The organism is Rhodocaloribacter sp. (assembly GCF_056451265.1).
In genome coordinates this window covers 1-56,853 of sequence record NZ_JBWOPL010000013.1, presented here as the reverse complement: position 1 = coordinate 56,853, position 56,853 = coordinate 1, and the positions used below count along the sequence as shown (strand labels likewise).

Annotated in this window: 47 protein-coding genes (1 of these 47 only partly in view); 21 read left to right on the top strand and 26 right to left on the bottom strand. The window is 67.7% G+C overall.

All coding sequences use genetic code 11. The features are described 5' to 3' along the window. Positions 1 to 1,241: the 3' portion of a class II D-tagatose-bisphosphate aldolase non-catalytic subunit gene (locus AC1HIY_RS01475; protein ID WP_479574926.1), read on the top strand. The gene continues 22 nt to the left of window position 1, outside the view; 1,241 of the gene's 1,263 nt are visible here — the last part of the coding sequence; its start codon lies off the left edge, out of view; it ends in the stop codon at positions 1,239 to 1,241. 126 nt (positions 1,242 to 1,367) lie between these two features. Next, the gene (locus AC1HIY_RS01470; protein WP_479574925.1) at positions 1,368 to 2,660 is read left to right on the top strand and encodes a C69 family dipeptidase; all 1,293 of its coding nucleotides are present in this window, start codon (positions 1,368 to 1,370) and stop codon (positions 2,658 to 2,660) included. 8 nt (positions 2,661 to 2,668) lie between these two features. On the opposite strand, the gene AC1HIY_RS01465 is transcribed toward AC1HIY_RS01470, so the two are convergent. From AC1HIY_RS01465 to AC1HIY_RS01450, 4 genes are all read right to left on the bottom strand, one after another. Continuing rightward, positions 2,669 to 3,550: an endonuclease/exonuclease/phosphatase family protein gene (locus tag AC1HIY_RS01465; protein WP_479574924.1), complete on the bottom strand. Its 882-nt coding sequence runs from the start codon at positions 3,548 to 3,550 to the stop codon at positions 2,669 to 2,671. A 61-nt stretch (positions 3,551 to 3,611) separates the two neighbouring features. Beyond that, positions 3,612 to 4,190: a hypothetical protein gene (locus tag AC1HIY_RS01460; RefSeq protein WP_479574923.1), complete on the bottom strand. Its 579-nt coding sequence runs from the start codon at positions 4,188 to 4,190 to the stop codon at positions 3,612 to 3,614. Positions 4,191 to 4,275: 85 nt separating this feature from the next. Beyond that, on the bottom strand, positions 4,276 to 5,754 hold the full coding sequence (locus AC1HIY_RS01455; protein WP_479574922.1) for a CCA tRNA nucleotidyltransferase: 1,479 nt from the start codon (positions 5,752 to 5,754) through the stop codon (positions 4,276 to 4,278). Positions 5,755 to 5,782: 28 nt separating this feature from the next. Continuing rightward, entirely contained in the window at positions 5,783 to 6,637 is an 855-nt protein-coding gene (locus AC1HIY_RS01450; RefSeq protein WP_479574921.1) for a Gfo/Idh/MocA family protein, read from the bottom strand. A gap of 462 nt (positions 6,638 to 7,099) precedes the next feature. Between AC1HIY_RS01450 and AC1HIY_RS01445 the strand changes: the two genes are divergently transcribed. From AC1HIY_RS01445 to AC1HIY_RS01430, 4 genes are all read left to right on the top strand, one after another. After that, a complete protein-coding gene (locus AC1HIY_RS01445) occupies positions 7,100 to 8,728 on the top strand; it encodes a potassium channel family protein (RefSeq protein WP_479574920.1) in 1,629 nt (542 codons plus the stop codon). Positions 8,729 to 8,810: 82 nt separating this feature from the next. Beyond that, on the top strand, positions 8,811 to 10,445 hold the full coding sequence (locus AC1HIY_RS01440) for an N-acyl-D-amino-acid deacylase family protein (RefSeq protein ID WP_479574919.1): 1,635 nt from the start codon (positions 8,811 to 8,813) through the stop codon (positions 10,443 to 10,445). 48 nt (positions 10,446 to 10,493) lie between these two features. Further along, the gene (gene arsC, locus AC1HIY_RS01435) at positions 10,494 to 10,859 is read left to right on the top strand and encodes an arsenate reductase (glutaredoxin) (RefSeq protein ID WP_479574918.1); all 366 of its coding nucleotides are present in this window, start codon (positions 10,494 to 10,496) and stop codon (positions 10,857 to 10,859) included. Positions 10,860 to 10,874: 15 nt separating this feature from the next. After that, the gene (locus tag AC1HIY_RS01430) at positions 10,875 to 11,222 is read left to right on the top strand and encodes a DUF4260 domain-containing protein (RefSeq protein WP_479574917.1); all 348 of its coding nucleotides are present in this window, start codon (positions 10,875 to 10,877) and stop codon (positions 11,220 to 11,222) included. Positions 11,223 to 11,252: 30 nt separating this feature from the next. On the opposite strand, the gene AC1HIY_RS01425 is transcribed toward AC1HIY_RS01430, so the two are convergent. Further along, positions 11,253 to 12,167 (bottom strand): serine hydrolase, encoded by a 915-nt coding sequence (locus AC1HIY_RS01425; RefSeq protein WP_479574916.1) that lies wholly within the window; start codon positions 12,165 to 12,167, stop codon positions 11,253 to 11,255. A 216-nt stretch (positions 12,168 to 12,383) separates the two neighbouring features. On the opposite strand from AC1HIY_RS01425, the gene AC1HIY_RS01420 reads away from it, so the two are divergent. Beyond that, positions 12,384 to 12,737: a nuclear transport factor 2 family protein gene (locus AC1HIY_RS01420; RefSeq protein ID WP_479574915.1), complete on the top strand. Its 354-nt coding sequence runs from the start codon at positions 12,384 to 12,386 to the stop codon at positions 12,735 to 12,737. A 77-nt stretch (positions 12,738 to 12,814) separates the two neighbouring features. Here the strand turns inward: AC1HIY_RS01420 and AC1HIY_RS01415 are convergent, their stop codons facing one another. From AC1HIY_RS01415 to AC1HIY_RS01405, 3 genes are all read right to left on the bottom strand, one after another. Further along, positions 12,815 to 14,089 (bottom strand): glutamate-5-semialdehyde dehydrogenase, encoded by a 1,275-nt coding sequence (locus tag AC1HIY_RS01415; protein WP_479574914.1) that lies wholly within the window; start codon positions 14,087 to 14,089, stop codon positions 12,815 to 12,817. 74 nt (positions 14,090 to 14,163) lie between these two features. Continuing rightward, positions 14,164 to 15,288 carry a glutamate 5-kinase gene (proB, locus tag AC1HIY_RS01410; protein ID WP_479574942.1) on the bottom strand — a complete coding sequence of 375 codons (1,125 nt, stop codon included), beginning with the start codon at positions 15,286 to 15,288 and terminating at the stop codon, positions 14,164 to 14,166. Positions 15,289 to 15,470: 182 nt separating this feature from the next. Further along, positions 15,471 to 17,102: a glutamate synthase-related protein gene (locus AC1HIY_RS01405; RefSeq protein ID WP_479574913.1), complete on the bottom strand. Its 1,632-nt coding sequence runs from the start codon at positions 17,100 to 17,102 to the stop codon at positions 15,471 to 15,473. A 205-nt stretch (positions 17,103 to 17,307) separates the two neighbouring features. On the opposite strand from AC1HIY_RS01405, the gene AC1HIY_RS01400 reads away from it, so the two are divergent. Next, positions 17,308 to 18,504 carry a hypothetical protein gene (locus AC1HIY_RS01400; protein ID WP_479574912.1) on the top strand — a complete coding sequence of 399 codons (1,197 nt, stop codon included), beginning with the start codon at positions 17,308 to 17,310 and terminating at the stop codon, positions 18,502 to 18,504. A 3-nt stretch (positions 18,505 to 18,507) separates the two neighbouring features. Here the strand turns inward: AC1HIY_RS01400 and AC1HIY_RS01395 are convergent, their stop codons facing one another. The 7 genes from AC1HIY_RS01395 to AC1HIY_RS01365 form a co-directional block, all read right to left on the bottom strand. After that, the gene (locus AC1HIY_RS01395; RefSeq protein WP_479574911.1) at positions 18,508 to 18,888 is read right to left on the bottom strand and encodes a transmembrane 220 family protein; all 381 of its coding nucleotides are present in this window, start codon (positions 18,886 to 18,888) and stop codon (positions 18,508 to 18,510) included. 129 nt (positions 18,889 to 19,017) lie between these two features. Further along, positions 19,018 to 20,019, bottom strand: coding sequence for a sugar phosphate isomerase/epimerase family protein (locus AC1HIY_RS01390; protein WP_479574910.1), 1,002 nt, complete (start codon positions 20,017 to 20,019; stop codon positions 19,018 to 19,020). 91 nt (positions 20,020 to 20,110) lie between these two features. Next, entirely contained in the window at positions 20,111 to 21,280 is a 1,170-nt protein-coding gene (locus AC1HIY_RS01385; RefSeq protein ID WP_479574909.1) for a Gfo/Idh/MocA family protein, read from the bottom strand. A 56-nt stretch (positions 21,281 to 21,336) separates the two neighbouring features. Next, complete coding sequence (locus AC1HIY_RS01380; RefSeq protein WP_479574908.1) at positions 21,337 to 22,197, bottom strand: sugar phosphate isomerase/epimerase family protein; 861 nt, start codon at positions 22,195 to 22,197, stop codon at positions 21,337 to 21,339. Positions 22,198 to 22,215: 18 nt separating this feature from the next. Next, positions 22,216 to 23,940, bottom strand: coding sequence for a GMC oxidoreductase (locus AC1HIY_RS01375; RefSeq protein WP_479574907.1), 1,725 nt, complete (start codon positions 23,938 to 23,940; stop codon positions 22,216 to 22,218). Between the two features lie 78 nt (positions 23,941 to 24,018). After that, positions 24,019 to 24,585: a gluconate 2-dehydrogenase subunit 3 family protein gene (locus tag AC1HIY_RS01370; RefSeq protein ID WP_479574906.1), complete on the bottom strand. Its 567-nt coding sequence runs from the start codon at positions 24,583 to 24,585 to the stop codon at positions 24,019 to 24,021. Between the two features lie 64 nt (positions 24,586 to 24,649). Then, positions 24,650 to 25,930 (bottom strand): nucleoside permease, encoded by a 1,281-nt coding sequence (locus tag AC1HIY_RS01365; protein ID WP_479574905.1) that lies wholly within the window; start codon positions 25,928 to 25,930, stop codon positions 24,650 to 24,652. Positions 25,931 to 26,171: 241 nt separating this feature from the next. Here AC1HIY_RS01365 and AC1HIY_RS01360 point away from each other — a divergent pair, with 241 nt between their 5' ends. The 6 genes from AC1HIY_RS01360 to AC1HIY_RS01335 all read left to right on the top strand — a co-directional run bounded on the left by AC1HIY_RS01360 (position 26,172) and on the right by AC1HIY_RS01335 (position 35,014). Further along, on the top strand, positions 26,172 to 28,931 hold the full coding sequence (locus tag AC1HIY_RS01360; protein WP_479574904.1) for a S9 family peptidase: 2,760 nt from the start codon (positions 26,172 to 26,174) through the stop codon (positions 28,929 to 28,931). Positions 28,932 to 28,994: 63 nt separating this feature from the next. Further along, positions 28,995 to 30,152: an MFS transporter gene (locus AC1HIY_RS01355; RefSeq protein WP_479574903.1), complete on the top strand. Its 1,158-nt coding sequence runs from the start codon at positions 28,995 to 28,997 to the stop codon at positions 30,150 to 30,152. Between the two features lie 65 nt (positions 30,153 to 30,217). Further along, positions 30,218 to 30,820, top strand: a complete 603-nt coding sequence (gene ruvA, locus AC1HIY_RS01350) for a Holliday junction branch migration protein RuvA (RefSeq protein ID WP_479574902.1) — start codon at positions 30,218 to 30,220, stop codon at positions 30,818 to 30,820. Between the two features lie 224 nt (positions 30,821 to 31,044). Then, positions 31,045 to 31,470, top strand: coding sequence for a DUF2721 domain-containing protein (locus tag AC1HIY_RS01345; RefSeq protein WP_479574901.1), 426 nt, complete (start codon positions 31,045 to 31,047; stop codon positions 31,468 to 31,470). A 125-nt stretch (positions 31,471 to 31,595) separates the two neighbouring features. Beyond that, positions 31,596 to 33,419 (top strand): translational GTPase TypA, encoded by a 1,824-nt coding sequence (gene typA, locus AC1HIY_RS01340; RefSeq protein WP_479574900.1) that lies wholly within the window; start codon positions 31,596 to 31,598, stop codon positions 33,417 to 33,419. 176 nt (positions 33,420 to 33,595) lie between these two features. Continuing rightward, complete coding sequence (locus tag AC1HIY_RS01335; RefSeq protein ID WP_479574899.1) at positions 33,596 to 35,014, top strand: OmpP1/FadL family transporter; 1,419 nt, start codon at positions 33,596 to 33,598, stop codon at positions 35,012 to 35,014. Between the two features lie 197 nt (positions 35,015 to 35,211). Here AC1HIY_RS01335 and AC1HIY_RS01330 read toward each other — a convergent pair whose 3' ends face one another. Further along, positions 35,212 to 37,626, bottom strand: coding sequence for an alpha/beta fold hydrolase (locus AC1HIY_RS01330; protein WP_479574898.1), 2,415 nt, complete (start codon positions 37,624 to 37,626; stop codon positions 35,212 to 35,214). 231 nt (positions 37,627 to 37,857) lie between these two features. Between AC1HIY_RS01330 and AC1HIY_RS01325 the strand changes: the two genes are divergently transcribed. Next, positions 37,858 to 38,700, top strand: coding sequence for a three-Cys-motif partner protein TcmP (locus tag AC1HIY_RS01325; RefSeq protein WP_479574897.1), 843 nt, complete (start codon positions 37,858 to 37,860; stop codon positions 38,698 to 38,700). Positions 38,701 to 38,785: 85 nt separating this feature from the next. Further along, a complete protein-coding gene (locus tag AC1HIY_RS01320) occupies positions 38,786 to 39,565 on the top strand; it encodes a DUF5131 family protein (protein ID WP_479574896.1) in 780 nt (259 codons plus the stop codon). An 8-nt stretch (positions 39,566 to 39,573) separates the two neighbouring features. On the opposite strand, the gene AC1HIY_RS01315 is transcribed toward AC1HIY_RS01320, so the two are convergent. The 7 genes from AC1HIY_RS01315 to AC1HIY_RS01285 form a co-directional block, all read right to left on the bottom strand. Further along, positions 39,574 to 40,398, bottom strand: a complete 825-nt coding sequence (locus tag AC1HIY_RS01315) for a TSUP family transporter (RefSeq protein WP_479574895.1) — start codon at positions 40,396 to 40,398, stop codon at positions 39,574 to 39,576. Between the two features lie 2 nt (positions 40,399 to 40,400). Next, positions 40,401 to 42,119: a S41 family peptidase gene (locus tag AC1HIY_RS01310; protein WP_479574941.1), complete on the bottom strand. Its 1,719-nt coding sequence runs from the start codon at positions 42,117 to 42,119 to the stop codon at positions 40,401 to 40,403. A gap of 117 nt (positions 42,120 to 42,236) precedes the next feature. Next, complete coding sequence (tatC, locus tag AC1HIY_RS01305; protein WP_479574894.1) at positions 42,237 to 43,109, bottom strand: twin-arginine translocase subunit TatC; 873 nt, start codon at positions 43,107 to 43,109, stop codon at positions 42,237 to 42,239. Between the two features lie 56 nt (positions 43,110 to 43,165). Then, complete coding sequence (locus tag AC1HIY_RS01300; RefSeq protein WP_479574893.1) at positions 43,166 to 43,765, bottom strand: orotate phosphoribosyltransferase; 600 nt, start codon at positions 43,763 to 43,765, stop codon at positions 43,166 to 43,168. Between the two features lie 130 nt (positions 43,766 to 43,895). After that, positions 43,896 to 45,203, bottom strand: coding sequence for a serine hydroxymethyltransferase (gene glyA, locus AC1HIY_RS01295; protein WP_479574892.1), 1,308 nt, complete (start codon positions 45,201 to 45,203; stop codon positions 43,896 to 43,898). Between the two features lie 93 nt (positions 45,204 to 45,296). After that, positions 45,297 to 45,647 (bottom strand): DUF4359 domain-containing protein, encoded by a 351-nt coding sequence (locus AC1HIY_RS01290; protein ID WP_479574891.1) that lies wholly within the window; start codon positions 45,645 to 45,647, stop codon positions 45,297 to 45,299. A gap of 76 nt (positions 45,648 to 45,723) precedes the next feature. Then, entirely contained in the window at positions 45,724 to 46,404 is a 681-nt protein-coding gene (locus AC1HIY_RS01285; RefSeq protein WP_479574890.1) for a DUF4159 domain-containing protein, read from the bottom strand. A 198-nt stretch (positions 46,405 to 46,602) separates the two neighbouring features. Here AC1HIY_RS01285 and AC1HIY_RS01280 point away from each other — a divergent pair, with 198 nt between their 5' ends. The 5 genes from AC1HIY_RS01280 to AC1HIY_RS01260 all read left to right on the top strand — a co-directional run bounded on the left by AC1HIY_RS01280 (position 46,603) and on the right by AC1HIY_RS01260 (position 50,791). Further along, a complete protein-coding gene (locus AC1HIY_RS01280; RefSeq protein ID WP_479574889.1) occupies positions 46,603 to 47,334 on the top strand; it encodes a response regulator transcription factor in 732 nt (243 codons plus the stop codon). A 40-nt stretch (positions 47,335 to 47,374) separates the two neighbouring features. Then, positions 47,375 to 48,514: a sensor histidine kinase gene (locus AC1HIY_RS01275; protein ID WP_479574888.1), complete on the top strand. Its 1,140-nt coding sequence runs from the start codon at positions 47,375 to 47,377 to the stop codon at positions 48,512 to 48,514. 119 nt (positions 48,515 to 48,633) lie between these two features. Next, entirely contained in the window at positions 48,634 to 49,095 is a 462-nt protein-coding gene (locus AC1HIY_RS01270) for a MarR family winged helix-turn-helix transcriptional regulator (RefSeq protein ID WP_479574887.1), read from the top strand. Positions 49,096 to 49,175: 80 nt separating this feature from the next. Further along, complete coding sequence (locus AC1HIY_RS01265) at positions 49,176 to 49,937, top strand: queuosine precursor transporter (protein ID WP_479574886.1); 762 nt, start codon at positions 49,176 to 49,178, stop codon at positions 49,935 to 49,937. Further along, positions 49,937 to 50,791 (top strand): NAD-dependent protein deacetylase, encoded by an 855-nt coding sequence (locus AC1HIY_RS01260; protein WP_479574885.1) that lies wholly within the window; start codon positions 49,937 to 49,939, stop codon positions 50,789 to 50,791. The genes AC1HIY_RS01265 and AC1HIY_RS01260 overlap by 1 nt, the downstream gene beginning before the upstream one ends. Here AC1HIY_RS01260 and AC1HIY_RS01255 read toward each other — a convergent pair. From AC1HIY_RS01255 to AC1HIY_RS01245, 3 genes are all read right to left on the bottom strand, one after another. Beyond that, complete coding sequence (locus AC1HIY_RS01255) at positions 50,757 to 55,070, bottom strand: amino acid adenylation domain-containing protein (protein WP_479574884.1); 4,314 nt, start codon at positions 55,068 to 55,070, stop codon at positions 50,757 to 50,759. The genes AC1HIY_RS01260 and AC1HIY_RS01255 overlap by 35 nt on opposite strands. 49 nt (positions 55,071 to 55,119) lie before the next feature. Then, positions 55,120 to 56,355: a pyridoxal-phosphate dependent enzyme gene (locus AC1HIY_RS01250; protein ID WP_479574883.1), complete on the bottom strand. Its 1,236-nt coding sequence runs from the start codon at positions 56,353 to 56,355 to the stop codon at positions 55,120 to 55,122. Between the two features lie 282 nt (positions 56,356 to 56,637). Further along, positions 56,638 to 56,853: hypothetical protein (locus tag AC1HIY_RS01245; protein ID WP_479574882.1), on the bottom strand; the 216-nt coding region annotated here is incomplete at its 5' end.

Below are 56,853 nucleotides of genomic sequence, written 5' to 3'. Positions count from 1 at the left end.
GGACGGCCCGCCTGCGGGCAAGGGCCGAGGCGGCTCGCTTGCCGCTCGCGGCGGTGATGGCCCGCGCGCTCGCCCGCGCGACGGAGCGCCGCACGCTCCTCGCCGTATGCCCGAACTCGGACGCCGTGACGCGGGCCGCCCTTCGCGCCGCCCGGGAAGCCGACGCGCCCCTCTTCCTCGCCGCCACGCTCAATCAGGTGGATCGCGACGGCGGATATACGGGCCGGACCCCGGCGGCGCTCGCGGCCTTCGTGCGAGACGAAAGCGCTCGCCTGGGCCTCGACGTGCCGGTGGTGCTCGGCCTCGACCACGGCGGGCCGTGGAAGAAAGACGCGCATCTTTCCGGGGGGCTCGACTACGAACGCACCTTCGCCGAGGTGACGCGCACCCTCGAAGTATGCCTCGACGCCGGGTACGGCCTGCTCCACCTCGACGCCACGACGGACCCGCGTCACCCGCGCGGCGTCCCCGTGACGGTGATGGCGGAACGGACGACGGCGCTCATGCGGCACGCCGAGGCGTATCGACGTCGGCGCGGGCTCCCGCCGCCGGCGTATGAGGCCGGAGCGGAGGAAACGGGCGGCGGACCCGAGGGCGAGCGGCGTTTCGCGGCTTTTCTCGACACGCTTGCCCGAAAGCTCGACGCGGCCGCGCTCCCGCGCCCGACCTTCGTCGTCGGAGACGTGGGGGTGGCGCTCGACGCCGCCCGCTTCGACGCCGCCCGCGCCCGACGGATGGCGGCCCGCGCCCGCGCCTTCGGGGCGCTCCTCAAAGGACACTATACCGACGCCGTCGAAGACCTCGTCGCCTATCCGCTCGCGGGCGTCGGCGGCGCGAACGTCGGGCCGGGGCTGGCCGCCGTCGAGCACGCGGCGCTCATGGACCTCGTCGCGCTCGAACGGCGGCTCGGGCACGACGCGGGCTTCGCCGAGACGCTCCGCCGCGCCGTCATCGCGAGCGGACGGTGGAAGAAATGGCTCCGCGCCGACGAGACGGACCGGCCCTTCGATGCCCTCCCGCCGGAGCGGCAGGCGTGGCTCGTCGAGACGGGCAGCCGGTACGTGTGGACGCATCCGGACGTGGCCGAAGCGCGGCGGCGGCTGTACCGAAACGTGCGCCCCCTCCGTGATGCCGACGCCTTCGTCGTCTGGCGCATCGAGGAAGCCATCCTCCGGTACCTCCATGCCTTCCACCTTGCCGGTTTCACCGACCGCCTCGTCGAGATCGTCGAGACCGAATGAGGGCGCCCGGGCGCTTCTCCGGACGAGCGCCCGCAGGGGCGCGTCGCGAGACGGCTTCGCCTTTTCGTCACGCCGCGGCCTATATTGAGGCCGGAAACCCGAACCTCGCGAAACCCTTCACGCGCGATGTGCGACACGCAGGTGCTCCGAAAAGGAGGGCTGACCTTTTTTGCCAAAAACAGCGACCGCGAGCCGAGCGAGCCGCAGTTCGTGGTGCGCCTGCCGCCGGTGCACGGAGATCCGGCCCCGACGGTCCGTGCGACGCATGTCGTCATCCCGCAGACGGCGCGGCGGCACGGCGTGCTTCTGAGCATGCCGCACGGGATCTGGGGCGCAGAGATGGGGGTCAACGACCAGGGCGTCGTCATCGGAAATGAGGCCGTTTTCACCAGCGTGCACGACTCCTCGCCCGGCCTCCTCGGCATGGACCTCGTGCGTCTCGGCCTCGAACGCGGCGACACGGCCCGGCATGCCCTCCACGTCATCACCGAGCACCTCGAACGCTATGGACAGGGCGGCCCCGCCGGCTTCCGCGACCGCTCGTTCTCGTACGACAACGCTTTCCTCCTCGCCGATCCCTCCGAGGCGTGGGTGCTCGAAACCGCCGGGCGTGTGTGGGCGGCCCGCCGCGTCGCCTCCCACGAGGCCATCTCGAACCGCCTCTCGATACGTACGGAGTTCGACCTCCACGCGGACGGTCTCCACGCCTTCGCCCGGAAGCACGGACGCTTCGACGGGCGCGGCGACCTCGACTTCGCGGCGGCGTTTCAGGCGCGCTTCGTCACGTATTTCAGCCGTTCGCGGGAGCGCCTCGCCACGAGCCGGGCGTGTCTCCGAACGGCCGCCGCCCGCCCGTCCGTCGCCCTCACCGATGTGATCGCGCACCTCCGCATGCACGCGCGGGCGGACCATCAGCCGCGCACGGGCTCGAACGCCGACGTGTGTATGCACGCCGCGGGCTTCATCCGCCGGAGTCAGACCACCGCTTCGATGGCGGTGCGGCTCGGCGGCGCGTCGGACGTGGTCTGGGTCACCGGCGCCTCTGCGCCGTGCCTCTCGCTCTTCAAACCCGTGAGCTTCTCCGCGCCCTCATACGTGCTCGCCGACCCCGGCGCGAACCCCGCGGAGAGCCTGTGGCGTCGCCGCGAGCGGGGGCATCGCCTCCTCGCGCTCGCCGACCCCGACGCCCGCGCCGCCTTCCGCACCGACCGCGACGCCGCCGAAGGCGCCCTCCTCGCGCCCTTCGACGACCCCGCCCGACCGCTCACCGACGCGGACTATCACGCCGCCGACGCCGACGCCCGAACGTGGGAAGAGCGGTGGATCGCCCGCTTCGAGAACGAACCGTTTCGCTATCGCCCCTTCGATCCGTATCACCACTATTGGCGACGGCTCAACCGCATGGACGGCTTCGCGTGAGCAAGGGGTCAGTTCCACGCGAGATCGACGTACACGGGCAGGTGGTCGGAGATGCGGCGGGCCTCGCGGAGCGTCGAAAACTGCTCGGTGAAGTCGATCACCCCCGCTTCCTCCACGCGGAGCGGTCCGGCTTCGTAAAAGACGTTGTCGTATTCGTTGGCGAGGTGCTCGCCTGCCTTCCGTTTCATTTTGACGCTCGTTTTCTGATCCACGAGGGCGGGGGCAAAGCCGTAGGCCTTGAGCGCGTCGAACGCCCGGTTGGCCTGCGAGAGGTTGAAGTCGCCCACGATGACGAGGTCGTCGTCGGGATAGCGTTCGTGGAGGCGTTCGAGGAGGCGGATCTCGCGGGCGGGCTTCTTCGAAGTGGGCACGGCGTGGAAGCCGGCGAGGAGGAGCCGGCGACCGTCGATCTCGAAGCGGGCGAGGAACGGCTCGCGGTCGATGGGACGGGAGAGCGAGGGTTCGAGCCAGCCGTTGCCGAGGAGGCGGAGGCGGTCGGCGTTCCAGACGTAGGCGTACCGCTCGGAGCCGTCGCCGCTCGTGGGGTCGCTGAGTGCGTAGGTCCACCGCCCGCCCATGCGGTGGAGCGCGTCGACGAGGCGGCGAACGGCGCGCTCCCCCGCCTGACTCACCGAGACCTCCTGTATGGCGATGAGGTCGAAATCCCGGAGCCGTTCCGCGATGAAGGCCATCTCCTCGTCGTCCTTCGAGCGCCCGAAGTTGTACAGGTTCCACGTCACGAGCTCCACCCGCGCCTCGGCTTCGGGCGGCGTCTCGGCGGGCTTCCGTTCGTACGTGAGGATGAAGTACGCCGCGACCACGGCGGCGACGAGGATGAGGACGATAAGGACCGTCCGAAGGGTCCGGTTTTTTCGGGGCTGTGGTTCCATGAGACGAGAAGCGATGCGGGTGAGGGGCGATAAGGTACGAAAGGCCGCCGAAAGCGCCTCGTCAGAAGAGCGCGACGATCAGGGTGGCGAGCGCCGCCGCGCCGATGAGCGCGAGCGCGCCGACGAGGGCGGCGAGCACGGCGAGGAGCGTCCACGGGTTGAGCAAGCGCCACAGGGCGGCGTATTCGAGGAGCATGGTCTTGCTTTCGAGCGCGAGGCGGCGGAGGTCGAGGACGCCCTTGACGAGCGCCCACGGACGCCGCCACCCCCGCGCCTCGGAGGCGGGAAAGGCGGCTTCGTACACGGTGGCGGCATGGCCGGAGCCTGCGTCGAGCGCGTCGGAGAGGCGGCGCGGGAGGTCGAGGAGTCGCCGGAGCCCGAGGTCGAAGAGCAGGAGCACGACGCCCGGAAAGAGCGCCGCCGCGAGGGCCGCCCCGGCGAATCCCCACGCCCACCACGCGCGGAAGGCGAACGGATAAGCCGCGAGCGCCCACAGCCACACGCCGGAGATGAGCGCCGCCACGGCCACCCCCCGCACCTTTCCGGCAAGCCCCTCCGCCCCCCGCACCACCGCCGCGACGGCGTCCGGCAGTTGGGCGCGCTCCGGCGGGGCAGGCGTTTTCGGGGAGGCGGGTTCCATGAGGGTGGGGAAGGTTTCGGGTTCTGTATTTCGTGTTCCGTACGGTGTGGCGTGCTTTTCGATGACGCGCCACGAAGCGCGTGCATTAGCGCCCCTCCTCCGCCTCGGCGAGGATCTCGTCCTTGATGCGCATGAGGTATGCGAAGGCGGCGTCGTGCTCGTTGGGGATGAGGCCTTCGAGGATGGCCTCGCGGACGGCTTCCTTCAGCCGCCCCACCACCGGCCCCGGCTTCAGCCCGAGCGTCTCCATGATCTCGCGGCCGTCCACCGGCGGCTGGAAGTTGCGGAGCCGGTCCTTCTCCTCGACCTCGGCCATCTTCTGCTCCACCTCGTCGAAGGCGCGGAGGTAGCGACGCACCCGGCGCGGGTTCTTCGACGTGATGTCCGCGCGGACGAGCGTCATCAGGTCGTCGATGGCGTCGCCCGCGTCGAAGAGGAGGCGGCGCACGGCGGAGTCGGTCACGTGCTCGTCCACGAGGGCGACGGGGCGATGGTGGAGGCGGACGAGCTTTTGCACGTAGCGCATCCGCTCGTCGGTCGGCAGCCGGAGGCGGCGGAAGAGCTTCGGGATCATGCGCGCGCCGCGGATCTCGTGCCCGTGAAACGTCCACCCGACGCCTTCCTCGAAACGTTTCGTCTTCGGCTTTGCGATGTCGTGGAGGAGCGCCGCCCATCGGAGCCACAGCGTCTCCTCGCACGGGCGGTCTTCGGTGAGCTGCACGAGGTTGTCGAGCACTTGCAGCGTGTGGTCGAAGTTGTCCTTGTGCCGGTGTCCCTCGATGGTCTCGACGCCTTTGAGGGCCGCGAGTTCGGGGAAGAAATGCTGGAGCAGGCCCGCCTCGAAGAGCACGCGCCACCCGACCGAAGGGCGCGGGGCGCACATGATTTTCTGAAGCTCGTCGGTGATGCGCTCCTGGCTGACGATGCGAATGCGCTGCGCCTTTCGTTGCATGGCCGCGAACGTGGCGGGGTGGATGCGGAAGTCGAGCTGTGCGGCGAAGCGCGCGGCCCGAACCATGCGGAGCGGATCGTCCTCGAAGGTCCGGAGCGGGTCGAGCGGGGTGCGGAGGATCTTCTGTTCGAGGTCGCGGAGTCCGGCGCCGTCGGGGTCGATGAGTTCGCCGAAGCGCTCGGGCGCGAGGTGGAGGGCCATGGCGTTGACCGTGAAGTCGCGGCGGCGGAGGTCGTCTTCGAGCGTGCCGTCCTCGACGATGGGCTTGCGCGAGTCGGCGCGATAGCTCTCTTTTCTGGCGGCGACGAACTCGAGCACGAGCGCCCGCCCGCCGGGCAACGCGCCGGGCAGACGGATGGCGGCGGTGCCGAAGTTGGGATAGACGTGGGCCGTCCGCCCGCCGAGCGCTTCCGCGACGGCCTCCGCGAGCCGGATGCCCGTGCCGCGCCCGACGGTGACGAAGTCGATGTCGGTGGTCTCCCGGCCGAGGAGCACGTCGCGGACGACCCCGCCGACGGCATATGCCTCGATGCCTTCGCGCACGGCCACTTCCCCGACCCGGCGAAGGATCGGCTCGTACGGCTGTTGTTCGAGTTTCGGGGAGAGGTTCATGCGAAAAGGCAGGGATGCGCGGCCGGGGTCATCGGAGCCGTTCCATGAGCCGTTCGACGAGGCGCATCGTGTGGAGGCCGTCGAGGAGGGTCACGGGAGGCGGGCGTTGCTCGGCAAGGGCGGTGAGGAAGGCGTCGGTCTCCATCGCTTCGGGCGAGAGGGAGGCGGGGCTTTCCAACGCTCCGGACGTCCCGGCGTTCTCCGCCCCTTCGCCGGCCGCTTCACGGAGGTCGAACGTATGGTGGAGGTCGCCGCCGGCGACGTACACCGTGGCGCGGTGGTCGAGGGGGAAGCGCCCGAGGCAGACCTGCGCGAGGGCGCCGTTGTGGAACCGGAGCGTGAAGGCGACGGCTTCGGGCCGGGCGCCGACGCCGCGCACGGCCTCGGCGTCGATGCGCTGGGCGCTGCCGCTTCGCGTGAGGGCCGCGCACAGGTCCACCGCGTCGGCGAGGCGGTGGGGCCACGGCCTCGGATCGGCCTCGCCGACGCGCACGGTGAGCACGATCACGGAAGGCTGCCACGCCGGCGGAAGCGCCGCGAAGAGCGGATGGAACCGGAGGGGACGGCTCACGCCCACCTCGACGCCGGCCTCCTCCGCCAGATGCAGCATGGCCTCGCATTCTCGGATGGAGGTGGCCGGCGGCCATTCGAGGAAGCAATGCGCGCCCCGCTTCGCCGCCGCCTCGGCCATGCGGAAATGCGCGCCGGTGGGCACGGTGATGAAGACCGCCTCGGTCTGGTCGAGGAAGGCGTCGAGACCGGGCGGGGCGAGGTCGTCGGGAAGGGCGGCGAAGAAGCCGGCGAACGTCGTGCCGGGCCGCGCCCGGAGGGCCCGCGCCCGCCGCTCCGCCCGTTCGCCCGTGCCGATGACTCCGACGCGCATCGTGGATCGCTGGTCTGATGAAAGGAAAGACGGACGCTCCGGACGTTCGCCCGCCGCCCGAAAGATAGCATACGCAGGCGAGGGATGCTTCGGGGAGGGCATGCGGTGTTCGCCGTCCAGGGGCACACAGTCGTTCGCCGTCAAAGCGTTTCTCCCCGATACCCATACCATCCCCCGAAAAAAGACCCTCTGCGTTCGTCTTGCGGCTTCCGCTTCCCGCCACGCGGCATCCCTCGACGCCGCCCGGTCTCAATTTTGTCACAGAGTTTCTGCGCGGCGACAGCATGAGACGGGTTTTCTTCTTTATAATACGGCGGCTCTTCGCTCGTCCGGCCGCGCGTTGCAGGGAGGGCCGCATCGTCTCAACGAAGAGGAAGCCGAAGTTCCATGAAACGCTTGCCCAAAAAACGATGGCCTCACGCCCGGCGCGACCGCCAGACTCAGAGAAACATCCAGGTCTTGATGCGTTATCTGGCCATCGTGGTGGTCGTGGTGCTGGTTTTCACCCAGCTCTTCCACGTTCTCATGGAGCACTTCGAGGGGCGGACGTACTCGTGGATCACGGGGCTGTACTGGACGCTCACCGTGATGACCACCCTTGGCTTTGGGGATATCACCTTCACCAGCGACATCGGGCGCATTTTCTCGATCGTCGTGCTCAACACGGGCATCCTCCTGCTTTTTCTCGTGCTCCCGTTCGTCTTCATCCGCATCGGGCCGTGGCTGGAGGCGCGCTTCCGTATGACCGCGCCGACGTATGCGCCTCCGGGCGCCTCCGGGCACGTCGTCCTTTGCGCCTACGACCCCATCGCGCCGGGGCTGATCCAGCGGCTCGAGCGGGAGGAGATCCCCTACTTCATCCTCGAAGGGGACGAGGCGCGGGCGTCGGAGCTCTATACGCGGGGACTCTCGGTGATCCGGGGCGCCGTGGATCGGAAAGAGACGTACGAGGCGGTGCGGGCGCATCGGGCCCGCATGGTGTTCGCCAACAAGTCGGACATCATTAACACGAACATCATCCTGACGGTCCACGAGGTCGCGCCGGAGACGCAGGTCGTGGCGCTCGCCGATCAGGAGCACTCCATCGACGTGCTCGAACTGAGCGGGGCGATGAAGGTGTTGCCGCTCAAGCGCTGGCTGGGCGAACAACTCGCCAACCGGGTCAACGCGATGCACGCCGAGGCGCATGCCATCGGGCGGTACGAAGACCTGCTCATCGCCGAGTTCCCGCTTCACCGCACGCCCCTGGCGGGAAAGACGATCCGCGAGACGCACCTCCGTGAGCACACCGGCGTGAGCATCGTCGGGGTGTGGGAGCGCGGCGAACTGCTTCCGGCGCACCCCGACTACCGGCTCTCCGAGACGACCGTCGCCGTCATCGTGGGCACCGAGCGGCAACTCGAAGAACTGAACAACCTGCTCGTCATCTACGACTTCAACCCGAACCCGGTGCTCGTCATCGGGGGCGGGGTCGTGGGCAGGGCGGCCATTCGGGCGCTGGGGCGCAAGGGAGCGCCGGTCCATCTCGTCGAGCGGGATCCGGTCGTGTGCTCGCGGTACGGAGAGCAGTGCAAAGCCGTCTTCACCGGAGATGCCGCGGATTACGACCTGCTTCATGAGGCCGGGATCATGGAGGCGCCTTCGGTGCTCTTGAGCACGAACGACGACGCGATGAACATCTACCTGGCCTCGTATTGCCGGCACCTGAACCCGGAGCTTCGCATCGTCAGCCGCGTCACGTACGAGCGGAACGTGGAAGCCCTCCACCGCGCCGGGGCGGACTTCGTGCTGAGCTACCATACCCTCGGGGTCGATGCCGTCTTTTCGATCATCAAGAACCGCGAACTCATCGTGATCGGGGAGCGCGTCGATCTGTTTTCGGTTCCCCTGCCGAAATCCCTGGCCGGAAAGACGCTCGCCGAAAGCGGCATCGGAGCGAAGACGGGGTTGAACGTGATCGCCGTGCGGGAAAACGGGAAAGTCATCACGCAGGTGTCGCCCTCGACCCGGCTCATACCGGGCATGGAACTGATCATGATCGGCGACTATAAGCAACGGGAGCTTTTTTCGGAGATCTATGGCGACCGTTGAATCCCCGTCACGGTCGCCTCGAACGCCGAGCACGTGCAGGCGTTCTCCGCGCAGTGAACCGTCCCTCTCCAACCCCACGTTCATGATGACTGTCTTTCACGCCGTCGTGCGTCGTGTCGTTTTCCTTCTCACGCTCGCGGGCCTCACGGCGGGCTTCGCGGGGGGGCAGCCGGTGCCGCCGCTCAAACAGATCGTCTTCACCCTCGTGCTCGAAGGGGGGACGGTGTACGACGGCCTCGGCAACCCGCCCGTCGTGGCGGACGTCGGCTTCGTCGGCGATCACATCGGCGCGGTGGGTGATCTCTCGGACAAGAAGGCGGCCCTTCGCCTCGACGTGCGCGGGCTGGCCGTCGTGCCCGGCTTCATCGACATTCACAGCCATGCTTCGAGCACGACGCCGGAGACGAGCGGCATCTTCGCCCGCCCGCTTGCGGAGAACTACCTCCGGCAGGGCGTGACGACGGTCTTCGGCGGGCAGGACGGTTCCTCGCCGTACCCGCTCGGGCCGTACCTCGACCGGCTCGAAGCCGCCCGCGCGGCGATCAACTTCGGCGCATTCGTGGGGCACGGCTCGATCCGCGCCTCGGTCGTCGGTGAGGAGGATCGCGCGCCGACGGCCGGGGAACTCGCCCGTATGGAGACGATGGTCGAGCGGGCGATGGCGGACGGCGCGTTCGGGCTGTCCTCGGGCCTCGAATACACGCCCGGCGCCTTCGCCGAGACCGACGAACTGATCGCGTTGGCGCGCGTGGCGGCGCGGCACGGCGGTCTGTACATCAGCCACATCCGCGACGAGGGCGGGCGGCTGCTCGAAAGCGTGGCCGAGGTGATCCGCGTCGGTGAGGAGGCCGGCTTGCCCGCGCAGGTGACGCACCACAAGGTCGTCGGGAAACGCCGGTGGGGGCTGAGCGCCGCCTCGCTCCGGCTCATCGACGAGGCCCGCGCGCGGGGCGTGGACGTGTCGAGCGATCAGTATCCGTACACGGCCTCGAGCACGGGGCTGACGATCCTCTTCCCCGCCTGGAGCAAGGACGGCGGCACGGAGGCGCTCCTTGCCCGCCTCGCCGACCCGGAGACGCGCGCCCGCATCAAGGCGGACCTCGTGAAACACCTCGACGAGGAGCGCGGAGCCGACCCGGCCACGGTGGTGGCGGCGAACTGCCCGTGGGACGGCTCGCTCAACGGCAAGAGCCTCGCCGACATCCTCACCGATCGCGGCCGGCCCGTGACGCTCGAAAACGCCGCCGACGTGGCGATGGAGCTCCAGGAGAAAGGCGGCTGTCAGGGCGTCTTCCATTCGATGTCGGAGGAGGACGTGCGGCGCATCATGCGGCATCCGTACACGATGATCTCCTCCGACGGCGGCATCCCCGAGCCGGGGGTGGGTGTGCCGCACCCGCGCAACTACGGCGCCTTCGCCCGCGTGCTCGCCCGGTACGTGCGCGAGGAGCGCGTGCTCTCGTTCGAAGAAGCCGTGCGGAAGATGACGAGCCTCCCGGCGTGGCGCCTCGGACTGACCGACCGGGGCGTGCTCCGGCCGGGCGCCTACGCCGACGTGACCGTGCTCGACCCCGCCGCCGTCGCCGACCATGCCACGTTCACCGACCCGCATCGATATGCGACGGGCGTGGTCTACGTCTTCGTCAACGGACGCGTCGTCTTCCGGAACGACGCCCCGACGGGCCTCCGCCCCGGGCGCGTGCTTCGCCATCGGTGAGAGCACGACGGCCCGTTCAAACGCCCCCTGTTCAAACGCCCCTTCCTCATGCCTGAACGCCAGATTTTCCACAACCCCCGATGCGGCAAGAGTCGCGCGGCGCTGAAGGCGCTCGAAGCGCGCGGCGTCGAAGCCGAGGTGATCGCCTACCTGACGGAGCCGCCTTCGCCCGAGGCGCTCGACGCGGTGTGCCGGAAGCTCGACCTCCCGCCGCAGGCCCTCATCCGCACCGGCGAGCGGCGCTTCCGGGAACTCGGCCTCCGCCTCGACGACGACCGCAGCCGCGACGAATGGCTCCGCCTCCTGTCCGAGAACCCGATCCTCATCGAACGGCCCATCGTCGTCTCCGGCGACCGCGCCGTCATCGGACGCCCCCTCGAAAAGGTGCTCGCCCTGCTCGACGAAACGCTTTGAACCGCCCGCGTCGCCATGCCCAAACGATTGCTTTACCTCGAAGGATGGAGCGTTTTTGCGCTTGCCACCGCCGCCTATTTCCATCTCGGAGGCGGGTGGTTGCTTTTTGCGATGCTTTTTTTGGCCCCCGACCTGTTTATGGCAGGCTACCTCGTCGGTCCGCGTGCGGGGAGCATCCTCTACAACCTCGCGCACACGTACGTTTTCCCTGTGGGGATGCTCGTCTGGGGAACGGCTTTCGGTTCCGGCATGCTCATCCTGATGGCGCTGATCTGGCTTGCGCACCTCGGGCTGGATCGGGGAATCGGTTATGGGCTGAAGTATGCGACGGCCTTCAAGGATACGCACCTGAGCCGGGTGTGAAGGCGGCTCGTCCGAGCCCCGGGCCCGGCCTTACCAGTACTTCTCCATGCCCTCGGCGGGCCGCCAGTCCGAATCCGGCTCGAAGTAATGCCAGAGCAGGCGAGAGACGTTGCGGATGAGCGTGAAGCCCTCGTTGTCCCTCCCCCAGCTCGTGTCCGCCTGGTCGTTGGTGAGGACGGCGAAGACGTAGTCCCCGTGCGGCGCGTTGACGAGGACGACCTCGGAGCGCGAGGCATCGACGGCTCCTTGCTTCGAGGCGGCCTGAATCGTGGGCGGGATTTGCGAGAGCGCCTCGCCGTTCCAGTAGATGCGCGTGAGCATCCGGTACATGGTCTCGCTCGCCGCCGGGCTGACGGCGCGCCCCTCGCGGATCATCACGAGCAGTTCGGCCATTTCGCGCGGGGTGGTCTGTCCCCAGCCGTAACGCTCCCAGTCTTTCTCCCGCCCCGGCGTGCGCGAGTTCATCCGCGTGTCCCGGAAGCCGTGCGCCGCCAGCCACGCGTTGATGGCCGTGCCCGTGCCGCACAGATGCTGAAGCCACAGCGCCGCCGTGTTGTCGCTCGTCGTGATCATGAGCATGGCCACCTTGCTCAGGTCGATCTCCGCGCCGTCCTTGAACGCGCCGAGGATGTCCTCGCCCGGATAGAGGAGCGAGTCGCGGTAGACGAGCTTCCGGTGGTAGTCGAGCGCGCCATGCTCGATGGCGTCGAAGGTTTTGAGAAGGATGGGCACCTTGATCATGCTCGCCGTGGGGAAGAGCGTGTCGGCGCGGAGCGCGGCGACACGGCCCGTGCCGAGGTGGCGCACGTAGATCCCCACCTCGCCCCGAAAGCCTTCGACGAGGCGTTCGAGGCGGGACTGAAGCTCGGCGTCGGGGACGGGTTGGGCGCGCACCGGGAGGGCGAGCACGAAGCAGGCGGTCAGGCAGACGAGGCGGCGTGTCATTGGGCGTGGGCGGATGGGTGGAAGAGACCCCGAAAGATACGACGGGCCGCCCCCCGGCGGCCACGGCTCGGGGAGAAAAACACCCGCCGCTCCGGCTCCGTCCGGCAGGGTAAAAATTAATGCCGCTTCGATTTGCGAACGGCGGAAACCTTTGTGTGTTTGGACAATACTTGTCGAAACAAATAGTTTTGTCCAACCCAGACCCGAGAGGTTGCCATGAGCTTACGTGATCAAGTGAACGCGCTGAACGACCTGATCCTTCAGGGCCGGATCCTCGACGCTTTCGAGAAATTTTATGCGGACGATGTGGTGATGCAGGAGAACGACGAGGAGGAACGTGTGGGGAAGGACGTCAACCGCGCGTATGAGGAGGCGTTCGTCAACGGCCTGACCGAGTTCCGGGGCGCGCGCGTGGAGCACGTGGCCGTCGACGAGGAGGCGGGCGTGGCGTTCACGGAGTGGTTTTTCGACTTCACGCACAAAGACTGGGGCCCGCGCGCCTATCATCAGGTGGCCCGGCAGATCTGGAAAGACGGGAAGATCGTCCACGAACGGTTCTATCACGCCTGAGCGCGACGAGCGCCTTCCCGGTCACGACCGCCATCGGGTCCATGCGCCCGGTGGCGGTCGTCGTGTTTCGCCGGCGATCATTCGACCGCGTGGCGCGTCTGTCCCTCGCCCATCACGACGAACTTGCGTGTGGTGAGCGCTTCGAGGCCCATCGGGCCGTAGGCGTGGAGTTTCGTCGTCGAGATGCCGATCTCGGCGCCGAGGCCGAGTTGTCCGCCGTCGGAGAAGCGGGAGGAGGCGTTCACGAGCACGACGGAGGCGTCGACCTCGCGCTGGAAGCGGCGGGCGCGCCCGAGGTGGTTCGTGGCGATGACCTCGGTGTGGTTCGAGCCGTAGCGGGCGATGTGGTCGAGCGCCGCCTCGAAGTCGGGCACGACGCGGGCGGCGAGGATGAGCGCGAGGTATTCGGCGAAGTAGTCGTCGTCGGTTGCCTCGGCGGCGTCGGGCACGAGCGCCCGTGTCTTCGGGCATCCGCGCAGTTCGACGCCCCGCGTCCGGAGCGCTTCGGCGGCCATCGGCAAAAACGCTTCGGCGACGGCCTCGTGGACGAGCAGCGTTTCGAGCGCATTGCACACGCCGGGCCGCGACGTCTTCCCGTCGATGAGCAGGCGGAGCGCCGCGTCGAGGTCGGCGTCCTCGTCCACGTACAGGTGGCACACGCCTTTGTAATGCTTGATGACGGGGATGCGGCTGTGCTCGTCCACGTACCGGATGAGCCCCTCGCCGCCGCGCGGGATGACGAGGTCGATGAGCGTGTTCATCGTGAGCAGTTCGGTGATGGCGGCGCGGTCGGTGGTGGGCAGCAGCGTGACGGCCGCCGGCGGGAGGCCTTCGCGTTCGAGGCCCCGATGGAGCGCCGCGGCGACGGCCTGGTTCGAGTGGAACGCCTCGGAGCCGCCCCGGAGCACCACCGTGTTGCCGGCCTTCAGGCACAGCCCGGCGGCGTCCGAGGTGACGTTCGGGCGCGCCTCATAGATCATCGCGATGACGCCGAGGGGGATGCGCATATAGCCCACTTCGAGGCCGTTGGGGCGTCGCCACGTCTCGGTGATCTCGCCGACGGGATCGTCGAACGAGGCCACCTCGCGGAGGGCGTCGGCCATGCCGGTGAGGCGCTTCCGGTCGAGGGCGAGGCGGTCCACCATCGCCGCCGGGAGGTCGTTTGCCTTCGCCCGTTCCACGTCCACGGCGTTGGCGGCGAGGATCTCGGCCTCGGAGGCGAGGAGTTCGTCCGCCATGGCGTGAAGGGCGCGGTTCTTGGCCGCCGTGCTCAGCTTGGCCACCGGCCGCGCCGCCGCCCGGCAGGCCCGCACGCGGTCTTCGAGTTCGGTCGTGAGGTTTTGTTCGATCATATCCTTTCGTCGATGTTATGAGCATGGGGGCGCGGGAGCGCGCGCCGGGAGGGGGCGGCGTTCCGCGCGGGCGCTCACGGTGTCTCGATGAGCACGAGGTCGTCGCGGTGGATGACCACGTCGGTATAGACGTAGCCGAGGGCCTCTTCGATGTCGCGGCTGTGGCGTCCCCGGATGCGGAGCAGCTCCTGATCGCCGTACTGCGTGATGCCCTTGGCGATGGGAAGCGCCTCGGCCGCCCGCCGTCGCACGATCTCCACCGCGTCCCCGGCGGCGAAGCGCCCCTCGACGTCGACGATGCCGGAGGGCAGGAGCGAAGCGCCTTTCGAGCGGAGCGCCCGGGCCGCGCCTTCGTCCACCACGATGCGGCCCGTGCTCGGAAGCGTGTGGAGCATCCAGTGTTTTTTGGCCGTCAGGGGCGCCTGGCGGCGGTAGAAGATGGTGCCGTGGAGGACGCCCTTGAGCAAGTGCTCGAAGTTTTCGCCCCTCGTGCCGTTGACGAGGATCGTGTCGATGCCGCGCGCGGTGGCTTTGTCGGCGGCTTCGAGCTTCGTGCGCATGCCGCCCGTGGCGAGCGGCCCGCCTTTGCCTCCGGCGAGCGCGTAAATATCGGCGTCGATGGTTTCCACGACGGGGATGTGGCGGGCGTCCGGATTCGCGCGCGGGTCGGCGTCGAAGAGGCCGTCGACGTCGCTGCAGATGACGAGCAGGTCGGCCCCGGCGAGCACGGCCACGTGAGCCGCGAGGTTGTCGTTGTCGCCCACCTTCAGCTCTTCGACGGCCACCGTGTCGTTCTCGTTGACGACGGGCATCGTGTCGAGCCGGAGCAGTTCGTGGAGCGTGTTCCGGGCGTTGACGAAGCGGTGACGGTTGAGCAGGTCGTCGTACGTGAGCAGGAGCTGGGCGCACGGGAAATCGAAGAAGCGGCTCCACGAGGCCATGAGCAGAGGCTGCCCGAGGGCGGCGAGGGCCTGTTTCTCCGGGATCGACCGCGGCGCGCCGCCCCGTCCGGGCTTCAAGGAGCGCCCGGCAGCCACCGCCCCCGACGAGACGAGGATCACCTCGCGCCCCCGGTTGCGGCTCTCGATGATGAACCGGGCGATGGGCAACAGATGCTTCGTGCTGCACCCCCGCCCCTCCGGCGCAATGAGCGCGCTTCCCACTTTGATGACGGCCCGTTTCCACTCGGGCACGGAGATGGACTCCATCGGATCGTGTCGTTCATGTTTGCGCTCTCGGGACGTACGAATGCCGGAGGCATGGGTTCTTGGGATCGGATTTCGTCGCGCGTATTTCGAAGGAGCCCCTTACGGCATACGCCCTGGGTTGACTATCGACCGGAAACCGGATTTCCCAACCCCGCGGGCGAGCACGGGACGCTCTACAGGGGGACGACGCCGGCATACCGGACGCCCGAAAGATACGCCATGTCGCGTTTCCACGTCGTGAGGTCGTCCGGGGAGAAACTGCGGAGGTGGTGATGGCCGCACGCGCGGGCGAGCACCTTCATCAGTTCGACCGTCGCCGTGAGGTAGTTTTTCAGGCGGAGGGCGGACTTGTGGATCTCGAGCCGGGCGCGGAGGTCTTCGCGCTGGGTGGCGATGCCGACGGGGCAGTTGTTCGTGTGGCAGGCGCGCATGGCGAGGCATCCGATGGCCTGGATCGCCGCGTTGGCCACGGCGATGCCGTCGGCTCCGAGCGCGAGCGCCTTCACGAAATCGCTCTCGGTGCGCAGCCCGCCCGTGACGATGAGCGTCACGTCGCGACGGTCGCGGGCGTCGAGGTGACGGCGGGCGCGGGCGAGCGCGGCGATGGTCGGGACGGAGATGTTGTTTTTGAAGATCTCCGGGGCGGCGCCGGTGGCCCCGCCCCGCCCGTCGAGGATGACGTAATCGACGCCGACGGCGAGGGCAAAGTCGAGGTCGGCCTCGATGTGCTGGGCCGAGAGCTTGAAGCCGATGGGGATGCCGCCGGTGACGTCGCGCACCGCCTCGGCGACGGCGCGGAAGTCGTCCGGCGTGACGAGGTCGGGGAACGTGGCGGGGCTGATGGCGGGCTTGCCGGGCCTGAGCCCGCGCACGGCGGCGATCTTCTCGGTCACCTTCGCGCCGGGGAGGTGGCCGCCCGTGCCGGTCTTCGCCCCTTGTCCGCCCTTGAAATGGAACGCCTGCACGTTCCGGACCTTGTCGAGGCTCCATCCGAAACGCGCCGAGGCGAGTTCATAGAAATACCGGGAGTTGGCCTGTTGCTCTTCGGGGAGCATGCCGCCTTCGCCCGAGCAGATGCCCGTGCCCGCCATCTCGGCGCCCATCGCAAGGGCGATTTTGGCCTCCTCGCTCAGTGCGCCGAAGCTCATGTCGCTCACGAAGAGCGGGATGGCGAGGCGGAGCGGCTTCTTCGCGTTCGGCCCGACGATGAGGTCCGTGCCCACGGGCGCGTCGTCGAGGAGCGGGCGACGGGCAAGCTGTCCGGTGAGGATCTGAAGGTCGGCCCACCGGGGCAACTCGGTCAACGGCACCCCCATCGCGGAGACCTTCCCGTGGTGGCCGAAGTTCTTCAGCCCGTTCTTCGCCAATTCCTCGATGTAATGGTTGAAGGGCTCCTCGGGCGCGCCGTGGAGGTCGGCATACGGGCCGAGGTATTCGTCGCGGCGGTAGGCCTGCGGGTGCGCGTCGTGCCAGGCCGCGACCTCGGCCTCGTCCACGAAGACGGCGTCGTCCTCGACCCACGCGGTGAACTTGTGGAGCGCCTCGGCATTGTTGTATTCGCTGACGCCCGTGTCATACCGGTAATCCCAGTTGTGGACGCCGCAGATCAGGTTGTGCCCGTCGACGAAACCGTCGGCGAGGAGCGCGCCCCGGTGGAGACACCGGCCATAGAGCACGGAGACCTCGTCGCCGTACCGGATGACGACGAGGTCGACGTTGGCGACGAGGGCATGGGCGGGCGCGCGGTCTTCGAGCGTGCGCCAGTCGGCGACTTTGACGGGGCGGACGGCGGTTCCGTTGGACATGAGGGTTCTCGGGATGGATGAAAAGTTGGAAACGCGGCGGGGAACGGCTAATGATTCAAAAGTATACGTCACTCGCCCCTTGATGCGAAAGGCCTTTTCCGGCGAAGCTTCGCGCTCCGGGGGCGACCGGTTTGTGGAGACGGCTCCCGTCCGCGTTACGGCGCGCGCGATGCTTGCCCGGGGCAAACGAAGAAGGACCATGAGGATGCGTGCGAGAACCCTGATGCCGGCTGTGATCCTCATGTGCTTCGCCACGGCGGCGTGGGGACAGACGGACGAGGGACGGCTGTACTGGGTGGATCTCGGCGCAGACAAGATTCAGCGCTCCGACCTCGAAGGGGTCAACGTCGAGGACGTGGTCGTCTTTCCCGGCGGTCGGAGCGGGGTCATCCCTTTCGCCATCGATGCGGATCGCGGGAAGCTGTACTGGGCCGATCCCGGCATCCACGTGATCCGGCGGGCGACGCTCGACGGAATGGACGTGGCGGACCTCGTCACCGGCGGCCTCGAAGCCGTCATAGACCTTGCGCTCGATCCGGCGGGCGGCTTCATGTACTGGTCCGACGGTGAAGTCATCCGGCGCTCGACGCTCGACGGCACGGAGGCGACGGACGTGATGCGTTTCGTGGGCGAACGGCCCACACAGATTGCCCTCGACGCCGCCGCGGGGAAGCTGTACTGGGTGGCCGAGGAAGAGACGGACGGCCTCGTGACGGTGAAGATCCGGCGGGCGACGCTCGACGGCGCCGACGTCGAGACCCTCGTCTCCGAAGGGCTGATCCACCCGACCGAACTCGCGCTCGACACGACGAACGCGCGCATGTACTGGTCGGATACGGGTGCGGCGGGCCGGGGCTGGATCCGGCGGGCGACGCTCGACGGCGCAGCGGTGGAGGACCTCGTGCCCGAGACGGCCCTCATCGCACCGTGGGGCCTCGCCCTCGACGTCGCGCGCGGCTTCGTGTACTGGTCCGAGAACCGGACGACGCCCGAGCCCGGCGTCATCCTCCGCGCCTTGCTCGCCGACGGCAGCGGCATCGAGACGGTGGTGCCCGTCGGGCTCTCTTTCCCCGCCGCCCTCGCGCTCGACGTCCCCGCCGCGACGCCTACGGCCGTCGCTCTTCCTCCGGAAGCATCCGCGTCCGTCCTTTCCCCGCCGCACCCCAACCCTTTCTCCACGTCCGCCGCCTTCACCCTGACGCCGCCGCGCACGGGCCGCGTGAAGGTCGGCGTCTACGACGCGCTCGGGCGCGAGGCGGTGCGGCTGTTCGACGGCGTCCTTCCGGGCGGCGCGACGCGGGCGTTCACGCTCGCGGGCGAGGGCCTGCCGTCGGGCGTGTACGTGATCCGCGCCTCGGGCGAAGGCTTCCGCGCCGTCCGCCGCGTCGTGCGGGTGCGGTGAGGGTTACCCCACCCCGGTCGTCCGCTCCCGCCGGCGCGTGCGCCACGTCATGAAGCCCGTCCACGCGGCGACGATGACGAGGCCGAGCATCTCGCGCCCCTCTTCGACGATGCCCGCCATCTCGTGCTCGTCGAAGAAGAGGCGCCGCGAGGCCAGACGGAAGGCGAGGTACAGCGCATAGACCACCACGAGGCCCGTGTACACACCCGCCGCGCGTACGGGCAGACGGCCCGTGAGGTAGCCCGCGCAAAGGAGGGCGGCGATCCCATACATCGGCGCCCAGATCAAGGGGTCCGGATCGTTGAACTGCACCACCGTCGCGTATACGAAGAACACGAACATCACCACGGTGGCGGCTTTTTCGGGAAGAGACGGGGCGTTCATTTTTCGGGGGAATGCGTTCGGGAAGGGGTGGAGCGCTTCGACCTCGACCCCGCCGAGGCCGGCTTTTATCGGGCGCGGCTCCCCTTGCGCCGGATGGACGAACCCCGGGAGAAGAGGGGGGCGCCGGGGCTAACCCTCGGAGAAGGCGGCGTCGAAGGCTACGGCGGAGGGCGGGAAGTCGACGGCGCGGACGAAGGCGCACGCCTCCTCGGCGCCGTGCTCGCGGTCCATGCCGCTGTCCTCCCACTCGACCGAGAGCGGGCCGTCATAGCCGATGCGGTTGAGCATGCGGAGGATCTCCTCGAAGTCGATGGAGCCGCGTCCGAGCGAGCGGAAGTCCCAGAAGCGGCGGCGGTCGCCGAAGGGCAGGTGCCCGCCGAAGACGCCCGAGCCGCGCGGCGTGTGCGACCACCACACGTCTTTCATGTGCACGTGATAGATGCGGTCGGCGAAACGTTCGAGGAACGCCACGTAATCGACGCCCTGATAGCCGAGGTGGCTCGGGTCGAAGTTGAAGCCGAAGGCGGCCCGGGAGCCGACGGCTTCGACGGCCCGCTCGGCGGTGACGAGGTCGAAGGCGATCTCGGTCGGATGCACTTCGAGGGCGAAGCGGACGCCCGCCTCATCGAAGGCGTCGAGGATGGGGTTCCACCGCGCGGCGAAGTCGGCAAAGCCTGCTTCGATGGCGGCCTCGCTGACGGGGGGGAAGCCGTAGAGCAGGTGCCAGATGCTGCTTCCGGTGAAGCCGTTGACCACCTTCACGCCCAGGCGGGCGGCGGCGCGGGCGGTGGCCTGCATCTCCTCGGCGGCGCGGCGTCGCACGCCCACCGGGTTGCCGTCCCCCCACACGTGCGGCGGCAGGATGGCCTCGTGCCGCGCGTCGATGAGGTCGCACACGGCCTGCCCGACGAGGTGGTTCGAGATCGCATACACCTCCAGCCCGTGCCGGGCGAGGAGGTCGCGGCGGCCCGCGCAATAGGCGTCGTCTTCGAGCGCCCGGCGCACGTCGAAGTGATCGCCCCAGCAGGCGAGTTCGAGGCCGTCATAGCCCCAGGAGGCGGCTTTCTCGGCAAGCGTCGCCAGCGGAAGGTCGGCCCACTGGCCTGTGAAAAGCGTGACGGGACGTCCCATGTCGGAGGGGGGGCTTTCAGAAGGAGGAAGGGAGGAGAGCGTTTCCGGCAAAGTACCGAAAAAGGGGAAAACAATCCTCCCCGGAGCGCGGTCAGGCGGGCGGAATGTAGCGGGCATCCACCCATGCGCGGCGGCGGCCGCTCTCGAGCGCGTTCCGGATGAAGTGCACGCCCACGGCGCCGTCGGCGACGGTCGGGAAGTCGAGGTCGAACGGGTGCGGTTCCGCTCCGGCGAGGCGGGCGGCGATGGTGCGCCCGGCGTTCCGGTAAACATTCGCGAAGGCCTCGAAGAACGCCTCGGGATGACCGGGCGGCAGGCGCGTGTTGTGCGCGGCGATGGGCGCGAGGTAGGCATTGCCGCGTTTGAGGATCCGTTCGGGACCGTCCGCCGTGCGGTGATACAGGACGTTCGGCTTCTCCTGAAACCACCGGAGCGAACCTTCCGCGCCGTGGACGCGAAGGTTCAGGCCGTTCTCTTCTCCCACGCAGATTTGGGAGGCGTGGAGGAGGCCGCGCGCCCCGCCCACGTAGCGGATGAGCATGCTCACGTCGTCATCGACGGCGCGCCCCTCGACGAAGGTCGTCACCTCGGCGCAGAGGGCCTCCATCTCCAGCCCGGTCACGTATCGCGCGAGGTGCTCGGCATGCGTGCCGATGTCGCCGAGGGCGCCCGCGCCGGCCAGCTTCGGGTCGGTGCGCCAGGCGGCCTGCTTCTGTCCCTCCCGCTCGATGGGTTGCGCCAGCCACCCCTGCGGGTATTCGACGATGACCTTCCGCACCGCGCCGATCCGGCCCTCGCGCACCATCGCGCGCGCCTGTTTGACCATCGGGTAGCCGGTGTAGTTGTGCGTCAGCGCGAAGACTACGCCGCGCGCCTTCACGAGGCGACAGAGCGCCTCGGCGTCTTCGAGCGTGGTCGTCATGGGCTTGTCGCAGACCACGTGGAAGCCCGCCTCGATGAAGGCCTTCGCCGCGGAGAAGTGCAGGTGGTTCGGCGTGACGATGGACACGAAGTCGATGCGCTCGTCCGCCGGGAGCGCGGCTTCCCGCTCGGCCATCTCTGCATACGAGTCATAGACGCGGCGCGGGTCGAGGAAAAGCTCCGCGCCCATCTGCCGGGACCGGGCGGGGTCCGAGGAGAACGCGCCCGCCGTGAGTTCCATCTCGCCGTCGAGCGCGGCGGCCCGCCGGTGGACGGCTCCGATGAACGCGCCCGGCCCGCCGCCGACCATTCCGTACCGCAGTTTTCTTCCGAGAGGCATTCGTATGTGCGTTAGGGGAGGGGTAAACGTTCGACCTTCGAACGTTTGAACGGATATCAAAACGTCAGTTTACTGAGGTACGCGAAGCTCGCGGAGATGCTCGCGAGCGGGTCGGCGGGGTGGTCGTGCTCGACGAAATAGTGCGTCAGCCCGGCCTCGCTCGCATGGGCGAAGAGGCTCGCGAAGTCGATCGTTCCCGCGCCCACCTCGGTCATCTCGCCGTCGGCGGCCATGTCCTTCACGTGGCACAGCGGGAAGCGCCCCGGGTGGCGCTCGAAGTAGTCCAGAGGGTCGGCTCCGGCCTTCGTGATCCAGTACAGGTCGAGTTCCATCCGGACGAGGTCCGGGTCGGTCTCGGCCAGGAGGAGGTCGTACGGGCGCACACCGTCGAGGTCCATGAACTCGAAGTCGTGGTTGTGATAGGCGAACTGAAGCCCGGCTTCGCGACACGCCTCGCCCGCCCGGTTGAACAGGCCGGCATGGCGTCGGTAGTCATCGAGCGAGGCGCGCTGGTCTTCCGAGAGCCAGGCCATCACGAGGTACCGGTGCCCCATGGCGACGGCGTTGGCCACGGTGGCCTCGAGCGCGTCGGGCGCGAGGGCGTCGAGGAGCACGTGTGTGGAGGGGGCGGCGAGGCCGAGCCGCCCGAGCAGCGCCTTCACGTCGTCGGGGCCGTGCCCGTAATACCCGGCAAACTCGACCTCTTTATAGCCGATCTCCGCCACCTTTTCGAGCGTGCCCGCGAAGTCCTGCTCCAGGAGTGAGCGCACGGTGTAGAGTTGAAGGCCGATGCGTTCGAGCCGGTGGCCGGGTATGTCGGCCTCGCGGGCGGCGTCGGTGTTCTCGCGGGCGCATCCTCCGATCGCCAGTCCACCGAGTGCGGCGGCCGAAGCTTGTATGAACGTTCGTCGGTTCATCGGGGTAGGATTAAAGGGTCACAGGTTGCCGCGTTTCATCTCGGCCACGGCGTAGTCGGCGGCGCGGGCGGTGAGGGCCATGTACGTGAGCGAGGGGTTCTGGCATGCCGAGGAGGTCATGCACGCGCCGTCGGTGACGAAGACGTTCGGGGCGTCGTGGACCTGATTGTGGGCGTTGAGCACGGAGGTCTTCGGGTCGCGGCCCATGCGGGCGGTGCCCATCTCGTGGATGCCGAGACCCGGCTCCGCGCCGAGGCCGCCCTCGACGTAGCGGTCGTACGTCTCGATGTTTCGGCACCCGGCGGCTTCGAGCATCTCGGCGGCCTGTACGGCCATGTCCCGGCGCATCGCCATCTCGTTCTCGCCATACGAACAGTCGATGCGAAGGAGCGGGATGCCCCACGGGTCGGTGCGCTCGGGGTCGAGCGAGACGTGATTCTCGTGGCGCGGGAGCATCTCGCCGAAAGCGATGAGAAACATCTGCCAGGGGCCGGGCTCGCGGAGGCCGTGCTTGAAGTCCGCGCCGAAGCCCGGGGTGTCCATGCCGCGCCGCCAGCTCGAGCGGCTCGCGCCGCCCTGATAGCCATAGCCCCGCACGAAGTCGGCCTGCTTCGTCTTCGCGTCGATGTTGCGATAGCGGGGGATGTAGATGCCGTTGGGCCGCACGCCGAAATAGTACTTGTCCTCGAAGCCCGGCATCTCCCCGAAAGCGCCGACCTGAAAGTGGTGGTCCATGAGGTTGTGGCCGAGCTCGCCGCTCGAACTGCCGAGGCCGTTCGGGAAGCGCGACGTTTTCGAGTTGAGCAGGATCTTCGTCGAGTTGAGGGTGGAGGCGCACAGGAAGATGATGCGTCCGAAGTACTCGGTCATCTCCTTCGTCTCGGCGTCGATGACGCGGACGCCGGTGGCGCGGTCCTTCTCCTCGTCATAGATGATGCTGTGGACGAGGCTGTGGGGGCGGATGGTGAGGTTGCCCGTGGCGCGGGCGGCGGGGAGCGTCGAGCTGAGGCTGGAGAAGTACGCGCCGGGCGTGCATCCGCGCGAGCACGGGCCGCAATAGTGACACGCCGCCCGCCCCCGGTGGGGCCGCGTGAGGATGGCCGTGCGCCCGATGGTCATCGTCCGCTCGGGGAAATGCGCCTTGATGTCGTCGCGCACCTTCTGCTCCACGCAGTTCAGGGCCATCGGCGGGAGGAAGCGGCTGTCGGGCAGTTGCGGGAGCCGCTCCGGCTGCCCGCTGATGCCCACGAAATCCTCCACGTAATCGTACCACGGGGCAATCTCCTTATACCGGACCGGCCAGTCTACGGCGATGCCCTCGCGCAGATTGGCCCCGAAGTCGAGGTCGCTCCACCGGTAGGACTGCCGGCCCCAGGTGAGCGAACGCCCGCCGAGCTGGTTGCCCTGAACCCACGTGAACGGCTTGACCTCGACGTACGGATAGTCCTTGTCTTTGATGAAAAAGTGGAGGTTGTCCTCGCGCACGGGCCCGCTTCGGCTCTGGACCGGATACTCGGCTTCGAGCTTCTTCCGATCGCCGAGGCCCCGGAACTTGAACGTCCAGTTGCCCTTGTGCTCGGTGATGTAGTCCTTGCCGTGGACGATGTTGCGCCCGCGTTCGAGCACGAGCGTCTTCAGCCCTTTCTCGGTCAGCTCTTTCGCCGCCCACCCGCCGGTGATGCCGGAGCCGACCACGATGGCGTCGTATTCCTCGCGCGCCTGGATGTGAATGTTTTCGAACATGATCTCTGATCTGGTTTGAAAGGAGTCGCCCGCGTTTCCGTGGGTCTCGCGCGCGGCTCGGAGCGTTGGTGTGCGGCCTCAGGCCCAGGCGCGCCCGACTTCTTCGAGGGGGAGGCAGCCGTCGTATCGGCCCGGCGCGGCCAGCCACTGAAGCTCCTGCGTCGCGCCGATCTCGGAGGTGTAGTAGCCGAGGAGCGTCAACTGTTTGAGCATGGCAAAGAACGGCGGCAGGGCCTCGTTCGGGGGCGCGGCGAGCGCCTCCTGCTCCATCGCCTGCATCATCGCGACCTGCGCTTCGGGCGCGGCTTCGAGGAAAGCGACGCCGTGCGCTTCCCGGCTCCGGGCGTCCACGCCGGCGAGACCGGCGAGGAAGTGCTCGCGGTCGGCGTCGGGGGCCCAGTCGGTCAGGATGAGGTCGATGAACGCGTTGACGCGGGCAGCCTTCGCGCCCGGCGTGTCGGTGGCGGGGATGATCATCTCGGTCAGGTGGACGACGAGGTCGTTCTGCTCGGGCGTGAGGGTGCGCGGCGTGAACGCCGCCGCGCCGTCGGTCCGGCAGCCGGAGAGCAGGCTCGCCACCGCGGGCGCATAGAGCGCGCCGCCGCAGAGCAGACCCACCCGCCTGATGGCTTCTCTTCGGTTCATGAGAAAGGTTGGGAGGTTGGGTAGTTGAACGTTGATGAGGGCGCGCGCCCCGGCGCATCGCGCGTCACGGAGCAGGCTCGACCGGTGTCTCCGAGGCGGGCTGCGCCATCGGCGCGATCTCCTCGGGCGCGACCCGGTCGTTGAACGTCAGGATGAAGAAGACCATCACGGCGGCGGCGAAGGCGGCGGGGATGAACCAGAAGCTCTGCCACTGATCGAGCGTGAGCGCGCCCGCGTCCCCGAGGAAAACGTTGTACAGGTTGCCCGCCACCTGCGCCCCGATGAGCATGCCCACGCCGTACGTGATGAAGACGAGGAACCCCTGCGCCTGCCCGCGAATGTCCGCCGTCGATTTTTTGTCTACGTAGATCTGGCCGGTGACGAAGAAGAAATCGTAGCAGATGCCGTGGAGGAGGATGCCGAGGATGATCATCCAGAAAACCGAGGCAGGGGCGGCCACGGCGAAGAGCACGTACCGGAGCACCCACGCACCCATGCCCACGGCCAGCATCCACTTTACGCCGAGGCGGATGAAGAAGAACGGCATGAGCAACATGAAGATCACCTCCGACATTTGCCCGAGCGTCTGCGTCCCGGCGATGTTCTTGAAGCCGGTGGCTTCGAGGAAGATCTGCGTGAAGTTGTAGTAGGCCGCCAGCGGTATGCAGATCAGCAGCGAACTGACGATGAAGATATAGAAGGGTTTGCTGCCGAGCTTTTCGAAGGCGTCGAGACCGAGGATGCTTCGAAGGGAGACCTTTTGGCCGGCGGCGACGGGGGGCGTATGCGGGAGCGTGAAGCTGTAGAGGCCGAGCAAAATGCTGGCGAAGCCCGTCGTATAGAGCGGCAGCGCCGTCTGTTCGGGCAAGACGTTTTCGGCCACGAACCGCCCGAGCACGAAGCTCACGAAGAGCCCCGCCACGATCCACCCGAGCGTGCCGAAGACGCGGATGCGCGGAAACTGCTTTTCCTGATCTTCGATGTGGTGGAAGGCGAGCGAGTTCGAGAGCCCGAGCGTGGGCATGTAGCACAGGTTGTAGAGCAGGAGCATGAGGATAAACACGACGGGCGTCCCGCTCGTCTGCGGCGTCACGAGCATGACCGCCCCGCCGAGCACGTGGAGCACGCCGAGCACCTTCTCCGTGGCGAAGTACCGGTCGGCGACGAGGCCGAGGAAGAACGGCGCGACGATGGCGGCGATGGGGTTGACCGTGTACGGCCAGTGCGTCAGGTCGCCCATGCCGTGGTTGTTCATGTAGACGGCGACCGTGGTGTACCACGCGCCCCAGACGAAGAACTGAAGGAACATCATCAGGCTCAGGCGCGCGCTCAGGGATCGATCCATACGATTCGCGGGTTGGGGCGGCGTTCCGGCAAGGGGGCGGCGCGGAACGCGCGGGGCGGAAGGGGAGACCGGACGACCGCAAGGCTGGTGCGGTCGCCCGTATGTAAAGGTTTTCACGATGAAATGTCAAGGCAACGGCCGGGGAATCCCGCACCGGTCACGGGTCTTTCTTGCGCATCCGGGCGACGGGGTTTATTCTCTTCCCCTGCCCTCGATCCGTCCCACGCAGTTTTCCCCGCTCATGAACCCGTTTTGCTTCCCGCGCGTGCGCCGTCTGTGGCCGATCTTCGCGCTCGCCCTCTGCCTGGCGCACCCGCTCCTCGCCCAGGAAAAACGCGCCCTCACGTTCACCGACCTGATGCGCTTTCAAACCATCGACGACCCTGTGATCTCGGACGACGGCGCGTGGCTCGCCTTCACCGCCGCTCCCGACCGGGGCGACGGCGAGGCGGTCGTACGGGCCGTGGCGGGTGAGGCCCGGTACGTCGTGCCGCGCGGCAGCCGGCCCGTGATCGCGAAGGACGGCGCGTGGGTGGCGATGCGCCTCGAACCGCCGTTCGCGGAGACCGAGAAGGCCGGGGACGCGAAGGAGAAGCCGAAGCCCGGCATGGCCCTGCTTCGCACCGCCGACGGCGAGGTCGTCATGGTGGACTCGGTGGAGTCGTTCGCCTTCTCGAAAGACGGCGCGTGGCTGGCCGCGCTCCACGTCGCGCCGAAGGACACGTCGCAGGCCGAAGGCGAGAAAGACAAGCGCAAACCCGGCGCGCCGCTCGTGCTTCGCGAACTCGGCACGGGCCGCGAGATCGACGTTCCGGACGTGCGCGCCTTCGCCTTCGATGAGGCGGGGCGCTTCGTGGCGTACGCCGTCGCCGCCCGCGACAGCGCCCGCGACGGCCTCTACGTGCGCGACCTCCGCGACGCCGACGCGCCCGCGACGACCCTCGACGCCCGCCCGCGCGGCCACTATGCCGGCCTGACGTGGAGCAAGGCCGACGGCAGCCTCGCCTTCCTCGCCGCCACCGACGACGCCGACGGCGAGCCCGGCCCGGCCACGCTGTACGTGTGGGACGGCCAGGCCCCGCGCGAAGCCGCCACGCCCGAAGACGCACCCGACGGATGGACCCTCCCCGCGAAAAACAGCCTCCGGTGGACGAAAGACGGCGAACGCCTCTTCTTCGGCTTCCGCCCCGTGTGGCCCGACGAGGACGAAGCCTCCGACGACACCACCGCCGCCGATCCGTACGACGTGGACGCGATCCTCGAAAAGCGCACCGTGGACGTGTGGCACTGGAACGACTCGCTCATCATCCCCAACCAGAAAAAGCAGTGGAAGCAGAGCCGCGATCGCACGTATGAGGCCGTCTATCACCGCGCCGACGGGCGCGTCGTCCCGCTCGCCGACCGCGTCGTGTGGGGGCAGGGCACGGCGGAGAACGCCCGCGTCATGCTCGGGCGCGCCGAAGTCCCCTATTACAAACTGCGCACGTGGGAGGGCTTTTTCTTCGACCCGTACGTCATCCGCCTCTCCGACGGCGCGAAGACGAAGATCGCCGAGAAGCTGAGCAATGCGGTGAGCCTCTCGCCGGAAGGACGCTTCGTGACCTATTATAAAACGCCGCACTGGTACCTCTACGACGTCGAGAGCGGCGCGACGCGCACCCTCACCGAGGACCTCGGCGTGCCCTTTGCCAATGAGGACCACGACTACCCGAGCGAGGCGCCGGGCTATGGCGTCGCCGGGTGGGTGGCAGGCGACCGGGCCGTGCTCATCAACGACAAGTACGACGTGTGGCGCTTCCCCACCGACGGCTCCGCGCCCGCGCGCCTCACCGGCGGCGAGGGCCGCGCCACCGGACGCACCTTCCGCATCGTCCGCACCGACCCCGAGCAAACGTTCTTCGAAGAGGGCGAATCGGTGCTCCTCTCCTCGTATCACAACCGGCGGAAAAACTTCGGCTTCTATCGCGCGGTCATCGGAGAGACGGGCGTCGAACGGCTGCTCGAAGAAGAGAAAAAGTTCGACTTCCTCGCGAAGGCGAAGGACGCCGACGTGTACCTCTTCACCCGCGAGGATTACGACGAATTCCCCGATCTGTGGGTGAGCGATCCGGCTTTCGCACAGCCGCGCCGCATCACCGACCTCGACGCCCAGCGCGACCCCTTCGCATGGGGCGCCTCGGAGCTCGTCGAATGGCGGAGCGACGACGGCCTCCCGCTTCAGGGCGTCGTCATCAAGCCGGACGACTATGAGCCGGGCAAGCGCTATCCGGTGCTCGTGTATTTCTACCGGTTCATGTCGCAGCGCCTCCACGATTTCAACGACCCGGTGGTGAACCACCGGCCGAGCTTCCCGCTCTACGTCTCGAACGGGTACGTCGTCTTCCTCCCGGACGTGCGCTTCGAGATCGGACGGCCCGGCTTTTCGGCGACGAAGGCCCTCGTGCCGGGCGTGCACAAGCTCATCGACATGGGGCTGGCCGACCCGGACGCCGTCGGGCTGCACGGGCACTCGTGGAGCGGCTATCAGACGGCTTTCGTCGTGACGCAGACGAATATCTTCAAGGCCGCCGTCGCGGGCGCGCCGGTCTCGAACATGACGAGCGCGTACGGCGGCATCCGCTGGGGAAGCGGGCTCGCGCGGCAGTTTCAGTATGAGAAGACGCAGAGCCGCATCGGCGGGAGCCTGTGGGAAGCCCGCGATCGGTACATCGACAACTCCCCCCTCTTCTTCGCCGACCGCATCCACACCCCGCTCCTCATCATCCACGGCGACGACGACGGCGCGGTGCCGTGGTATCAGAGCATCGAACTCTACCTTGCGCTCCGCCGCCTCGGCAAGGAGTCGGTCTTCCTCGAATACCGGGGCGAGGATCATCACCCGGCGACCTATGCGAACAAGCTCGACTGGGCCATGCGGATGAAGCAGTATTTCGATCATTACCTCAAAGGCGCACCCGCCCCGGCGTGGATCGAGAAAGGCGCGCCGTATGAGGGGAAGTGAGGCGCTTGTTCGGTAATGCGTTTGGACGACGTTATAACGTTCAACGCCTCAGCGTACGACTCAATGAAACGCCGTTTTTTGCCGCGCACGGTCATCATTCTCGGGCTGGTGTCGTTTTTCAATGACATCGCCAGCGAGATGATCACGCCCATCCTGCCGCTGTTTCTGACGGCGACGCTGGGGGCGGGACCGGCGGTGGTGGGACTGATCGAGGGGGTGGCCGAGGCGACGGCAAGCCTGCTCAAGCTCTATTCGGGGCGCGCCGTGGACCGGCGGCGGAACCCCAAGGCGTTCGTCCTCGGCGGCTATGGGATCTCGAACGTGGCGCGCCCGCTCATCGGTCTGGCGACGGGCTGGAGCACGGTGCTCGGCCTCCGCTTCCTCGACCGGGTGGGCAAAGGCATCCGCACCTCTCCCCGCGACGCGCTCATCTCGGCAGCGGTGGGGCGTGAGAACCGGGGTCGCGCCTTCGGCTTCCACCGCGCGATGGACCACGCGGGGGCGACGCTCGGGCCGCTGGCGGCGTTCGCGCTCCTTCAGTCCGGCGTCGGGATGCGCGACGTGTTCCTCCTCTCGGTGATCCCCGGCGTCGTGCTTCTGGCGATCCTCTGGCGCGGGCTGCCGAAGGACCACCCGCGCGCGGAGCCGAAGGTCCTGCCGCCGCTCTCGTGGCGCGGCCTCGACCGGCGGCTCCGAGCGATGGTGGCGGCGGCGGGCGGCCTCGCGCTGGCCAACGCGCCGGACGCGTTCCTCGTGCTCTGGGCGAACGAACAGGGCGTCGCGCCGGCGTGGATGCCGCTCTTGTGGGCGGCGGCGCATGGCGTGCGGGCCGTGGTGGTGGGCGTCGGCGGCGAGCTGTCCGACCGGTGGGGGCGGCTGCCGGTGGTCGTCGTCGGGTGGGGCGGGCGCGTGGCCATGCTGGCGGCGCTGGCGCTCGTGCCGGTGACGCTCGCGGGCGCGTGGGCGCTCTTCCTCGTCTATGCCGCCGCGACCGCCTTCACCGAAGGAGCCGAGCGGGCCTTCATCGGCGACTATGCCGCGCCCGATCAGAAAGCGACGGCCTTCGGCCTCTATCACATGCTCTCGGGGCTGCTTGCCCTCCCCGGCGCGCTCCTCTTCGGCGGGCTCTGGCAGGGCGTGAGTATGCCGGCGGCCTTCCTCGTCTCCGCCGCGCTCACCACGGTCGCCGCCGCCGCGCTCCTGACGCTCAGCCGCCGGTGATGGGCCGGCATGCTCAAACGCGCTCGACCCCCCCACCCACACATTCCACACACCCAAACACCGAAATGATCGCCTACGTCTCCGGCAAGCTCATCGAGAAGAAACCCACCGAAGTCGTCCTCGACGTGCAGGGGCTGGGGTATCGCGTGTTGATCCCCACGTCCACGTACGAGGCCTTGCCCGCCGTGGGCGCGGCGGCGACGCTCCACACGCACCACTACGTCCGCGAAGACGCGGTCCTCCTGTTCGGCTTCACGACGAAGGCCGAGCGGGCCGTCTTCGAGACGATGCTCGGCGTCTCGGGTATCGGGCCGAAGCTGGCGCTGGCGGCGCTCTCGGCCATGCGCCCGGCGGAACTACGCGACTGCGTGCTCGAAGGCGACCCGTCCCTGCTCACGCGCATCCCCGGCGTCGGGCGGAAGACGGCGGAGCGTATGGTCGTCGAACTGCGGGACCGCCTGGCGCGGATCGACCTCGGCGGGGCGGGCGCGGCGCCGCTCGGGGGCGGCTCGGAGAGCCTCGCCGCCGCGCGCGCCGACGCCCTCGCGGCGCTCGAAACGCTCGGTCTCACCCGCGCCGCCGCCGAGAAGGCCCTTCGGAAGGTGCTTCGCGCACATCCCGGCCTTCAGTCCGCCGACGAGATGGTCCGGCTGGCGCTTCGGGAATGAACGCGGCGCGCCCGGCAGGCGACCTGGCGGCAGGTGACCACCGTCGGCGCGATCTCGTCGGCGGCGTTTGCGCATCAGGGGGGAGCATGGCGGCTTTCGTTAACGTTTGGATGAGATGCTGCACCTAACCCATGCGGGCCGGCACAGACCGGACGAACGAACCGCTCCCGATGTGACCCCCGCCCCCGTCTTTTTCGCCGACCGCTCCTTCTTGCTCCACGATCATGGACCTCACCGGACTCTGGCTGACGCCGCTCATTCTCCTGCCCGGCGTGGCGCTGCTCATCCTCTCCACGGCGTTCCGCTTCAACCGTCTCCACGACGAGATGCACGAACTCCTCGAACACACGGGCCGGACCTCGGAGGCCGTGGTGCGGCGCTTGATGCGGCGGGCGTTCCTGTTCCGGAACACGCTCGTCGCGCTCTACGTGTGCGTGGCCCTCTTTGCGCTGGCGAGCCTGCTCGGCGTCCTCTTCCTCGAGTGGTCGGACGCCTCGCGGTGGATCGTCCTCGGCCTGCTCGGCGCGGGCATCGGGTGCCTGGCATACGGGGCGCTCGCGCTCGTCCGCGAGTCCCTGCTCTCGCTCGACATCATCGAGGAGCACGGGCGGCAACTGCGCGCCGCCGAGAAGCATCCTCACGCCGGGTGAGGGGTGCGCTTTGGGTGAATTCGCCGCCGGGGCGGGGCGGGAGCGGGCGGTCTCCGGCAACATCTCGCGTCTCGCGGGGTTATGGGTCTCCGTTTGTAAAATTTTGAGTTAAAGCAAGGAAACGGATGACCCCCAGAGACCTCCGCAACATCGCCATCGTGGCCCACGTCGATCACGGCAAGACGACGCTCGTCGACGCCATGCTCTGGCAGAGCGGCACCTTCAGCGCCCATCAGGAGGTGCAGGAGCGCGTGATGGACTCGATGGACCTCGAACGTGAGAAGGGCATCACCATCATGGCGAAGAACACCGCCGTCACGTACGAGGGCGTCAAAATCAACATCGTCGATACGCCGGGGCACGCCGACTTCGGGGGCGAGGTCGAGCGCACGCTCCGCATGGTCGACGGCGTGATGCTCCTCGTCGACGCCGCCGAGGGGCCGCTGCCGCAGACGCGCTTCGTACTCTCGAAAGCGCTCGCGCTCGGGCTGCCCGCCATCGTCGTCATCAACAAGATCGACCGGCAGGACGCCCGTCCCCGCGAGGTGCTCGACGAGATCTACGACCTGTTCATCGACCTCGACGCCGGTGAGGCGCAGATCGAGTTTCCCGTCCTCTATGCCGTGGCCCGCGACGGACAGTGCACGCCGGACCTCGACGCGCCCCTCACGGACCTCCGCCCGCTCTTCGACGCCATCCTCGAAGCCGTCCCCGCCCCCGTCGGCGACCCCGAGGCTCCGCTTCAGGCGCTCGTCACCAACGTGCAGCCGGATCCGTACCGCGGCCCGCTCGCCATCGGGCGCATCATACAGGGCACGCTCCGCAACCGCAGCCGCGTGATGGTCTGCCACCGCGACGACACACGGGAAATCCTCGCCGTGACGGGACTTTTCGTCTATGAAGGGCTCGACCGCGTGGAAGTGGACGAAGTTGGGCCGGGCGACATCATCGCCGTGGCAGGCATGACGGGCATCGGCCTCGGCGAGTCGATCACCGACGCCGAGAACCCGCTTCCGCTGCCGCCCCTCCACGTCGACGAGCCCACGATGTCGATGGAGTTTCGCATCAACGACGGACCGTTCAGCGGGCGCGAGGGGCAGTACGTCACCTCCCGCAACCTCCGCGATCGGCTGCTCAAGGAGGCGGAAACGAACCTGGCCATGCGCATCGAAGAGACGGACTCGGCGGACCGCTTCCTCGTCTATGGGCGGGGTGAGCTGCAGATGGCGATCCTCATCGAACAGATGCGCCGCGAGGGGTACGAGTTCACCGTGGGCATGCCGCAGGTCATCATCAAGGAGATCGACGGGAAGAAGCACGAGCCGTACGAGATCGCGCTCATCGACGTGGCCGAGGAGTTCATGGGCGTGGTCGTGCAAAAGCTCGGCATGCGCAAGGGCGTCATGACGAAGATGATCAACCACGGCTCCGGGCGCGTCCGGCTCGAGTTCGAGATCCCGAGCCGGGGGCTCATCGGCTACCGGACGGAGTTCCTGACCGACACCAAAGGCACCGGCATCCTGACGCATCTCTTCGACCGCTTCCGTCCCATGGCGGGCGAGATCGTGCACCGCACCACGGGCGCGCTCGTGGCCGACCGAAGGGGCAAGGTGACCGGCTATGCCGTGGTCAACCTTCAGGAGCGCGGCGAGCTCTTCGTCGGCCCCACGGAAGAGGTCTACAGCGGCATGATCGTCGGCGAGAACAGCCGCGACGTGGACCTGGAGGTGAACATCACCAAAGAGAAGAAGCTCACGAACATGCGCGCCGCCTCCGCCGATTCGTTCGAGCGGATCGTGCCGCCGCGCCGCCTCTCGCTCGAAGAGGCCATCGAGTTCATTCGCGAGGACGAACTCATCGAGGTGACGCCGAAGTCGATCCGCCTTCGCAAACGCCACCTCGACCCGCACGTGCGGAAGCGGTACGCGCTGAGCCGAAAAGAGGCCTGACGCCGGGCGAAAACCCGGGCGGCCCCGGCCGAGATGTAGGGGGATCCCCTACAGGTTGAAGGGGCCGTGCCCTACACGACGGGGCGGCGAGTTACGACAGCATTTCCTTCCCTTCCGGAGTATATAGGCGCGTCGCGTGCAAGTGAATCGCTGATTTTGACGGAAGGAGGAAAACAATGAAACGGTATGGAAAATCTCATCTGACGATACGGCTGCTCGGCGTGTTCGTGGCGCTGGCGGCCTTTGCTTTTTCGGGAAGAACGGTCCGCGCGCAGGGCTTCGGCATTTATGAACAGAGCACCTGCGCCATGGGCCGGGCCGAGACGGCGGTGGCGCTTCCGTGCGACGACGGATCGGCCATCTTCTACAACCCCGCGGGCCTCGTCGGGCGCCGGGGGCTGACGCTCAGCGGCGGCGTGACCCTCGTGGTTGCCGACGGCGACTTCACGGACGACGCCACGGGCGCGGTCACGAACCTGGAGAACGACCCGATCCCCGCGCCGCACGTGTATGCCGTCTATGGCTTCACCGACCGCTTTTCGGCAGGGCTGGGCGTCTATGTGCCTTATGGTCTCGACACCGTCTGGCCCGCGGATTTCGACGGGGCTTTCCTCGGCTATGACAACGGCCTGCAGTCGATCTACCTCCAGCCGACGCTCGCCTATCGGCTACACGAACGGGTGACCGTCGGCGGCGGGCTCACCTTCGCCATCGGGAGCGTGAAGCTGCGGCGGCGGCTCGACCTCTCGACGCAGCCCGTGCCGGGCTTGCCGCCGGGCGTGACGTTCGCGCAACTGGGCATCCCGTTTCACACCGCCTTCGCCGATGCGCGGCTCGAAGGCAGCGGGGCCACGGGCGTCGGAGCCAACGTGGGCGCGCTCTTCCAACTCACCGACCGGCTCAATGTCGGCGTGCGATATATGACGGGCATCAAGCTCGACTATGACGGCGACGCGCACTTCGAGGCCGTCCCGACGGGCATCGTGCTTCCGGACGCCAACCCCTTCGGTCTCCCGGTGGGGACGCCCCTCGACGCGGTGCTCCAGGGCGCCGGGCTGTTCGGCTCCGGCGGCTTGCTCAGCGATCAGGGCGTCCGGACGTCCATCGAGATGCCGGCGCAGTTCGTCGCCGGCGTGAGCTATGCGGCCTCCGACCGGCTCACCGTGCTCGCGGACGTTCAGTGGACGCAGTGGTCGAAGTTCGACGAGATCAAGCTCGAATTCGACAACCCGGCGCTGAATACGGTGCAGATCGAAAATTATGACGACACGATCGGGATCCGCGTGGGCGGGCAGTATGCGATGAGCGAGACGCTGACGCTGCGGGCCGGATATCTCTTCAACCAGGCCGCCGCGCCCGACGAGACGGTGACGCCCCTCCTCCCGGAGGCGGATCGCAACCACGTCACCGCAGGCTTCACGTGGCAGGCGTCTCCCCGCTTTGCCGTGAACGTGGCGTATCAGTACCTCGGCCAGAAGGAACGCGCGGGCCGCGTGCGTGAGCCTGAACCGGGACAACCGGCCACGACGGTGAACTCGGGCCGATACCACTTCAACGGCCATCTCTTCGGCGCGACGCTCACGGTGCATCTGTGAGGAAAGGCGCACGGTGTTCGCGGCCGTCAAGGGGCTCGTCCGGCGGCTTGCGTCAGGCGAGCCCCCTTCGGTCGCGTCAAGGGGGCTCGCGGCGTTCGGCGTCAGGGGCTCACGTTTGCCCGGTCTGTACCCTCAAACACCCAACATTCATACCCCCCACCGTTCCCTCTGCCCGTCTCGGACGTTCGGACCCCGAACTATTCCATCACCGGGAGCCGCGCGCCCGCGTGGGGGCCGACGGTCATCTCGACGTATTTGAGGATGCGTCGGTATTCGTCCGTCCAGCTCGAAGGCTCGACGAAACCGTGGCTCTCGACGGGGTAGACGGCCATCTCCCAGTTTTCCTTGCCCAGTTCGATGAGCCGCTGCGCCAGGCGCACCACGTCCTGAAAATGCACGTTCGTGTCCACCATGCCGTGCGCGATGAGGAGCGGATCTTCGAGGCCCTCGGCGAAATAGATCGGTGAGGAGCGGGCGAAGGCGAGCGAGTCCTCGACGGGTGTGTTGAGGATGTTCGCCGTATAGGTGTGGTTGTAATGCGCCCAGTCGGTGACGGCGCGGAGGGCCGCCCCGCCGCCGAAGCGCTCCGGCGCGGTGAACAGGCCCATGAGCGTGAGGAAGCCGCCATACGAGCCGCCGTAGATGAAGACCCGCTCCGGGGCAATGCCGTGCTCGGCCTGCAGGTATCGCGAGGCGTCGACGTAATCCTGGAGGTCGCGCCCGCCCATGTGCCGGTAGATGGCCGTGCGCCAGTCGCGCCCGTAGCCCGCCGAGGCGCGATAGTCCACGTTCATCACCACGTAACCCCGGTCCGTGAGGAGGTTGTGGAACATATATTCTCGGAAGTAGCCGCTCCACCACTTGTGCACGTTTTGCAGGTAGCCTGCGCCGTGGACGAAGAGCACCGCGCCGCCGTTGGGATGCTCGGGGAGGAAGATCTGCGCCGGCACGCGCGCGCCGTCCGAGGCCTCGATGCGGATGATGTCCGGCGCGCGCCAGGGATAGGCCTCCCAGGCCTCGGTCGTCGAGTGTGTGACGCGGCGGGCCTCGTCGCCGGGCGACTGAAGGTAGATCTCCCACGGCCGGTTCGTGAACGAATACCGGAGCGCCATGCGTTGCTCGTCCGGGTTGAGCGCGACGGCGTTGTTGCCCGTCATCGTCGTCAGGCGCGTTCGTTCGCCGCCGTCGATGGGCATGCGGTAGAAGTGTCGTTCGAACGGCGAGCCCTCGCTGCTCGTGAAGAACCACGTCCGCCCGTCCTTTGAGACCATCGGGTCGAAGACCTCGAAGGCGCCGTCGGTGAGTTGCCGGATCGCGCCCGTCTCCACATCGACCGTATAGAGGTGGCTGTATCCGGTCTTTTCACTCTGAAAATAGAAGCGCCGGTCGTCGGGGAGCCAGCCCATCGTGCTTCCGCCGCCGAACCACGAGATGCCCGGCCCCGCGATCCACGCCTCGTCGGTCTGCCGGTCGAGCACGGTGAGGCCGCCGGTTTCGGGGTCGAGGCGGGCGATCCACCGGTCCTTGTTGTCGCGCGTGCGCACTTCGAGCACGGCGAAGCGCCCGTCGCCGCTCCAGAACGGGCCGTACGCAAACAGCGTGCGCGTTTTTTTCGAAGAGTCCGGCGCGACGCCCTCCTCGCGCCGATGCGCCGGCACCACGTCGTACGCGCCCGGCAGCCGGTACAGATCGACGGCGTACGTGGTGTCGCGGCTCAGGTCTTGAAGGTAGAGCGTCGAGGCGCCGCCCGGCGCGCCCACCTTGGCGCGGGCGTTGAGGTCTTCGGCATAGCCGGACTCGGTGACGTACGCCTGCACGAGGGTCCGCTTCGGCGGCGGCGTCTCGGCGAGGACGAACGAGACGAAGCGCCCGGCGGGGTCGAGGCGAAGCTGTTGCACGCGTTTCTTGCCGGTGTAAAAGGTGGGCGGCGCGCCTTCGGCCCTGTGCTCCCGCTCCCGCGCCTTTTCACGCGCTTCGCGCCGCTCTTTTCGCTCCCGGATGACCTCGAAGAGTTCGAGCTGTTGGGCCTTGAGGAAAGCATCCTGGGCGTCGGGTTGCTTCTCCTTCGGCTCGTTGCCCGCGCGAAGGTCGGTGAGTTGTATGACGGCGTCGGTGGCGAAGTCGAGGCGGAAGAGGTTGTCGTCGCGTTCGAAGACGACGCCCGCGCCGTCGGCGGTGAAGTGCGGGTTCGTCTCGCGGTCGCGGGTGCGGGTCAGGCGGCGGCGCTCGCCCGTGAGGCGGTCATAGACGAAGAGGTCGCCGTCGCGCTCGTACACCTTCCGCCGGAAGTCGCGGTCATAGACGTGCTCGCCGTGATGCCACCCGTCGAAGGAGGGGCTGCGCTCCACGCGGCGCCGTTCGTCCGGGGCGAGCTGCACCGGCGCGCCGCCCGTTCGCGAGACGGCGTAGAGCGAGTCGGAAGGAAACCGGCCCTGCGGGTTCCACCGGAAATACAGGGTTTCCCCGTCTTCGGACCAGAACGGCGACGAGGGCAGGCCGCCGATCCACTCGTCGGGGTCCTGCATGATCTTTTTGACGGTGAGGGCGGCGGGCTGCGCCGTTGCGGGCGCGGCGAGGGCAAGGAGAAGCGCGGGAAGGAACAGGCGTTTCATGGAGCGTGGATGGGGATGATGACGAAGGGTGAGAAGGCGCGGGGGCGGCAAAATACGGGATGCGGGGGACGATGTCAGGCAGGCGGAGGAGAAGCGCGTCTCAGCCGCCGAGCGCGCCGAGGATCAGGCGCACGGCCACGAAGCAGGCGACGGCGGCGAAAGTTATGAATCGGCAAGTTTCGTGTTTAACGGATAAAGAAGTGTGTTTCCCGAACTCCAAACATTCATGTCATGGCGCGAGAATTTGGGGGATCATGGACCCGAGAAAAGCTGGACATCATCGAAAACTATCTGAAAGCCTACCTGACGGCTCTCAAAAAGCAGCGTTTCGAGCGATGGTACATCGACGCCTTTGCGGGCGACGGGTCCATTCGGCTTGCCGCATCAGGCAAAAAGGATCTCTTTGAAGAAGTCCGCGAGCTGATTCATGGTTCTGCCAGGCGAGCCCTGTCGCTGGAGCCCGGCTTCGAGAAATACCTTTTCATCGAAAACGATCCTTTGGCAGCCGCAAACCTGGTCAAACTCCAGGAAAAATATCCAGACAAACGCATCCGGGTGATGGAAGGAGACGCCAACGATCGCTTGCGGGAGCTCTGTCAAAAAAGCGACTGGACCAGACGCCGGGCGGTGCTTTTTCTGGATCCGGCAGGCATGCAGGTCAACTGGGAAACCATGGAAGCCATTGCGGACACCAAGGCCATCGACGTATGGATCTGGTTTCCGCTCGGCGTGGGCGTGAACCGCCTCCTCGTGCGGTCAGGGGAAATTAATCCGGCGTGGGAAGACCGTCTGGATCGTGTTTTCGGCACGAAGGAATGGCGCACGGCCTTCTATGCGGTAAGAAAGGAGCAGACCCTTTTCGGGGAGGAGGAGCACAAGCTTAAGACGGCCACCCCACAAGCGATTGCCGATTATTACAACGAGCGTCTCAAGAGCATCTTCCCGGCGGTGGCCTCCAACCCGCGCATGATGCGCAATGCTCGGAAGAGTCCCCTCTACCTGTTGTGCTTTGCCGCCGCCAACCCGAAAGGCGCTTCCATTGCGCTCCGAATCGCGCAATACCTTCTGAAATGAGAAGCGATCGGTCGCACATATTTTCTGATGCACATAGATTGCATATATTTCCATCTCAGACGAAAGAACGTTCCCGGAAATCGTCATGGCCACCAGCAGCATCGAATGGACCGAGGCAACCTGGAACCCCGTCACGGGGTGCACCCGCGCTTCGGCGGGATGTGACCACTGCTATGCCGTGTTCCTGACGAAGCGGCTGGCGCGGATGGGACAGGAGAAGTACAAAGGGCTGGTGAATCCCGGCAAAAACCACTTCAACGGCGTCGTCAGGATTCATCCCGAGACGCTGGAGGCGCCTTTGCGCTGGAAGAAAAGCCGGATCATTTTCGTGAACTCGATGAGCGACCTGTTTCATCCGGGCGTTCCCACGGAATTCATTCTGCAAGTCTTCGAGGTGATGAGACAAGCCCGCCGGCATACGTTTCAGGTGCTCACGAAACGGCCCGAACGCGCGGCGGCGCTCAATGCCGTCATCGAGTGGCCGCCGAACGTGTGGATGGGCACGAGCGTCGAGGACGATCGCGTGCTCCACCGGGTGGATCATCTTCGGCGCACGTCGGCGCACGTCCGCTTTCTCTCGCTCGAACCTTTGCTCGGGCCGCTGCCGGAACTCAACCTCGACGGTATTCACTGGGTGATCGTGGGAGGAGAAAGCGGGTGGCATGCAAGGCCGATGGAAGAAGCATGGGTGCGGGATATTTTGAGGCAATGTCGGGAGAAGGACGTCCGCTTCTTTTTCAAACAGTTGGGCAGCGTCTGGGCCCGGCGTATGGGCACGCAGGACAACAAAGGGAGCAACTGGCATGATCTGCCGCCGAGCTTGCGTGTGCGCGACTATCCCGAAGAGACCGCGCTTTTCGCTTGACTTCGAGGTCAGCCGCCGAGCGCGCCGAGGATCAGGCGCGCGGCCACGAAGCAGGCGACGGCGGCGAAGATGAGGCGGAGCGCGCGGGTGTCGATGCGGTGGGCAAGGCGCACGCCGAAACGCGCCGAGAGGAGGGCCGGCGCCGAGAGGAGCAGGGCTCGTCCCACGTCGACGTATCCGAGGGCCGTCTCGGGCACGGGCGCTCCCTGGCCCGTCACGGCATAGCTGATCACGCCCGCGAGCGCGATCACGGCGATGGTGGCGCTCGAGGTGCCCACGGCCACGGCCACCGGCATGCGGAGGAAGCCGTGATACGCCGGGACGAGCACCACGCCTCCGCCCACGCCTGCCGCGGAGGCCACGGCTCCCGCCGCCGCGCCCACACCGGCGAGCACCGGCCCGCCGGCTCGTCGCTCGGAGCCCTCGTTCGAAACCACGCGCCGGGGCCACACCATCCGCGCCACGACCACGACAAGAACGAGGCTGAAGACGAGCTGAAAGACCCGGGCGTCGTACCACGGCTGCGTCGTCACGAAGCGCGTCGTCAGGTACACCGCGACGACGCTCGAAAGGCCTGTGCCGAGGGCCACACGCGGGCGCACGGCCTTGCGCCGGCATTGAAACCACGCGCTCGCCGCGGCCACGACGAGCGTGCAAAAAAGACTGGAGCCGATGGTGAGCGGCGCGAGCGCTTCCGGGGCCACGCCGAGGCGCTGAAAATAGAAGAAGAGCACGGGGGTGAAGACGACGCCGCCCCCCACGCCGATCAGACCGCCGAGAAAGCCCCCGGCGAGACCGGCTCCGACGAGCGCGAGGATCTGCGCGAGCGCCAAGGTCAGCGCCCGCCGAGCGCCCGGGCGTAGGCGGCGGTGTCTCGAAGCATTTGCTCGGCGGCGCGCACCTGTGCGTCGCGCAGGAGCGACGTGCGGATCTGCGCCGACTCGCCGAGGTAGCGGGCCAGGATCTCGTCGCGGAGCCGCGCCTTCAGCCGCTCGCGATGCCGCTCGAAGTCGGCGGCCTTCTCGCGCCGGATCTCATCGCGGAGCCGCTCCATCTCGTCGCTCGTCTCATCGTAGCCGCTCGTTTCGAGCTTCTCGGCCAACTCGTCCAGCTCGCGCTCGGCGGCGGTGCGGTACGAGAAGCCCTGCGTCTCGAGCCAGGCCCGGAAGTCCGCCAGCGTCTCGTCCGTCACCACGAAGTCGCCCTCGGCGTCCGGGGTTCCGAAGCGCTCGAAGAAGCGCGCCTCGCGGTCGTTGCCCGTCTCCGGAAGCGGGTGTTCGGCGGCGAAGTGGTTGGCGTAAAAGAGGAACGCGGCCCGGCGGTCGAGCGCCCGTTCGAGCGCGCTCGGGGTTCCGAGGGAGGCCTCCACGTCCGGCTCGATGCCGCGTCCGTCCATCACCGTGCGCCCGTGCGCGGTGAGAAAAGCGCGGCGGAGCGAGTCGGCGATGGCCACCGAGGAGCCGTCGTGCTCGCCATAGTCGATGGCCTGGATGCTGCGTCCGCTCGGCGTGTAATACCGCGCCGTGGTCAGCTTGAGCGAGGTGTTGTACGGCAGCGGGCGGACGATCTGAACCAGCCCTTTCCCGAAGGATCGCGTGCCGACGACGAGGCCCCGGTCGAGGTCCTGCACGGCCCCGCCGACGATCTCGCTGGCCGAGGCGCTCAGCTCGTTCATGAGCACCACGAGCGGCAGCTCCGGGGCCAGGGGCGGCTGCTTCGTACGGTAGACGTGTTTGCTCTGCGGCAGCCGGCCCCGCGTCGAGACGATGGCGGCGTTCTGCGGCACGAACAGCCCGGTGATCTCGACGGCCGCTTCGAGCAACCCGCCGGGGTTGTCGCGCAGGTCGAGGATGAGCCCGCGCAGCGCGCCCGTCTTTTGAAGCTCCTGAAGCGCTTTCCGCACCTCCGCCGGCGCTTCGTTGGCGAACCGTTCGAGCTTGATGTAGCCGATGCCCGAGGCCGGGTCGTCGCCGAGGAAGCCGCTGTAGGCCACGTTCTTCAGCCGCACCTCCTCGCGCATCAGCACGAAGTGCAACGGATCCGGCTCGCCCTCACGCCGCACCGTGATCTCGACCGACGTGCCGGGCTCGCCCCGCAGCAGGTTGCGCACGTCGTCGAGCGTCATCCCCTCGGTCGATTGCCCGGCCACCTGCGTGATCACGTCGCCGGCGCGCACGCCCTGCTTGTAACTGCTCGTGCCCTCCACCGGCGCCGTCACGGTGATCTTGCCGTTGAAGACCGCCGCGCTCAGGCCCACCCCGCCGTATCGCCCCCGCGTGATGATGTCGATGTCGGAATTGTCGACCTCGTCGTAGAAATTGGTGTACGGATCGAGGTCGCGGAGCATCGCGTCGATGCCGGTGTGCATCATCTTCTCCGGATCGAGCTTGTCCACGTAGCCGACGACCAGCTCCTCATAGAGCGCCCCGAAGATCTGATAGTTCTTTCGAAGGGCGAAAAAGTCGTCGTCGCGCGGCATCCAGAAGCCGACGAAAATGCCGAGCGCGAGCGTGGCCATGAAAAACACGGAGAGAAAGAGCGCCTTTTTCTTCATCACAACGGACCTGCGGGCTGGGTACAGAGGAAAACCGTCCGAAGTTTAGCGCGGCGGTGTCTCTAAAAGTTACGGGATCCCCGTATAAATGCCTGGGTTCGGCGGCGTCGTCCCGGTCTATTCGAGCGCCTTTTTCATCGCCCGCGCCTGGCGCCGTTCGACGACCACGGCGATGTGGATCGACAGCTCGTAGAGCAGGAGCAACGGCATCGCCACGAGCACCTGCGAGATCGGGTCCGGCGGCGTAAAGACCGCGCCGAGGATCAGCGTCACGATCAGGGCATACTTGCGGAAACGGCGCAACATCTCGGGCGTGGCGATGCCGAGCTTCGCCAGGAAGTAGATCACCACCGGCAACTCGAAGAGGACCCCGACGCCGAACGACCAGAACGTCACCATGCTGAAGTACCTGGTGATGTCGAACTCGTTCTGGATTTCCGAGGAGATGCTATAGTTGGCGAAGAACTGCAGCGCCAGCGGCGTGATGATCAGGTAGCCGAAGGCGATGCCGAGCATGAAGAAGAACGTCGCGAAGACGGCCGCGAAGCGCAGCCCGCTCCGCTCGTTCGGATACAGCCCCGGCTCGATGAAGCGCCACATGCTGTAGACGAACAGCGGCGAGCCGAGCACGACGCCGACGGCGATGACCGTCCCGATGTCGGCGAAGAACTGCCCGGTGATGGTGCGGTTCTGAAGCACGAACTCCGTAGCCTCGATGCCGAAGAGCTTGTACATGAAGAAGTCGGGCTTCTTCGGGCCGAGGAGGATGTTTTCGATGATCCAGCGGCGGAAGAAGAGCGCCACGATGGTCACGGAGAGGATGCCGCCGAGCCCCTTGATGAGCGCCCATCGCAGTTCTTCGAGGTGGTCGAGAAACGACATCTCCGCCATTTCCGCCTGTGAGGGCGTCTCCGGGGGCCGGGCCGCGCCGTCCCCCTGCATTCCGGCGGGGAGCTTCTTCTCGGCGGTGCGTGTCCCGAAGCGTTTCATGGATCGCGGCTCAAGGTTGGGGATTCACAGGCGAACGGAAGGCGCGCCAAAGGGTTTCAGGCGGAGTCGGAGCTACTCCGGCTGCTGTCGCGGAGGTTGAGGTCGAGCAGAGCGTCTACCCAGAGGCCCTGCGCTTCCATGCGGGCGCGCCCGCCGCTCCAGGTAAAGTTGAACAGGGTCATGATGCCGACCACCTCGAAGCCGTCGCCGCGCAGGAGCGAGAGCGCGCGCGAGGCGCTCCGGCCGCTGTTGAGGATGTCGTCGAGCAGGACGACGGGGCGGCTGCGGTCGAGCGGACCTTCGACGAGGCGGCGTCGGCCGTGGGGTTTGCGTTTCTCGCGGATGAAGCCGCCGCAGAAGCGCGGGGCGCCGGGGGCCGAGAGCGCGGCGCACACCAGCGCGAACGCGCCGAAGCCGAAGCCCGCCACCTGATGCACGCCTTTGGTCCGCAGTCGTTCGGCCAGCACCTCGCCCACCTCGCTGAAGAGCGCGCCGTCGAGCATCGGCATGCGCGTGTCGAGCAGCCACCCGATGGGTTGCCCGCGCGGGTCGGTGATGGCTTCCTGCTCCCGTCGCACGAGCGCGCGGTCGTAGAGGCGGCGACCCAGATCCACGAGGTCGGCATAAGAGGATGAGCTTAACGTACCGTTGGCCATGGTGTGTCTGGAGGTCAAGGTGGAGGCGCCGTTCCTCGCGGCGGCTCCTCGTCATCATGCGGGCGGCGGTGCGGCGGGCCGCCGGAATAGCGTGAACCGTCCGGCCCCGCGATCCGTTCCGGCCCCCGGCTCAGGCCACCACGAAATCGTAGAGCGGGAAGCGGCGGCACAGCTCGTGCACCTCGCCCCGCACCTCCGCCGCCACGTCCTCGTCGCCGGGGCGCGCCAGCACCCGGTCGACCATGGCGACGACGTGCCGGAACTCGTCTTCGGTGAAGCCGCGCGTGGTCATCGCGGGCGCGCCGAGCCGGATGCCGCTCGTGACGAAGGGGCTCTTGTCGTCGTAGGGCACCATGTTCTTGTTCACCGTGATCTCGGCCGCCTGAAGCGCCGCCTCCGCCGTCTTGCCCGTGAGGCCTTTGTTGCGGAGATCGATCAGGATCAGGTGGTTGTCCGTGCCGCCGGAGACGACCTCGTAGCCGCGTTCGAGGAAGGCATCGGCCATGGCTTTCGCGTTCTTAATCACCTGTTCGGCGTAGGCCTTGAACGAGGGCCGGAGCGCCTCGCCGAAGGCCACCGCCTTCGCCGCGATGACGTGCATCAGCGGGCCGCCCTGCGTGCCGGGGAACACCGCCGAGTCGAACAGTTCGCTCATCCGCTTGACGCGCCCGCTCTTCGGGGCGACCTTCCCGAACGGGTTCTCGTAGTCCTGGCCGAGGAGGAGCATCCCGCCGCGCGGCCCCCGAAGCGTCTTGTGGGTGGTCGTCGAGACGATGTGCGCGTGCGGCAACGGGTCGTTGAGCAAGCCGGCGGCGATCAGGCCCGCCGGATGCGCCATGTCCATCCAGAGGAACGCCCCCACCTCGTCGGCGATGGCGCGGAAAGCGGCATAGTCGAAGTCGCGCGGGTAGGCGCTCGCGCCGATGGAGATCATCTTCGGGCGGAGGGCGCGCGCCTTGTCCCGCACCTTGTCCATGTCGATGCGGCCCGCCATCGGCCCGTCTTTCTCGACGCCGTAATACTCGGCGTGATAGAGGAGGCCGGAGAAGTTGACCGGGCTGCCGTGCGTCAGGTGGCCGCCGTGCGCGAGGTCGAGCCCGAGGAAGGTGTCGCCGGGTTGGAGGAGCGTCAGGTAGACGGCGGCGTTGGCCGAAGCGCCCGAGTGCGGCTGCACGTTCACCCACTCCGCGCCGAAGAGGGTCTTCGCCCGGTCGCGCGCGAGGTTCTCGGCCACGTCCACGAACCGGCAGCCGCCGTAATAGCGCTTGCCCGGCAGGCCCTCGGCATACTTGTTCGTCAGCGCGGAGCCCATCGCCTGAAGCACCGCCTTCGAGACGAAGTTTTCGGAGGCGATCAGCTCGAGGCCGTTGTTCTGGCGCTCCACCTCCTGTTCAATGGCGCGATACACTTCGGGGTCGTTCCGTTCGAGTTCGGTCATCTCTTTTTCGAATGCCAATGTGGATAAGAACCGGCGGCCGGGATCGGGTGCAAGGTACAGAGAATCCCTTTTTCTAACCCGCGAATTTTTCTTTTATCGCCTCCGGCCGTTGCGGAGGGAGGCCGGCGCGTCGATCTCGAAGAAACGGCCCGCCGCACCGACGAAGCGCCACCGCTCGTCCGCTTGTCCGTCGCCGCCGAAGTCGATGGTGTAGACGCTGAAGAGGCCGTAGTTGTCGCGGTCGCTGACGCGGTTGACGAGCGCGCCCGCCACCTGCGCGCCGAAGCGCGAGAGCATGCGCCCGAAGGTCCCTTCGCCCGCCTCTTCCCGGATCACCGTCTCCGAGCGCGCCCGGACGAATGCCTGAAAATCATCCATGCCGGGGTTGGTGAAGACGAGCACGGCAAGGGCAAAACCGGCGAGAAGGGAAAGGAGGATGCGCATGGCCGGGGGCGGGCTGTGATTCGTTGGGTGTTTCGCTGTGCGTATGTCGTAAACAGGCCGCCGGCCCGGCCGTCGCTCAATGCATCAGGGCGTACGCCAGGATGTTCGCGCCCATTTGGAGGGCGGCCCGGCGCTTCTCGGGCGGATCGTGGTGCACCTCGGGCGACTCCCACCCGTCGCTGATGTTCGTCTCGTACGTATAATAGACGAGGAGCCGCCCGCCGTAGATCAGGCCGAAGCCCTGCGGCGGCTTGCCGTCGTGCTCGTGGATCTTCGGCAGGCCGTTCGAAAACTCGAAGTGGGTGTGGTAGATCTCATGCCCGAACGGCAGTTCGACGAACTCGAGTTCGGGGAAGACTTTCTTCATCTCCCGCCGGATGTACTTGTCGATCCCGTAGTCGTCGTCTACGTAGAGGAAGCCGCCGCCGATGAGGTATCGCCGGAGCCGGGCGGCCTCGTCCTCGCTGAGCCTGACGTTGCCGTGGCCGGAGAGGAAGAGGAAGGGGAACGTGAAGAGCTTGTCGCTCGTGAGTTCGACCACCTTCGCCTCGGGCGCGACGTCGATGAGGGTGTTCTCCTGCACGAACCGGATGAAGTTCGGCAACGGCGTCTGCGCCTGATACCAGTCCCCGCCGCCGCCGTATTTGACCGCCGCGAGGGTGACGGCGTGCGCATCCTGCCCGGCCGCCTCCCCGAACGTCCCGAGCAGCGCCGCCACCACCATCGCCCACAGCCCGCCTCGAATGCCTCTTCTCATGTCTGCCGGTCCTCTTTTCATGTTTGCCGGATCGTGGCTCCGCGCCCGCGCGCCGGCGCTTGAACGTGTGAAGCTACGCCTAAATCGTTCGAACGCGGCCTTTTACGACCGCTCGGGGAATATGTTTTTAATACTGCGGTAACATGACGGCCCGGCGCGGCGTGTAATTTTCCCCCGAACCCTACCCCGTCTTTCGCCATGATGCCCCACCCGATCACCATGGAAGCCGAAGCGCAAAACGCCGACACGCCCGTGATCCTCCTCGTCGATGACGAAGAGGACATCCTCGACCTTCTGCAATACAACCTGCGGCGCGCCGGCTTCGAGACGCGGCGCGCGCGCGACGGCGTGGAAGCGCTCGAGTCCGCCGAAACGGAGCCGCCCGACCTCGTCGTCCTCGACGTCATGATGCCCCGGATGGACGGCATCGAGGCCTGCCGGCGGCTGCGCCAGAGCGCGCGCCTCCGCCACGTCCCCATCATGATGCTGACGGCCCGAAGCGAAGAGGAAACGCACGTCCGGGGGCTCGACGTCGGGGCGGACATCTACCTGACGAAGCCCATCTCCATCCCCGTATTGCTCAGCCAGGCGAAGGCGCTCCTCCGCGGCGCCCACCGGTATGAGACGCCGCCGGACCTGCTCCGCATCCACGACCTCGAAATCGACCGCGACCGCTATCTCGTCTATCGCACGCGCGACGGCGAGCGCGAGGCCCTCCGTTTTCCGCGAAAGGAGTTCGAACTGCTCCGCTTTCTGGCGGCCCGGCCCGGCAAGGTGTTCAGCCGGCAGGTCCTCCTCGATCAGGTATGGGGGCGCGACGTGTACGTGGTGGATCGCACCGTGGACGTGCACGTGCGAAAGATTCGGGAAAAGCTCGGCGACGGCTATATCGAAACGGTCAAGGGTGTGGGCTATCGGTTCAAAGGATAGCGCGCCCGGGCGAACCTATGAAAAACGTTTCTCCCTTGTGATGAGCGACAGGCAACCTTTTTCCCGGGACGCCTTTGACGTCTCCGACGCTTCGGAAGCGGGCGCCGCTCCGGGGGCGCGGCGTGTGAGGCCGGGGCTGGCCGCGAAGATGGGGCTGGCGGTGGGCGGGGCGGCGGCGGCGCTCGGTCTCGCGCTCGGTCTCGCCTTCGACCTCGGACGTCCGGGCCTCGCGCTCGTCTTCGGCCTCGCGCTCGTCTTTGGTCTCGCGCTGGGAGCCGTCGCCTACGGCGTCGCGCGCCGGATGCTCGCCGCGCGGCTGGCGCTGGCCGCCGCCACGCTTGAGCAGATCCGCCGCCACCGCTTCGACGATCTCGCGGCGACGCGCCGCTCCGCCGGCGACGAACTCGACCGGCTGCTCGCCGAGGTCTACCGCACCGGGCAGGCGCTCGAAAAGGACCTGTGCGCCTTCAAAAAGGTCGAGAACTATCGTCGCGAGTTCCTCGGCAACGTCTCGCATGAACTCAAAACGCCGATCTTCTCCATTCGCGGCTTTGCCGAGACCCTGCTCGATGGCGCACTCGACGATGCGGACGTCAACCGGTCCTTCGTCGAGAAAATCCTCCGCAACGCCGGCCGGCTGAGCAACCTCGCCGCCGACCTGGCCGAGATCTCGCGCATCGAGACGGGCGAGTTGAAGATGGAGCATGAGCCGTTCGACCTCCGGCGCGTGGTGCGCGACGTGGTGGAGCTGCTCGAGCCCATTGCCGAGGAGCAGGGCATCTCGCTCCGCTATCGGGCGCCGGAGACGCTCCCGCCGGTGATGGGCGACGGCAGCCGCATCCGGCAGGTGCTCATCAACCTGGCTGAGAACGGCATCAAATACAATGACCGCGGCGGAAGTGTGGAGATCGTGGCGCGGCCCCTCGCCTCGGGGGAAGTGAAGGTCTCCGTCGTCGACAACGGCATCGGCCTGGCTCCGGAGCACCTCCCGCGTCTGACCGAGCGTTTCTACCGGGTGGACAAGAGCCGTTCGCGCGCGCAGGGCGGCACGGGCCTCGGGCTCGCCATCGTCAAGCATATCCTCGGCGCGCACGACCGCACCCTCATGGTCGAAAGCAGTCCCGGGCGCGGCTCCACGTTCGGTTTTACGCTGCCCACGGCCGAGGCCGACGCCGCGTAGCCCCGCGCGGAGGAACGCCGGAACGGATGCGGCGTTTGTCGGTACGTGCCCGTTGGAACAAGTATTCCGGCGCGCCTCTCGGAAACGCCCCTTTTCCTTGCGATCCCTCCACGCATCGTATGAAGCTCGCGGACCTCATTCAACAAGAACGGTTCCCCTCCCCGGGACAGGAAGCCATGTTCAACATCCTGGTCACGAGTTCGTGGTTGACGAGTGAACTCACCGCCGCCATGGCGCCCTTCGGCATCACTCCGGCGCAATACAACGTCCTTCGTATTCTGCGCGGGAGCCACCCCGAGGCGATGACGTGCAGCAACATCGGGGCTCGCCTGCTCGATCGCACGCCGGACGTGACGCGCCTGCTCAACCGCCTCGAACGCAACGACCTCATCCACCGCGCCCGCGCCCAGCGGGACCGCCGCGTCGTCGAAGTGGGGATCACGGAGAAAGGGCTGGCGCTGCTCGAACGCATGGACGGCGCCGTCGATGGCGCCGTGGCGCGCCTCACGCGGCACCTCAGCCCGGAAGAGCACGAACACCTCAGCGACCTCCTCGAACGTCTGCGCACCGATCAGACCTGACCGCGACCGCCGATCGTCGTTTCCCGTTTGAAAGAAAGCGGCTATCTTCGGAAGCGCCCTCCCACGCCGACCGGAAACGCATGTCTTCCCACGCCTATACCCTGAGCCGCCCGCAAAAGCTGTACGTCGTCTGCTCGGCGATCTTCATCACGGCGCTCGTGGTGGCCGAGGCGACGGCGAGCAAGTTCTTCACCGCCTTCGAACTGCCCTTCACGATCACCCTCTTCGGGCAGACGTTCGACGAGGTCATCATGACGGCGGGCGTGATCGCTTTTCCCGTCACGTTCATCATCACCGACCTGGTCAACGAGTATTACGGCAAGCCCGGCATCCGTTTCCTCACGTATGTGGGGATGGTGATGATCATCTTCGAGTTCGGCATCCTTCAGATCGCCATGGCGACGCCGGCGGCGGGCATCTCGCCGGTGCCGGATGCCGCCTTCGATCAGGTCTTCGGCGCGACGGGGCGCGTCATCGTCGGAAGCCTGACGGCGTACGTCCTCGGGCAGCTCGCCGACATCTCGCTGTTTCACTGGCTGCGCCGCCTCACGCACGGACGCCACCTCTGGCTTCGCGCCACCGGCTCGACGTTCGGCTCGCAGTTCCTCGACACGTTCGTGGTGCTCACGGTGGCTTTCGTCGGGCAACTTTCGTTTCAGGAGATCCTGGCGATCACGCTCTTCAACTACGGCTACAAGTTCCTCATCGCCGTGGTCATCACGCCGCTCATCTATGCGGCGCACTGGGTGATGGACCGGTACCTCGGGCATGAGACGGCCGAGGCGCTCATCCACCGCGCGGAGGCCTCCGACGCGTCGATCGAAGCGCCGGAGGCGGGCTGATGCCGCCGCCCGACGCTTTCTCCGCGCTCGTCGCGCACCTTCGCGACCGGCGCATCGTCGCGCTCACCGGCGCGGGGTGCAGCACGGAGTCGGGCATCCCGGACTATCGCGGGCCGGAGACGCGCCGCCGCGCGCGCAACCCCATCCGTCACCGGGCCTTCCTGCACGACCCGGAAGCGCGGCAGCGGTACTGGGCCCGGAGCGCCGCCGGATGGCCGCGCATCGCTGGGGCGCGGCCGAACGCGGGCCACGACGCCCTTGCCCGCATGGAGCGAGCGGGCTCCGTGTGCGGGGTCATCACGCAGAACGTGGACGGGCTGCACGAGGCCGCCGGGAGCCGCCGCGTGGTGGCGCTTCACGGCGCACTGGCGCGGGTGCGGTGCCTCGGCTGCGGCGCCACCGAACGACGCGACGTCTTTCAGCGGCGACTGCTCATGCGCAACCCCGGATGGGCCTCCCGCCCCGCTGAGATCGCCCCGGACGGCGACGCCGAACTCGCGCCCGAGGCGACCCGCGCCTTCGACGTGCCCGGCTGCCTCCGGTGCGGCGGCGTGCTCAAGCCGGACGTGGTCTTCTTCGGCGAAAACGTCCCGCGCGAACGGGTGGCGGCGGCCTGGCGGCTCTTCGACGCCGCCGACGTCTTGCTCGTGGCAGGCTCCTCGCTCGCGGTCTATTCGGGCTATCGTTTCGTGCGAGAGGCCGTTCGGCGGTCGATGCCCGTCGCCATCGTGAACCTCGGTCCGACGCGCGGCGACGCCCACGCCACGGTGCGCCTCGAAGCGCGGCTTGGCGAGGCGCTTCCCCGCCTGGCGGCGGCGCTCACCGAAGCGCCCGCGCGCCGAGATACGGCTTGAGCCGTTCGGCGAGCGCCTCGACGTGCGGCGGGCGCATCATCGAACGGTGGTCGCCCGGCGTCACGTGCACGGTCACGCGGCCCACGGCCAGGCGCTCCCACTTCCGGCGCACGCGCTCCACTCCTCTGTCTCCGGCTTCGGCAGCGCGGAAGAAGACGAGTTCGCCGGGATACGGCTCCGCTACGTAGCGATGCCGCGCCTCCTTGTGTGCGCTGCGGATGGTGTGGAGATGGGGGTTTTTCCGGTAGTGCCGCCACCAGTGTGCCACCCTCCGCCATTGCTTCTTCAAACGTACGCGCACCACTTCGGCAAGCTCTCCGCGCCGGAGGCGAAAGAAGAAGCGTCGCGCATAATAGGCGAAGGTGCGGTCCGCCGGATCCGGCGGCTTAGGAGGAGCGAGGTTCGGGGGACGCATCACGTCGAAAAGGGCGAGGAGGCCCACGTCCTGTCCCTGTGCGTGAAGCTGTTGCGCCATTTCGAAGGCGACGATCCCGCCGAAGCATTTGCCTCCGAGATAGTACGGTCCCTCCGGCTGAAGGGCGCGGATCTCGGCGAGGTAATGCGCCGCCATCGCCTCGACGCGGGCATGCGGCGCGGCCTCTCCCCGGAGTCCGACCGGCTCCAGTCCGTAGACCGGCTGGTCGTCGCCGAGGCATCGGGCGAGGTCGGTGAAGATGAGGTTGGTCCCGCCGTGGGGAGGCACGCAGAAGAGCGGCGGCCTGGCGCCGCAGGGCTGAACGGCCACGAGCGAGGGCCCCGTCGGCGCGGCGGCTGCGCTTTCGAGCGCGGCGAGGTCGGCGAGGAGGGGGTGCTCGAAAAGCTGCCGAAGGGTGAAGGCGAGCCCTACCCGCCGCGCCCGTGCGACGACCTCCACGGCATGCATCGAATCGCCGCCGAGGGCGAAGAAGTCGTCGCGGCGGCCCACGCGCTCCACACCGAGCACGGCCTGCCACACGGCTGCGAGGGCGCGCTCGATCTCCGTGCGCGGCGGCGCGTAGGGGGGGCGCTCCGCCCGCTTCGTCTCCGCATGGCCGTGAACGGTCACGGAGGGCTCCGGCCTATGGGTACGGACGGCCCCGTCGCCGCGCTCGAGGCCGGGCCTCGCCGCCGGTTCGAACGGTCCCGCCGCGCCGACCGGCCGCCCGGCGTCCTGGAGGAAGGTCTCCATCATCCCGAGGAAGAGCGCGACGGTCCGGTCGGCCCGGGTCTCGGTGAAGACGTCGGTGTGAAACTCGAAGTGGAGCGTCATCGGTCGCCCCGCGCCTTCGTCGTAGACGTGAAGCGCGAGGCTCTCGCGTTCGTGGCCGGTATGCACGCGTTCGAACGTCACGGGCACGCCGCCGAAGGTGTCGGGGAAGAGGGGAGGATTGTAGTTCAGAACGACGTCGTACGCCTTCTTCGCGACGGCGTACGGCGTGTGTTTCAGACCCGCCGTGTATGCGTCCACCACCTTCTCCATGAGCGCGCGGAAGGAGTCGTCCGCCGTCACGGTGGCGCGCACCGGGAGCACTTCCATGAACAGCCCGAGGGTTTCGCGGAAGCGGCGTCCGGGACGGTTGTGCACGGGGGCGCCGAGCGCGAGCCGCCGCGCCCCGCTGAGGTGGTGGAGGCAGCCGAAGAGGAGCGCTCCGAAGATGCCGAACGTCCACAGGCCGGGGAGTCCTTTTTGCGCTGCCGCAAACGCCCGCACCCGCTCGGCCCGCGCGGCATCGAGCGCGCGGGTGACCCGGCGGATGCGCGTCGTGCGTTTTTCCACCGGTTTCCCGAAGAACGGGATTGGCGGAAGGTCTTCGGCAAGCACACGCTGCCAGTGCGCTTCCGCGGCCCGATAGCGCGGGGTGGCGCGGTCCTGCCGTTCATATGCCGCATACGCTTCGAAGGGCGGGAGCGCGGGTGGTTCCGGTGCGCCGCCCTCCGCGCGGGCATAGGCTTCGTCGAGGCGGCGGAGGAGGAGCGCGCATGAGACGGCGTCGCAAATGAGTTGGTGCTGGTTGAGATAAAAGACGAAGCGGTCGGCTGCGAGCCGGAGGAGGGCGGCGTCGACAAGGCGCCCGGCGAGGTCGAACGGCAGCCGGCAGCGCGCGCTCGTCCACGCGCGGCACGCCGCCTCGGGGTCGCTCTCGCGCGAAAGGTCGATGAGCGGGACCGCGAGCGGAAGCGCGGGCAGGACCTCCCGGCGCGGCACGCCGTCGCGCTCGCGGATGACGGTGCGGAGCGTGTCGCTCGCCGCCACGAGGCTGTGGAGCGCTCGCCGGAACCGCTTCGGATCGAGGGCGCCCTCGATCGTGAACGTGACGGCGGTATGGTAGAGGGGCGCGTCGGGGTGGAGTTTTTGCCCTACCCAGATGAGGAGTTGGTTGCGCGTCAGGTTCGTGCGCGCTTCGAGGCTGCCGGCATCCTCCGAGGCGTGTCGCCGCCCGAGCATGGCCGCCATCTCCGCCACCGTCGGCGCATCGAAGAGGGAACGGAGCGGGAGTTCCACGCGGAACGCATTGAGCACGCGCGAGATGATCTCGATGGCGCGGAGCGAGTCGCCGCCGAGGTCGAGGAAGCGGTCGTGGATGCCGACGCCTTCGAGCCCGAGGGTCTCGGCCCAGATCTCGGCGAGCGCGGCCTCGGCGGGCGTGCGCGGTGCGGCGTAGGCCACGCCGAGGTCGGGGCGCGCGCGACCCGGCGCGGGCAGGGCGCGGCGGTCGGTCTTGCCGTTGGGCGTCTGCGGGAGGGCGTCGAGCACGACGAACGAGGCGGGGATCATGTGGTCGGGCAGCGTCCGGGCAAGCGCTTCCCGGAAGGCGCTCGCGGTGGGGGCGGGGCGCGCGTGCGGCGTCACGTACGCGACGAGCTTCGCCTCGCCCGTCGCCTCGTCCGTCCAGGCCGTCACCACGGCGTCTTTCACGTTCGCCACCCCGGCCAGCGCCCGTTCGACCTCGGCGGGTTCGATCCGGAAGCCGCGGATCTTCACCTGAAAGTCCTTTCGCCCGAGGTGCACGAGACACCCGTCCGGCGTCTTCCGCCCGAGATCGCCCGTGTGATAGAGCCGCGACACGCCGTCGCCGGCGGGCCGGTACTTCTCCGCCGTGATCTCCGGCTGCCGCCAGTACCCCGGCGAATGGTGTCGGCTCCGCACGACGATCTCGCCCACTTCGCCCGCAGGAACCGCCGCGCCGTCTTCGTCGAGCACAAGCACCTCCGCGCCCGCCACCGGGTATCCGACCGGCACGCGGTTTCCCTCGAACGTGCTCTCGTGGTCGAGCAGGTATTCGGTGATGGCCCCGGTCTCGGTGGTCGCCAGCGCATTATAGAGGAGGCAATGGGGACCGAAGTGCTTTCGGTAGGCCTCCCAGTCTCGGCGGAAGACGGGTTCGCCGCCGAGCCGGATGAGCCGGAGGTGGGGGAATGCCTCGTCGCCGGTGAGGGTGCGGGCGAAGTGGCGAAAGAGGGTGGCGGTGGTGCGGAAGACGGTGATTTGCTCGCGGTGGAGCCCTTCGGCGAGGCCGCTCATGCCCTCGCGCTTCACGTCGAAGGGAAAGAGGCTCGCGCCGTTGAAGAGGGCTGCCGAGAAGAGTTGCACGCCGAGTTGGGTGTAGGCGGTGGGCAGCATGAGCCGGTCGTCCGGGCAGATGTGCGCGCCGTTCGTCCAGTTCTTCGCGTCGTGGAGTTGCCCGCGATGGGTCTGCACGACGCCTTTCGGGCGGCCGGTCGAGCCGGAGGTATAGAGGAGGTAGGCGAAGGTGTCCGGTGTGAGGGGGCAGGCGGGGTCGTGGTCCGGTCCTCCGGCGACGAGGGTCTCCACCTCCAGGACCGTGCGGTCGTTCCCGGCGAGGGCGAGGGCCTGCGCCCGGTTGCGGCGGTCGGTCAGGAGCACGGCCGCGCGTGCGTCGGCGAGCATGTACGCGGTGCGTGCGGGGGGATACGCCGGATCGAGCGGGACGAAGATCTTTCCGGCTTTGAGCGTGCCGAGGACGGCGGCGATCATGGCGGCGCCGTTGTCGAGGAGGAGCGCCACCGGCTCGTTGGCGTCGCCGCGCGCGTCGAGGAGGGCATGCGCGATGCGGTTCGCCCGGCGGTTGAGTTCGTCGTACGTCAGCGCCCGCCCCCGCTCCCGGATGGCGAGGCGGCCGGGGAAACGCCGCACCTGCGCTTCGAAGCGCGCGGGGATGGACTGCTCGACGTCCGCCTCCGCGAAGGGGGTGAAGACGCCCGTGGGGTGCGCGCACCGCGCCCGGAGCGCCTGCTGATGCTCCGGCATCGAATAGGGGAAGGGGGAAGGATGGGCCATGGCTGGTGCTTCTTGAGGCGAAGGCGCGCGCCCGTCGGGGCCTGATGGGTCAGTGTACCCGTTCGTTCGTGCGCGAGCGGATGCGGCGGCTGTAGGCCGTCACGGCGGCTTCGAGGGTCGCGCTCGGCACGCGCCCGTCCGGGCGGGTCCGACCGTCGGCTTCGGTCAGGGCGCTCGTCAGGCAGCACAGCACCCGGCTGCCCCGCGCGATGGTCCCGGCGTCGATCTCCTTGAGCGTCCCGACGAGCGCCATCAGCCCCGTCCGCTCCACCGGCACGCCGTCTGCCCCCACCGGCACGTCCATGCCGTGCTCGCCGAATGTCTCCAGCACCGTCTGCCCGTCGATGGGGCTCGTGAGCGTCTCGACGAACGTGCGCCCGTCGAGGGCCGTCATGTCGCCGTCGGTGTGTTCGAGCAGCCGCTTCAGCTCGTCGAACGTCCCGTACGTGTGGGGCCGCACGTCGTAGAGGATGCGGGAGATCAGGCCGTCGGTCGAGTCGATCTCCACCGGTTCGACGGCGGCGCTCCGGGCCTGCCACGCCCGGTACATGGGGCAGTTGGCCGCTTGCTGAATGCCGAGGAAACGCGGCACGCCGCCGATCTCGCGGGCATGATTGCACAGCACCGAATAGATGCCGATGGGACCGAAGGCGGCGCTGATCGTCTGCGTGATCCAGTCGAAGCCCCCGTGTTCGAGGATGTGTTCGAGCAGGAAATAGCCCCGGTACTTCGAGGCTTCGTAGCGCCATTCGAGGAGCGGGATGTGGCGGATGCCCGTCTGCTCGTGAAACTGCCGCGCGGCGCGTTTCACCTCTCCGGGTTTTTCCACGGCGATGAGGTGCGCCGTCTCGGGCGCGAACGTGGCGCTGTTCATCAACGGCAGGTTCTCTTCGGGGAGGAAGAAGAACGTCTCCATCCCCGCCGCCTGTCCGTACGCCGTCAGCGCCGAGCCGGAGTTGCCTCCCGACTCGAAGACCACGCGGTCGTATCCGTTCAGTCTGCATTTGGCGATGATCACGCACCCGGCGATCGAGCGCATGGTCTTCGTGTGCATGAACGAGGTTTCGTCGAGGACGAAGAGGTCCACGCCCCGGTAGCGCATGAGGGGGAAGATGCGCGCGCCTTCGCCGAGGCTCACGGCTTCGAGGCATTGCTTGTAGGCGGCGTCGCGTTCCTCCGTCGGCTCCACGGGAAAGGCGTTTCGGTAGCGGAGGACGATGCTCGTTTCGGGCGGATACGCGGGATCGATGCACGCATCCACCTCGAGGCGGTGGTTTCGACTCATGAGGGGCTCGTCAATGATGATTGGATATAATTCAGACGCCCTTTTCGGTCAAACACGACAAAAGAACGAGAAAAGCCTGCCCGAAAATGTCACGGGCATTCGCGGTGTGTCTTGCCTGTGAATGGCCGAAACGAAAAGAGAGGCACTACGACGCCCGGGACCCTGAGCGTTGGACGTATGCAGGCGGCTTCATGAAGCGTATGATGCGAAGCGCCCGCGTCATAATGATATAATGATAGGGGAAATCATCGGGTATGTCAAGCGCGCGCCGGACGCGGACCCTCACGCCGCCTCGGTGGCGAGGATGAGGCCGGCGGGGAGGGCTTCGCCGAAGGCCCACTCGGCCTCTTCTCGAGTGTCGATGGTGGCGGGGTTGAGCAGGCGTTCGCGGAAGTGCGCGCCGCCGGGGACGCGGGTCAGCCACCGGGCGACGCGGTTGACGACGGACTCGGGCAGGTCGCGTGCGCGGTCGCCGGTGCGGCGGGCGAGCCGGACGAG

Coding starts and splice junctions, on each gene's coding strand:
- AC1HIY_RS01470 (WP_479574925.1), top strand. CDS start 1,368: ATGTGCGACACGCAGGTGCTCCGAAAAGGAGGGCTGACCTTTTTTGCC.
- AC1HIY_RS01465 (WP_479574924.1), bottom strand. CDS start 3,550: ATGGAACCACAGCCCCGAAAAAACCGGACCCTTCGGACGGTCCTTATC.
- AC1HIY_RS01460 (WP_479574923.1), bottom strand. CDS start 4,190: ATGGAACCCGCCTCCCCGAAAACGCCTGCCCCGCCGGAGCGCGCCCAA.
- AC1HIY_RS01455 (WP_479574922.1), bottom strand. CDS start 5,754: ATGAACCTCTCCCCGAAACTCGAACAACAGCCGTACGAGCCGATCCTT.
- AC1HIY_RS01450 (WP_479574921.1), bottom strand. CDS start 6,637: ATGCGCGTCGGAGTCATCGGCACGGGCGAACGGGCGGAGCGGCGGGCG.
- AC1HIY_RS01445 (WP_479574920.1), top strand. CDS start 7,100: ATGCGTTATCTGGCCATCGTGGTGGTCGTGGTGCTGGTTTTCACCCAG.
- AC1HIY_RS01440 (WP_479574919.1), top strand. CDS start 8,811: ATGATGACTGTCTTTCACGCCGTCGTGCGTCGTGTCGTTTTCCTTCTC.
- arsC (WP_479574918.1), top strand. CDS start 10,494: ATGCCTGAACGCCAGATTTTCCACAACCCCCGATGCGGCAAGAGTCGC.
- AC1HIY_RS01430 (WP_479574917.1), top strand. CDS start 10,875: ATGCCCAAACGATTGCTTTACCTCGAAGGATGGAGCGTTTTTGCGCTT.
- AC1HIY_RS01425 (WP_479574916.1), bottom strand. CDS start 12,167: ATGACACGCCGCCTCGTCTGCCTGACCGCCTGCTTCGTGCTCGCCCTC.
- AC1HIY_RS01420 (WP_479574915.1), top strand. CDS start 12,384: ATGAGCTTACGTGATCAAGTGAACGCGCTGAACGACCTGATCCTTCAG.
- AC1HIY_RS01415 (WP_479574914.1), bottom strand. CDS start 14,089: ATGATCGAACAAAACCTCACGACCGAACTCGAAGACCGCGTGCGGGCC.
- AC1HIY_RS01405 (WP_479574913.1), bottom strand. CDS start 17,102: ATGTCCAACGGAACCGCCGTCCGCCCCGTCAAAGTCGCCGACTGGCGC.
- AC1HIY_RS01400 (WP_479574912.1), top strand. CDS start 17,308: ATGCGTGCGAGAACCCTGATGCCGGCTGTGATCCTCATGTGCTTCGCC.
- AC1HIY_RS01395 (WP_479574911.1), bottom strand. CDS start 18,888: ATGAACGCCCCGTCTCTTCCCGAAAAAGCCGCCACCGTGGTGATGTTC.
- AC1HIY_RS01390 (WP_479574910.1), bottom strand. CDS start 20,019: ATGGGACGTCCCGTCACGCTTTTCACAGGCCAGTGGGCCGACCTTCCG.
- AC1HIY_RS01385 (WP_479574909.1), bottom strand. CDS start 21,280: ATGCCTCTCGGAAGAAAACTGCGGTACGGAATGGTCGGCGGCGGGCCG.
- AC1HIY_RS01380 (WP_479574908.1), bottom strand. CDS start 22,197: ATGAACCGACGAACGTTCATACAAGCTTCGGCCGCCGCACTCGGTGGA.
- AC1HIY_RS01375 (WP_479574907.1), bottom strand. CDS start 23,940: ATGTTCGAAAACATTCACATCCAGGCGCGCGAGGAATACGACGCCATC.
- AC1HIY_RS01370 (WP_479574906.1), bottom strand. CDS start 24,585: ATGAACCGAAGAGAAGCCATCAGGCGGGTGGGTCTGCTCTGCGGCGGC.
- AC1HIY_RS01365 (WP_479574905.1), bottom strand. CDS start 25,930: ATGGATCGATCCCTGAGCGCGCGCCTGAGCCTGATGATGTTCCTTCAG.
- AC1HIY_RS01360 (WP_479574904.1), top strand. CDS start 26,172: ATGAACCCGTTTTGCTTCCCGCGCGTGCGCCGTCTGTGGCCGATCTTC.
- AC1HIY_RS01355 (WP_479574903.1), top strand. CDS start 28,995: ATGAAACGCCGTTTTTTGCCGCGCACGGTCATCATTCTCGGGCTGGTG.
- ruvA (WP_479574902.1), top strand. CDS start 30,218: ATGATCGCCTACGTCTCCGGCAAGCTCATCGAGAAGAAACCCACCGAA.
- AC1HIY_RS01345 (WP_479574901.1), top strand. CDS start 31,045: ATGGACCTCACCGGACTCTGGCTGACGCCGCTCATTCTCCTGCCCGGC.
- typA (WP_479574900.1), top strand. CDS start 31,596: ATGACCCCCAGAGACCTCCGCAACATCGCCATCGTGGCCCACGTCGAT.
- AC1HIY_RS01335 (WP_479574899.1), top strand. CDS start 33,596: ATGAAACGGTATGGAAAATCTCATCTGACGATACGGCTGCTCGGCGTG.
- AC1HIY_RS01330 (WP_479574898.1), bottom strand. CDS start 37,626: ATGAAACGCCTGTTCCTTCCCGCGCTTCTCCTTGCCCTCGCCGCGCCC.
- AC1HIY_RS01325 (WP_479574897.1), top strand. CDS start 37,858: ATGGCGCGAGAATTTGGGGGATCATGGACCCGAGAAAAGCTGGACATC.
- AC1HIY_RS01320 (WP_479574896.1), top strand. CDS start 38,786: ATGGCCACCAGCAGCATCGAATGGACCGAGGCAACCTGGAACCCCGTC.
- AC1HIY_RS01310 (WP_479574941.1), bottom strand. CDS start 42,119: ATGAAGAAAAAGGCGCTCTTTCTCTCCGTGTTTTTCATGGCCACGCTC.
- tatC (WP_479574894.1), bottom strand. CDS start 43,109: ATGAAACGCTTCGGGACACGCACCGCCGAGAAGAAGCTCCCCGCCGGA.
- AC1HIY_RS01300 (WP_479574893.1), bottom strand. CDS start 43,765: ATGGCCAACGGTACGTTAAGCTCATCCTCTTATGCCGACCTCGTGGAT.
- glyA (WP_479574892.1), bottom strand. CDS start 45,203: ATGACCGAACTCGAACGGAACGACCCCGAAGTGTATCGCGCCATTGAA.
- AC1HIY_RS01290 (WP_479574891.1), bottom strand. CDS start 45,647: ATGCGCATCCTCCTTTCCCTTCTCGCCGGTTTTGCCCTTGCCGTGCTC.
- AC1HIY_RS01285 (WP_479574890.1), bottom strand. CDS start 46,404: ATGAGAAGAGGCATTCGAGGCGGGCTGTGGGCGATGGTGGTGGCGGCG.
- AC1HIY_RS01280 (WP_479574889.1), top strand. CDS start 46,603: ATGATGCCCCACCCGATCACCATGGAAGCCGAAGCGCAAAACGCCGAC.
- AC1HIY_RS01275 (WP_479574888.1), top strand. CDS start 47,375: ATGAGCGACAGGCAACCTTTTTCCCGGGACGCCTTTGACGTCTCCGAC.
- AC1HIY_RS01270 (WP_479574887.1), top strand. CDS start 48,634: ATGAAGCTCGCGGACCTCATTCAACAAGAACGGTTCCCCTCCCCGGGA.
- AC1HIY_RS01265 (WP_479574886.1), top strand. CDS start 49,176: ATGTCTTCCCACGCCTATACCCTGAGCCGCCCGCAAAAGCTGTACGTC.
- AC1HIY_RS01260 (WP_479574885.1), top strand. CDS start 49,937: ATGCCGCCGCCCGACGCTTTCTCCGCGCTCGTCGCGCACCTTCGCGAC.
- AC1HIY_RS01255 (WP_479574884.1), bottom strand. CDS start 55,070: ATGGCCCATCCTTCCCCCTTCCCCTATTCGATGCCGGAGCATCAGCAG.
- AC1HIY_RS01250 (WP_479574883.1), bottom strand. CDS start 56,355: ATGAGTCGAAACCACCGCCTCGAGGTGGATGCGTGCATCGATCCCGCG.